Genomic DNA, 55759 nt, shown 5'->3' on the forward strand with positions numbered 1-55759 from the left:
CTTCTGCGGGGTGCGGGGCAGAGGGTTCCTCTGGCCTGGTGGTGGCCGCGCCCTTGCCGGGCTGCTCGATCTGAGCTTGCGATTTTTCCGCTTTGTCGGCCGCAGCCTTGACCGCCTCATCATCGCTGCTGACCTTGGGCAATGATGTGCCGTATTGCGAAACAAAGGCGCGGTAACGCGCGTCCATCCGCTCGGTCGGCTTGCCGCCCCAGGCCTGCTCAAGGCTGTTCAGATTGGCCAGAGCCGCCGCTGGATCGAACAGATAGGTCATCACGTCCTTGGCAATCGGCGCGGCGGCGCGGGCCCCAAATGTGCCGTGCTCAACCACCACCGCCATCGCATAGCGTGGCGCATCAGCCGGAGCATAGCAAACGAACAGCGCGTGGTCGCGCGATTTCCAGCTGCCAAAATGGCCGCGCGTAACCAGTGCCTGAACTTGCGCAGTGCCGGTCTTGCCCGCCATTTTGACGCCGCCGATATCGATCCGGCTGCCCCCGGCCGTGCCATTGCCATTGACCACACGGAACATTCCCTCGTGGGTCACGGCCAGCTGTTCGGCCGTAAACGGCAGCGCCGGACCTGGCGGCTTTTGCTGACCGAAGATCAGCGATGGTTGCAGGTTCTTGCCGCTCGCAATCCGCGCGGTCATCACCGCTAATTGCAGCGGCGATACCGATACATAGCCCTGACCGATCGACGCATTGAGCGAATCCGAGGCAGTCCATTCCTGCTTGAAACGGCGCATCTTCCAGGCGGCATCGGGGATTGTGCCATAGCGCTGGCGGGTGCCGGGCAGATCGAATTCCTGGCCCAGGCCCAGCAGTTTTGCCATCGGTGCGATCGCATCATAGCCAACCCGGTGCGCCATCTTCCAGAAGTAGGTGTTGCAGCTCTGTTCGATTGCCCGGCGCATATCGACCGAACCGTGCACCGCATCGCAGCGGAAATAGCGGTTGCCCAGCTGGTATCCGCCCGGGCAACTGATCCGTTCTTCCGGATCGACGCCGTTGATCTGCAAAGCCAGGCTGGCCATCGGCTTCATCGTTGAACCGGGCGGATAAAGCCCGCGCAACGCCTTGTTGAGCAGCGGGATGTGATCATCCTCGTTCAGCATTTTCCACTGCAACCGTCCGATCCCACCGGCGAAAGCATTGGGATCAAACGCCGGCATCGATGTTAGCGCCAGGATCCCGCCGTCGTTGCAATCAACCACCACCACTGCGGCCGATTCCAGCCCGATCCGGCGCGAGGCATAGTCTTGCAGGTTGCCGTCGATGGTCAGCCGGATCGGCTTGCCAGGAACATCATCGCGGTGTTCCAGATCGCGCACGAATTTACCCGATGCGGTCACTTCAACCCGCTGGGCACCCGGTTGCCCGCGCAGCAGATCTTCGTAATGCTTTTCAAGCCCATCCTTGCCCAGCTTGAAGCCTGGGGTCAGCAGCAGCGGATCCTTGTTTTTCGCAGTATCCTTTGCTGTGGCCGGGCCAACATAGCCAATCAGGTGCGCCACCGAAGGTCCGGTGGGATACCACCGGGTATAGGCCTGCTTTGCGACTACGCCGGGCATATCGGGCAGCCGAACCAGCACCCGGTCATAGATCTTGCTGTCCAGCCCGGCGAGAACCTCGATTGGCTGATAGCCGTGCGCCTTTTCAAGCCGGTCGGTCAGATCCTGGACTTGCACCGCATCAAACCCCAGCAGACCGGAAAGTTCGCGCACAGTGGCTTCGCTATTGACCAGGCGTTCGGGAATAATGTCGATCCGGAACTCAATCCGGTTCGAAGCCAGGCTGGCGTTGTTGCGATCCAGGATCGCGCCGCGGCGCGGCGGGATCAGGGTAAGGTTGACGCGGTTGCTTTCAGCCAGCGTGGCATATTTATCGTTCTGAACCACGCCGATCCACACCATCCGTGCGGCCAGCAAGACCCCCATTCCGGTCTGCAAACCGGCAATCAAAACTGCACGGCGATCAAAGCTGTTGGCCAGTGTGCCGGAACTGACGTGCCGTGGTTCGCCCAACATCACGCGGCCTGGATCGGGATCAGCCGCATCCGGTCAGCCAGACCGACCAGCCGGGCCACGATCGGATAGGCCAGGATCGAAAGGCCAAACTGGGGAATCAGAATACCCGGATCAATCCCGCCGGTGCCCAGCCCGACGATGAAATGCGCCAATAGCAGGTACAGCCCGATAACCGCGCTGGCGGCCACCCAGGTCAGCGCTATTCCGCGCCATGGAAAGCGCAACTCAACGAAATCCAGAACCAGCATCGCGATCGACCACAGCGTTACGGCACTGCCGAACGGTTGGCCGCTGTAAAGATCGTCAAACAGACCCAGCGGCAACCCAGCCCAGACCGGGAACAGGCCCGGCCGCATCTGCTGCCAGGCCACCAGAAACAGAAAACCCAGCGGCGGCATCACCGGGGCCGATGCAATCATCGGCCATAGCGGAGTGAGCGAACCCAGCATCACCACGATCCACGGCAAGGCCATCGCCAGCAATGAAGACGGCGCGCGGTTGATCCGCTGCTTGCCGAAACCGCGAAGGCCAGGGGGAAGGGGCGGTGCCATCAGTTTTGCTCGCCTGGTTTGCCAGCTTCGGCTTGCAGGGCTTCCTGATAGATCGGCTCAACGGTTACGTAGTCGGTCTGGCCTGGATCGCTTAGCGGACGGGCCAGCGCGCCATCCGGGGTCAGCGCAACCACCACAGCCACGGCCTCGCCAGGGCGATAGATCCCGCCTGATCCGGTTGTTACGATCGCATCGCCTGGCTTAAGCGGATTGACCCCGGTGGTGCTTAGCCGGATCTGGATCGTGCCGTCACCGCGCCCGCTGGCATAGGCCTGCACCCCGTCGCTGGCGCGGCGCACGGGCACGGTGCTTTCGGTATCGGTAATCAGCAGCACTCGCGATGAGATCAAGCCCACTTCAACCACGCGGCCCACCAGCCCCAATGGCGAACGTACCCCCATGCCAACGTGAACCCCGTGGGTCGATCCAGCACCGATCATCGCAAAGCGCCGGGTGGAAGAAGATGTCGATCCGATCAGCCGGGTGATGGCTACTGGTTTCTGATCTTGCTCGGTCAGGGTCAGTATCGCCTTCAGCCGGGCATTTTCTTCGCGCAGCGCATCTTGTTCTGCCAGCTTGACCCGGGCTTCGGCTACTTCGTGCTTCAGTTGGGCAACATCAGCGCCTTTGGTGAAATAGCCGGTCAGCGTATCCCACAGCCCGATGGACCCGGTTCGTGCGCTGGCCGCGACATTAGCCGCCGGTGCGCCGGCATCGCCGGCCAGTGTCCGCAGCCCGGCAAAACGCTGCTCCGCCCCGCTTGATACGGCAAGCAGTATCAATCCCACGCCGACCCCGACGAAGGCCACCACGTAATTTGCAAAATTGCCGTACTGTTCCCGGCGCGAATAGCCCGGGCGGCGAATGTTGGGCGCCGCCATCTAGCTATTCCGATCCGGGGGCCATGCGCGCCATCTTGGGTGCGCTCAGGCTGTCATCAACACGCCGCGGAAGATCGGTTCTTCCATCGCCCGGCCTGTCCCCAGTGCCACGCACGAAAGCGGATCCTCGGCAATCGAAACCGGCAGTCCAGTTTCTTCGCGCAGGAATTCGTCCAGGCCGTGGATCAGGGCGCCGCCGCCGGTTAGCACGATGCCCTGATCGACAATATCTGCGGCCAGTTCGGGTGCGGTGTTTTCAAGTGCGATCCGGACACCCTCGATGATCGCGCCAATTGGTTCAGACAGCGCCTCGGCGATATTGGCCTGGGTGATGGTGATTTCCTTGGGCACCCCGTTGACCAGATCGCGGCCCTTGATCTGGATTGATTCGCCAACGCCATCGGCCGGAACCATCGCGCAGCCATAATCCTTCTTGATCCGTTCCGCGGTGGCTTCGCCGATCAGCAGATTGTGGTGGCGGCGGACATAGGAAACGATTGCTTCGTCCATCTTGTCACCGCCAACGCGGACCGAAGTGGTATAAGCCAGGCCGCGCAGCGAAAGCACCGCAACTTCGGTCGTGCCGCCGCCAATATCAACCACCATCGAACCCACTGGTTCGGTAACCGGCATCCCGGCGCCAATCGCCGCAGCCATCGGTTCCAGAATCAGATAGACGGCGCTGGCCCCGGCATTGCTGGCGGCATCGCGGATTGCGCGGCGTTCGACAGAGGTTGAGCCTGATGGCACGCAGATTACGATCTCGGGCGGATTGAACATGCTGGTGCGCTTGCCATTCACCTTGCGGATGAAGTGCTTGATCATTTCTTCGGCCACTTCGATATCGGCGATCACGCCATCGCGCAGCGGGCGGATCGCCTCGATGCTGTCCGGGGTTTTGCCCATCATCATCTTGGCATCATCGCCTACGGCCTTGACCTTCTTGATCCCGTTGATCGTTTCGATCGCCACAACAGAGGGTTCGTTCAACACGATTCCGCGGTCCTGGACATAGACCAGGGTGTTCGCCGTGCCGAGGTCGATTGCCATGTTTTGCGAACCGAATTTGAAGAATCGCGAAAGGAACGAAGCCATTGAAAATTCCGTATGTTTTCCCGATACTTACCGCATTTCGAACGGTAAGCACAGGCCTGTGAGTTGGCAAGGAAGCGGTGGCATTAGCAGCACCCCCTGCGAAAGGCCAAAAAATTGTGTGGTTTTGCGCAGCTAGCTACCCGCTTTGGCTCGAATTTTTCGCGGTTCGTCGCTAGGCTAGCCAGCCCATGCCCACGATCCGCCGCCTGCCTGAAAATCTGGTCAACCGCATTGCTGCCGGTGAGGTGGTTGAGCGCCCGAGTTCGGCCTTGAAGGAGCTGGTTGAAAACGCGCTTGATGCCGGGGCGCGCAACGTGGCGATAAGGCTTTCGGAAGGCGGATTGGCCGGCATTGATGTAACCGATGATGGCTGCGCCATGCTGCCGGCAGAGATTGCACTTGCGCTGGAACGGCACGCCACCTCCAAACTGCCCGATGAGCATATTGAGCAGGTTACCACTCTGGGATTTCGCGGAGAGGCATTGCCATCGATCGCCAGCGTCGCCCGTTTGACGATTGAAAGCCGGGTGAGGGGCCAGGGCGAGGGTTGGCGCCGCGTGGTCGATCACGGGGTGCTGGCCGACGACAGCCCGGCAGCGCTGCCGCCTGGCACCCGGATCAGGGTTGAGGACCTGTTCGGAAAAGTCCCGGCCCGGCGCAAATTTCTGCGCAGCGCGCGCAGCGAATATGCCGCCTGTCTTGATGTTGTCCGCCGCTTGGCGATGGCGCGCCACGATGTGGGTTTCGTGCTGGAACACGATGGCCGCCGGGCGCTGTCGGTGCAACCGGATGATAGCCTGGCCAGCCGCGTCGCCCAGATTGTTGCGCGCGAACTGGCCGCCGATGGTGTGGCAATAGATCTTGAACGCGGCGCCGCCAGGCTAACCGGGGTGGCTGGCCTGCCCACGTTCAATCGCGGGGTGGCGGATCACCAATACCTGTTCGTCAATGGCCGGCCGGTGAAAGACCGGTTGCTGATCGGCGCAGTGCGCGGCGCCTATGCCGATATGCTGGCGCGGGATCGGCATGCGGTGCTGGCGCTGTTCCTTGCGATCCCGCCCGAGGAGGTGGATGTCAATGTCCATCCGGCAAAAACTGAAGTGCGGTTTCGCGATCCAGCCTTCATTCGCGGGTTTATCGTATCGGGGCTGCGCCATGCGCTCGATTCCGAAGGCCGGCGCAGCGCCCAGGCTCCGGCTGCTCCGGCGATGGGCAATTGGCAGGCAGAGCCGATCAGCCGCGAACCGGCACCGGCGCTGGCTTCACTGTTTGCACGTGAATATTCAGCAAGCAGCGTGCAAGAGGCAGCCCCGATCTGGCGCGGTTACGACCAACACGCCATGGCCCCGGCGGCAAAGGCCGAGATCGCTGAGGAAGCACCTTCGATCAATCACCCGCTGGGCGTGGCCCGGGGGCAGGTGGCGCAAACCTATATCGTGGCCGAGGCTGAAGACGGGCTGGTGATCGTTGATCAGCATGCCGCGCACGAACGGTTGGTGCTTGAACGGCTCAAGGCCGCAGGTGCGCAAGGGGCGATGACATCCAGCCAGGCCTTGCTGATCCCCGAAGTGGTTGAGCTGGCTGAGCCTGACGCAGACCGGGTTGAGGATGCGGCCGATCTATTGGCTTCGTTCGGGCTGGCGATCGAACGGTTTGGCCCCACCGCTGTGCTAGTGCGGGCGGTGCCGGCGGTCCTTGCCAAAGGCAATCCGCAGGCGTTGCTGCGCGATATCGCAGATGATCTGGCCCAAAATGGCGCGGCGCTGCTGTTGGCAGAGCGGATCGATCACGTCTTGGCGACGATGGCCTGCCACGGATCGGTGCGGGCTGGTCGGGTGCTTTCTGTGGCCGAAATGAACGCGCTTCTTCGCGAAATGGAAGTTACCCCGCGTTCTGGCCAATGCAATCACGGCCGCCCAACCTGGATCAAGCTGGCGCACGGTGATATCGAAAAACTGTTCGGGAGGAAGTGATGCGGCATTGGATCTTGGGGCTTTCGATTTTGCTAGGTGGATGCCAAGCCAATCCGCAACAGAAGCCGTTTGATGATCCAGAGGTGATTGCCGCACTTGAGGAGGCCCAGCGCCGCATCCCCCCGTTCAAGGCACTTGCGCCAGAGCAACTTTCGCCCGGCGATTTCACGCAGATGGACGATAATGGCGGGAGCTGCGCCTTCTATCTGGACAGTGCGCCCGATGCGCGGGCGCTGCTGGTAACTCGTCCAAACTTTGGCTGGATCAAGTTGGAAGGGCAATTGCTGCGGCTTGGCGTTGTAAAACGCAGCGCCGCCGGGCCATTTGGAACGCGGATCCAATATCTGGGCCGGCAACTGGACCTGCGGCTTGAGCCGTCCGAACCAGATCAGGCCGCACCAGCTGGCGAGCGCCAGATCATTCCCGGTCAGATTGTGATAAACGATGCTTGGGGCAGGGCGGTGTTCGTCGCTGCGGGCAAACTGCGCTGCGCGGCTCAGTAACCGCGAACCCGGATCAGGCCAATCGATTTCATCGTGCAGACTGCCACGTTTTCCTGATTGAACACCCGCACTTCTGATTGAAAACTGCCCATTTCGGGGCGTGATTGGCTTTGCTTTTTGCTGAGCAGTTCACTTTCCACCCGCAGCACATCGCCCGGATAAACCGGCTTCAGCCAGCGCAGCTCATCCAGCCCGGGTGAGCCCAAGCCTGCCTGTTTGCGCTCGGTGATATTTTCCACCAGCATCCGCATCACCATGGCGCAGGTGTGCCAGCCACTGGCCGAAATCCGCCCGAAATGGGTCTGCGCGGCGGCTTCATCAGACAGGTGGAATGGCTGGGGATCATACTTGGAGGCGAATTCAATCACCTCTTCGCGGGTCACTGCATAGCGCCCGAACGCCGCCTTTGAGCCAACTTCGAGGTCCTCAAAATAGACCAGCCCTTCGCTCATCGCTCAATTCCCCAAGCTTACCCGCATGAACACAGTGTAGCCCCATGGGTTGGTGCCATAGGCTGCGTCAAGCGCGGCGGGCTTGGCATAGAGGTTTGCTGAGCCGCCAAGCGTCAGGTCAAACGGTCCCATCGGGACATGCCGGGCGTAACCCGCCTGAAATTTGCTCACCGAGAAATGCTCGTCATGCAGCGGATCAAGCGGATTGGGGAAGAGTTCCCCGTTATCGACATTCTCAAGCCGGCTGAACAGGCTGTTCTTCGGATCAAGGTTCCAATTCACCTCGGCCAGCCAGGCATTGTGATTATCGCCGCCATGGCCCTTGCGCGAAAAGGCCGCCATCGCGCTGACGCTGCGACTGGAGTAATGAACTGAGGTCGTGAAGCGCCGCTCATCCTCGCCGGGATGGATGGCTTCGGGTTCCTTTATCTCGCCATAGCTTGCCTGCAGCGACCAGTTGGGCGATGGGTTGATCGTGCCGCGTACCGACCAGCTATCCAGCTTGGGCGTTTCAATGTTCCAGCGCGCTTCATCGGGTTCGCGCCCACGAAAAACGCTCGCCTCAATCTGCCATCGGGGGGCGGAATAACCCAGCGTCACCACGCCATAGGTGATGTGGGTGGAATCGAACCAGTGGTGCGTGATCGGCGGTTCAGGATTGTTGCTGGCAGAACCCCGATGCATGAACGCGCTGGGCCCCAGCGCTGGTTCGGCCACCGGTCCGCCATAAAGGAACAGACTGCCGCGCCCCACATTGACATCAACCCGTCCGGTCAGTTCCATGAACAGATCGTGTGGGTGCTGCCGATCGACCAGCGGCAGCCCGCCGGCGGTTTCTCCGGTCGCGAACAGGTTGGGATAACCCGCTGCGTCCATCGCCGGCTCAAGGCTCGACATGGCTGAGAATTTGACCCGGCCCCAGCCGGTATCGCGCTGCGCCGTAACCATCGCCATGCTGGTGACATAGGCCATGCTATCACCGCGTGGGCCGTTGTGATCGGTGAATTGAAGTGACGCATTGCCGTGGGTCATGAACATCCAGTCGCCGCTCATCAGGTGCTGGCCGTGCATTTCGCTCTCTGCGCCGGGCAGACGCGAAGTGCCAGAACCAGACTGACTCATCGGTTCGAGCTCGTCAGCAGAAATGGCGTGGACCGGGATCGGAGTAACAACCGGCGTGACTGAAAGCCGGCATTCCTCGATCCACAACCCCCCGTCAGCGGTAGGATAGATTCCGGGCAAGACGCCGGGCGGGCATTGTCCCGGCGGAGTCTTTTCCGCAGCCGGTGAGGGTTGGGCGGGTTTTTCAATCGAAGGAATGTCAGGCGCAGACACAGCCTCCGGCTTTTCACCACTGGGCAAACGCTGTGTATCGCCATGCCCGGCGTGGCCGGAATGGTCTTGGGCAAGGGCTGAGTTTGCAACTAAGCCAAGCGCACATAGCGTCAGTGTGCCAATCCGTGTTCTGCTCATCATTGCTGCCAGCTAGTGACTTGGCATTCAATCTTCAAGCAAGATGCGCCAACTGTCACCAAAGGGCTTGACCTCGCAGCCCATTTTGCGACTAATCCCATTAGTAGAAGTGGTCGGGGGAGTTTGTAATGCGTAAGATGTTGGCAGCAGGGGCTGCGTTGGCGATTGTTCTGTCAGCGCCCAATGTAATTGCGCAGCAGCCTGTTACGCAAGCGCAAGTCCAGGCGCTGGTTAGATCGCTGAAACCGCAGCACGGCAAGATTACCTTGCCTGCCGCGAAAGCCTCGCTTGAACTTGGCACGGCCTACGATTTTTATGGCCCCGCCGATGCGCGAAAAGTTCTGGTGGATATCTGGGGTAATCCGCCTGAAAATGCCGTTGGCGTCCTTGGGTTGGTTATGCAGGCCGGAAAAAGTCCAATGGGCGATGCCTGGGGGGCGATTATCACATTTGAGGAAACCGGCTATGTTGCCGATGATGATGCGGCAGAAGCTGATTACACCGAATTGATGACGCAGATGCAAAAAGGTGAAGCGGAGCAGAACGAACAGCGCAAGGCGTCTGGCTATCCAGGGATCCATCTGGTCGGCTGGGCTGAGCAACCGGGCTATAACAAGCTGAACCATTCTGTGGTCTGGGCGCGTGATCTGAAGTTCAGCGATTCCCAGATCGATACCCTCAACTATGATGTTCGTACGCTTGGCCGAAGCGGCGTCCTAAGCGTCAATCTGGTTTCGACGATGCCAAGGCTGGCCGAGGTGCAAAAGGCTGCGCACGAATTTGCCAGCCACGTCAAATTCGATTCCGGTGCGCGCTATGAAGATTTCGACGCCAACATGGACCAGAAGGCCGAATATGGCGTGGGCGGCCTGGTTGCTGCTGGCGTGGGCGTTGCGGTGGCCAAAAAACTTGGGATTTTGGCGATATTGCTCAAGTTCATCAAGCCGCTGCTGTTTGGCCTGATTGCTCTGATCGCGGTATTCCGCAATCGGATCATGGGACTGTTTGGACGCAAGACCGATCCGCTGGAGGGTGAGGAATAGCGCCTAAACATTGAATTTGAAGTGCATGACATCGCCATCTTGTACCACATATTCCTTGCCTTCCTGCCGCAATCTGCCGGCATCCTTGGCCCCTGTTTCACCCCCCAGCGATATGAAATCGTCAAACGCGATTGTCTCGGCCCGGATAAACCCGCGCTGCATGTCGCTGTGGATTTCGCCCGCTGCGTCAGGTGCTTTATCACCTGCGTGAACGGTCCAGGCGCGCGCTTCCTTGGGGCCGACGGTGAAGAAGGTGATCAAGTGGAGCAATTCATAGCCTGAGCGGATTACCCGGGCGAGGCCGGTTTCATGCAGGCCCATTTCTTCGAGGAACACCATCCGCTCGTCGGGCTCCATGCCCACAAGCTCGCTTTCGATTGCGGCGGAAACGATCACCGCATTGGCGCCTTCGGCCTTGGCCTTTTCAAATACCTTGGCGGTATAGGCATTGCCGTTCGCGGCGCTTTCTTCCTCAACATTACAGACATAAAGCACCGGCTTGGCGGTGAGCAGCTGGGCAGAATTGAACACCCGCAGCTCTTCCTCGTCACTTGGCCGGGCTAGCCGCGCTGGCTTGCCTTCGCGCAGCAGATCGAGCGCAGGGGCCAGAACGGATGCCAGCAACTTGGCTTCCTTATCGCCCTGCGCGGCCTTTTTCTGGGCTGCGGGAACGCGTTTTTCCAGGCTTTCCAGATCAGACAGCATCAGTTCGGTTTCCACCGTATCGGCGTCTGAAACCGGATCGATCCGTTCATCGACATGCTGGATATCGTCATTTTCAAAGCAGCGCAGCACGTGAACGATGGCATCCACTTCGCGGATATTGCCCAGGAACTGATTGCCCAGCCCTTCGCCCTTCGATGCCCCGCGCACCAGGCCCGCGATATCGACAAAGCCCAGCTGGGTCGGGATGATCTTTTGGCTACCGGCAATCGCGGCCAGCTGATCCAGCCGCGGATCAGGCACGCCGACGTTGCCGACATTGGGCTCAATCGTGCAGAATGGATAATTCGCCGCCTGTGCCGATTGCGTTTCGGTCAGCGCATTGAACAGGGTGCTTTTGCCAACATTGGGCAAGCCGACGATACCGCAACGAAAACCCATTACCTACTCCGCATCAGGTGCAAGCGCGCGCCCATAGCGGGGGAGCGGCCGTTTGGCGAGGGGCTATGGGCCTTGGGGCCGCAGCACGGCAGGCCAAAGCGGGTCGCCTGGATGGCTGAACCGGGGATTTCACCGAAATTTCAACAATTGGCGCTACGGCTGATGCCATGAAACGCGCCCTCCCATTATTGCTGCTGTTAGCCCTGCCAGGCTGCGGTCAGGATGATCCAGCAACGCTGCTGAAACAGGCGATGGATGAATATGCCCAGCAGGATTACGCCGCGGCGCGCATCGATGCTCTGGCCGTGTTGCAGGCCCGGCCGGGCGATCGGCAAGCGGCCTTGCTGCTGGCCCAATCGCTGTTGCGGCTTGGCGATGGTGAAGGTGCGCAGGCCGCGATCGAACAATTGAAGGCGCTGGGCTGGGCAGGCCCTGCGCTAGGCCGGTTGGAAGCCGAAGCGATGCTGGCGCGCGGCCTTCCCAAACAGGCAATTGAACGCCTGGCTGATGATCGTTCTGCCGATGCCTGGCGGATCATCGCGGCGGCGCGTTTGAAACTGGATGACAGCGCCGGCGCGCTTGATGCCTACAAGGCCGGTCTGGCGGCGGGCGGCGGCTATCTGCTGTCGCTCGATTTCGCGAATTTTCTGCTGGCAGGCGATGATCTGGCGGGCGCTGCTGCGCAATTGCGGGCCTTGCAAGGCTATGATGCCAATGCGCTGGCCACTTTGATGCTGGCTGCGACGATCCACAACAAGCACGGCCGCAAGGCTGAGGCGCATAAAGGCTATGCCGAAGCAGCCAAGCGCTATCCCTTGCGGGTAGAACCGCTGGTCGCCGATGCGCGGCTGTATGATGAAGAAGGCAAGGTTGATACCGCGATCGAGCTGGTTGATCAGGCCGCAAAGCTGGCCCCAGACCATCCTGAAGTTTTCGAGCTAAAAGTGATGCTGGCCAGCATCAAGGGCGATTGGGAAAAGGTCCGATCACTGCTGGGGCCAATCGAAACCAGCCTGGTGCCGCTTTCGGCCAACTATATGACTTATGCCGAAGCCCTGCTGCGGCTGGGCCACCCGGAACAGGCGCGGGCAATGTTTGAACGCGCGCTGCAAGTATCGCCGCACAACCCTTATTCGCGGTTGATGGCGGGCGAGGCGCAGTTGGCAACCGGCGATGCCCGTGCGGCCTGGGCCACGTTGCAACCACTGGCGATCAGCATCATGGCTGGACCAAGAGAGCTTGAACTGGGCGAAAAGGCAGCCCGTGCAGCCGGCGATCAAACCGCCGATGCACTGGCGGCCCGGCTTCGCTCGCCCGGATTCAAGCAGGCCCAGAATTTGACGCAGCAAGGCCAGCAGGCTTTGGCACGGCGCGATTGGCCGGCGGCAATCGCCGCTTACCAAGCCTTGCTGGCACTGGGGCAAGACGCAGAGGCTCACAAACGCCTGGCCTTCGCCCTGACCAACAGCGCCCAGCACGATCAGGCGATTGCCGAGGCTGACCGTGCTTTGGCGCTGGAACCGGAAAACGCAGATATGCTGCACATGGCGGGTTTGACCCGGTTCAACGCCGGGCGGGATGCGGCCAAGGCGCTGCAATTGTTGCAGGCGGCGGCCCGCAAGGATCCAGCCTCAGCCTTGTTTCGCACCGATCTGGCGCGCGCGCAGCAAGCCAGCCGCAGCTGACCTGCGCACATACAAATCGCCGCCAGCCATAGGGCTGACGGCGATTTGCCGAAACGGGACCGTGTTTCGTTTGTGCGTTCAGGCGCGCGGCTTGCGGCGGCGGGCAATGCCCACGCCCAGCAGACCCAGACCCATCAGGCCAAGCATGCCCGGTTCCGGAACCGCAGTGCCACCCGACGAGGTCGAAGTGGTAGTGCCGCCCGAAGTGCTGCTGGTCGACGTGGTCGAACCGCCCGAGGTCGTGCTGCTTGAGGTTGTGCTGGTGGTGGTGCCGCCGGTCGAGGTCGATGAAGTGGTGGTGCCGCCAGAAGAGGTGGTCGTGGTGCCACCGGTGGACGTCGAGGTTGAGGTCGATGACGTGCCGCCCGATGAGCTGGTGCAGGTGCTGCTGGTATGGCCGCAGCTGCAATAGTGAGTGTGCGTGGGGGTCCACGAACCCCAGGCGAACGAAGCGCTGGAGAATGACAGCGCGCTTGCTGCAGCCAGGGTCGAAAGAATGATCGTTTTGGTCTTCATGGTATATGCCCCCAAAAGGAAAACTGGATTGGTTGACGGCTTTCTTCGCAAAGGCCGTGCCAATCGATGTTTTCAGGGGATTTGGGTGGTTAACGGGTCTGCCCAGGCTTCAACGCTGTAAGCCATCCCGACAGGTTTAGTGGTTAATTTCCTGGGTTTAGCCGCAAGGCCACGTCGCTCATGAAGCGCTCGGGATCATTCTTGGCCAGCCAGTCCGCTTCGCCCGCGATTGCGCCCAGCATATCGGCCAGCGGATCCATTTCGGTCTTGGCATAATTGCCCAGCACATGGCCTGTAACGCGGTCTTTGTGCCCGGGGTGGCCAATCCCGATCCTAACCCGGCGGAAGTCTGGCCCCAGATGCTGGTCAATCGAGCGCAGCCCATTGTGCCCGGCAGTTCCACCGCCTTGCTTCACCTTGACCTTGAACGGCGCCAGATCGAGCTCGTCGTGAAACACTGTCAGGGCGTCAGTATCGAGTTTGTAAAACCGCAGCGCCTCGCCCACGGCGCGGCCGCTTTCGTTCATGTAGGTCGCGGGCTTGAGCAGCAGGATTTTCGCGCCGCTGATCCGGCCTTCCTGCAACCAGCCCTGGAACTTCTTGTGGGCCGTGCCAAATCCATGAACCTCGGCCAGGGTATCAAGCGCCATAAAGCCGACATTGTGCCGGTTCAGCGCATATTGCGCGCCAGGATTGCCCAGGCCGACCCACAATTGCATCACGGGCAGTCCCTATTTCAGCAGCAGGTTGACAGTCTCAAGCCGGTCAGCCGTCATCCCGGTCATGCAGCCATCGAAAAGCTGGTTGAACTTTTCGTTGTCAAGATCGCGTGACTTCTGGCGGGCCCGCTCAAATTCTCCCTTGGCGCGCTTTTCCGGCGGCAAGGTAGAAATGCGGCCAAGATACCAATCACTTTTTGCCCGAAGCGCAGTTCTGGAATTGCTCAGGCCGTCGCGCTGGTCGGCGGGCGTCTTGGGATCGTTCAATTGCTCACGAATGGCAAATTCGGCCACGGCCAGCAGCGCGAAGCATTGAAAGTCGCGATCCCCAACCGGACCATTGGCGGCGGCGGCAGGAACCACCAGCGAAGCCGCTAAAACTGCGAAAATACCAAGGTGGCGAACCATCTGAATGCCTTTCGAAAAATGCCAAGTACCGGCAGCAACTTCTTGCCCCGGCTTACCCGCTAAACACAAAACCGCAACCGCCGGATTATTTGCCCAGCAGCTGGCCAAGCAGGCGTGCTTCCTCAGCCTCGTAATAGGCGATGCAGCCCATAGTTGAATTCACCAGCTGATCCTGCCCCATCGCCGTCATCCTGTTGAACGCTGCGCTGCCGGCGGCTTGCAGATTGGCAGGGGCACGCGCCGCAATCCGGCCTTCGAAAAAGCCCAATGCGGCAGCCATCTTGGTAACAAAACCGGAATTCTCCAGCCGCCTGTCGGCCGGCACAGTTGCGTCACCCAGGGTCTTTTTGCCCTCGGTCACGAAGAACATCAGTTGCATGGCGCAGCCAATTTCATCGATCTGGGCCGGGGCGTCGGCAGCCGGCTGGGCAAATGCCACTGCCGGCGCAAGCAGCGCAGCCGCGCCAAGTGAAAGGGTGAAGCGGCGCAATCTGGTCATCGGGATCCCCTATAAGAAAAAAGCCGGACTGCGGCTGGCGCAATCCGGCTTAACTCTGGCTGAAGCGGGCTGATTATTCAGCGCCGCCCTCAGTCTTGGCATTGTCACCTTCTTCGCTGCGCATGCCCGAAGGGGCAACGATGGTGGCAATGGTAAAATCACGATCGGTGATCGCCGAGGCCGAACCGGCCGGCAGCGAAACGTGGCTGATGTGGATCGAATCGCCAACATCGAACCCGGCTACATCGATCTGGATGTCTTCCGGGATCTTGTCCGCTTCGCAGACCAGTTCCAGCTCGTGCCGGACGACGTTGAGCACACCGCCGCGCTTGAGGCCAGGTGAGGCTGCTTCATTGATGAACAGAACCGGCACTGCGACGTGAACCTTGGAATCCTTCGACAAGCGCAGGAAATCAACATGGAGCGGGCGATCGGTGACGGGGTGGAAAGCTACGTCCTTGGGCAGGGCCCGCACGGTCTTGCCGCCAACTTCAACATCGACAACCGAGTTGAAGAAGTGGCCGGTGCCAAGCTGCTTGCGCAGCAGCTTTTCCTCAACGTGGATCGCCAAGGGTTCTTCTTTACCGCCATAGACGACGGCGGGGACGCGGCCTTCGCGACGCAGTGCCCGGGAGGCTCCCTTGCCAGCCCGGTCGCGCGTCTCAGCCGGCAGGTGCAGAGTATCGCTCATTGCAAAAGCCTTTCAAAAACGAGAATAACGTTCTTCTCCCGCCACGCCTCCAGGGATGACCATAACGGGGAAGCGCGGGCGGTTAGCGGCAATGCACCGCAAATGCAAGGCCGGTCTCTATTGAAGCCGGGTCACTTTATAACCGCGCGCGGCCAGCATTGCGGGAAGGCCGTCGGCACCCGCCAGATGAGCGGCGCCCACCGCCACGAACGGGCGGGCCTTGTTATTCAGCAAGGCCAGGAGTTTGCGCACCCAATCGCGGTTGCGGCCAACCAGCAAAACTTCACGCAGCACCGGATCGGCAAACATGTCTTCATCCACCAGTCTGGCGATAGCCGCCGTGTTCCCGGTGGCCCAGGCCAGTTCCAGCCGGCGCGCCTTGGCGTTGCGCGTGGCTGGATCATCTTCGATCACCGAGGCCAGCAGTGCGTGCTGCTGGGCCTGCGGCAGACGATCAAAAATCAAAAGCTGGGCTTCGGCGCCCTCAAATTCGGCAATCGGTCCTGCGTAGGCCTTGGCCAAGGCGCGATCGATGCCGTTGGCGCTATCCTGTTTGCCAACATAGGCCTGGGCCTGGGCAATCATCAGCGCCGCCGCCCAGGTTTCATAGCGATCCAGGCTGCCAGGGGCGATCGCATCGCGGGCCAGTTCGGCCGCCAGTTCATCGCGCAGGGTTTGATCGATCCGGCGGGCAAGGGGCGGGGGAAGCGCATCGGTTGCCAGCCTGGCAAAAGTTCGCGCAGTGGCGGCATCGTTGCCCACATCGGCAACTTCCAGGATCAGCCGGTCCGATTGCGACAGTGCCTGCTCAATCGTGTCCGATCGCCAGTTGGCTGGGCTTTGCAGCGCGTGGATCGTGCCCAGCAGCCAGGCCTTCTGCCCTTGCGGCCCTTCCACCAGCCACAGCGCCGGCTTTGCTTCGGTGGGCCCGCCGCAACTGCCAAGCGCGGCAGCCAGGCACAGGCCCAGCAGTCCGCGCAGAAAATTATTGCACACGGGTCAGCCGGAAGCCGTCTCTGGTCAGCAGATCATTGACCGATTTGGCTCCGCCACCTAGATGGCCAGCACCCACCGCCACGAATACGGTGCCAGGCTGGGCCATCCGGGCTTCGATCCATTTTGCCCAATTGCGGTTGCGCGAATAGAGCATCATTTCGGCAAACGCGGGATCTTCATCGGCATTAAGCAGCCCCGCCAGCTCGGCCGCATCGCCGGCCGACCATTTGACGACCATCTGCGAGATCAACCCCTTCATCTCGGGAATGCCTTTGACCACGGTATCCAGAAATTCGATCTGTTCGGCTTCGGACTGGGTGGAAAACAGCCCGAACTGAAAATCGAGCGTTTCAAGGCCGATCCGCGGAATGGTCTTTTCCTTGGCATGAGCATCAAGCGTGGCTTCAACCCCGTGGCCGGGTTCAAAACCGAACTTCTGCACCGCCAGCAGCGGCATCAGCATCGCCGGCACCCAGGGCCTTGATCGATCAAACGATTCAACCGGAAGATCCAGCCCGGCCATCGCCCCTTCATACCGCCCGCGGCGATCCTCGCTCAGCTTGTCGCGCAGGCTCTGTCCGGCCGGCAGCACGCCGTATCGGGCCAGACTGCCGACAAATTCGCTCTGCGGCACATCGGGCAGCTCGGTTACCAGCAAGTCAGAATGATTGAAGGCATAGGCCACCGGGCCATGAAACCAATCGACCCCTTTGGGCAGGATGTGGATCGTGCCGAACAGATAGATCGTGGTGTCTTTGTCTGCCAGTTTCCATAAGGCCGGTTTGGCCTGATCGGGGGCAGGGACGGCCACGATCGGTTGCTGCGTGGGCAGGCGTTGCTGGGCAAGCGTGGCCGAACCCAACAGAGCGAAAGCGGCGAGGGCGGCGCCTTTGAAGATTGAGCGGAGTTTCATCATCGGGCGGTCATGTAGCACAAGCGGTGATTGAAAGGTGAATGAAACGGATCAGCGATAGCGCCGCCACAACCAGGCTGCGGTCCACACCACAAACACACCGATGAAAACGTGGCCATGATCGATTGGCGGCGCCAGTCCGCCTTTTGCAGCAACGAACCAACCCATCACCAGCGCGAAGTAGAAATTGATAGCCACCAGCGATGCGGTTTCCTGCGCGGCACGGTCATGCTCGTCAATGTAGCGGTAATAAAAGCCCGATGCGATGCAGGTAAGCGCCAGCGCGGCCAGAATCACCGCCGCAATAACTGGGCTGATCGGCGCGCTGGAATAGAGCGTATTGACCAGATCTTGCGGATGGCCACTGGTTGTTTCCAGATTGATCAGCGCCACCGCGGCGCCCAAGATCAGTCCCAGCGCAATAAAGAACATCCACAAGCGCTGAACCTTCAGAACGCTGGGGCCAACTTTTTCGCGCGGCTTGCGCACCAGCTGGACTGTTCGCGAAATCAACTGCCAGGCGCAAACAGCCGCCACCAGCAGCAATGCCGCGCCGATCACATAGTCCCGAATTTCAACGGCACCATGTTTGCTGACCTCAGCGAAGTACCCCAACACAGTTCCGATGCAGAAGATCAACAGGACACCCAGCAGGACAAGGACCGCGGATTGCCCAATAGCCGAGCGGACCGGTTTGGCCGGTGGGGTGGTGGCTTCAGAATTGGTCATCGAAAATCTCCTCAATCGGCATCGCGAACAGCCGGGCGATCCGAAACGCCAGTGGCAGGGATGGATCATGCTTGCCGGTCTCAATCGCGTTCACGGCCTGGCGTGACACGTCGAGCCGTTCGGCCAGTTCGGCCTGGCTCCAGTTGCGCATTGCGCGCAGGACTTTGAGCTTGTTGTTCATGACAAGGCCCGTTCAGTTGGCCCAGCTGGCGCTGCCAGTGATGATTTCTTCAAGGCAGCGCTGCTCTTCGGCTTTGGCCCAGCGGCTGTCGATCCCGGTCTGGCAAGCCGACCGGGCTGCGTTCTTTAGCCGAAGTTCGAATTTTGCCCGATCGGCCGGGTCGCCGGGATCCAGGTCTGATGCCGGCACCGCCAGGCTGACCGGCTCCAGGCTGGCGGCGGCGGCAAAGGTTGCGGCCGATGCGGTGGCAAAAGCCAGGCTCAAAGCGAAGTTAAGGGCGCGTGCTGTCATCATGGTTCTCCGGATATCTGCCGAGATGTAGAGTCTCGCGTACCTGTCTTTATGTCAGGTATGCATGACTATATGTCGTGATTCGCTGACACTGTCAACACTACCTGACACAGCCGGTGAGCAATGCCTGAGAACGGTTGATTTCGGCGGCTTTGTGGGCCAAAGGCCGCTGCCATGAGCCTTTCCTTTCAAGACATGATCCTTACGCTCCACAGCTTCTGGAGCAAGCAGGGCTGCCTGATCCTCCAACCCTATGACATGCGGGTTGGGGCGGGCACGTTTCATCCGGCCACCACGCTGCGCAGCCTGGGGCCATGTCCGTGGAACGCGGCCTATGTCCAGCCAAGCCGCCGGCCAACCGATGGGAGATACGGCGAAAATCCGAACCGCTTGCAGCACTATTACCAGTACCAGGTAATCATGAAGCCCAGCCCGGAAAACCTGCAGGAACTGTACCTCGCCAGCCTGTTTGAAATAGGGGTCGATCCGCTCGCGCACGATATCCGCTTTGTCGAGGATGACTGGGAAAGCCCCACGCTGGGTGCCTGGGGGCTGGGCTGGGAAGTGTGGTGTGATGGGATGGAAGTATCCCAGTTCACCTATTTCCAGCAAATGGGCGGGTTCGATTGCAAGCCGGTTGCAGGCGAGCTGACCTATGGATTGGAACGCCTGGCGATGTACATCCAGGGCGTAGACAACGTCTATGACCTGCGCTTCAATGATGCCGGGGTCTCTTACGGCGACGTGTTCCTGACCAACGAGCAGGAATTCTCCAAATACAACTTTGAGGTTGCCGATACGGGCAGCCTGTTTGATGGCTTTGCCAAGGCTGAGGCAGAGTGCCAGCGCTGCATCGCCGCCGATATTCCGCTGGCCGCCTATGATCAGGCAATCGAGGCCAGCCACCTGTTCAACCTGTTGCAAGCGCGCGGCGTGATCTCGGTTCAGGAACGCGCCAGCTATATGGGCCGGGTCCGCGATCTGGCCAAGGGATCGGCCCAGGCCTGGATTGAAAAGAACAAGGACCAATGGGCCAAGGACTATCCGGAGTGGGTACTGTGAGCGATTTCCTGCTTGAGCTGCGCTGCGAAGAAATCCCAGCCCGGATGCAGGCCGGCGCGCGCGCCGATCTGGAAAAGCTGTTGCGCAAGGAACTGGACGCTGCGGGCATTGCCCTGGGCGATCTCACCGTCTGGTCCACCCCGCGCCGGCTGACGCTGATCGCGCGCGGCCTGCCAACCGTTACCGCTGCGGTAAGCGAGGAGCTGAAAGGCCCGCGGGTTGGCGCGCCCCCGCAAGCGCTTGAAGGGTTTTTGCGAAAGACCGGGCTTGGCGAAGACCAGCTGATAGAGCGGGGCGGGGTGCTCTATGCGGTTACTGAAAAGCCCGGCCGGGCAACGGCTGATGTGCTGGCCGAAGCGATTCCGGCGATCGTCCGGGCGTTCCCCTGGCCCAAAAGCCAGCGCTGGGGCGCTGCATCGTTGGCTAGCGAAAGCCTGCGCTGGGTGCGGCCGCTTTCGGGGATCGTCGCGTTGTTCGATGACGCGGTGATTGAATGCGGGATTGGCGGCATAGCCTCTGGAAGGAACACCGCAGGCCATCGTTTCCACGCGCAAGGCGAGGTTGTGATTGAGCGTATCGATCAGTATCTTTCAAGGCTGCATCAGGCCCACGTAGTCGTCGATCATGAAGAACGGCAGGACATGATCCGCGATCTGGCGCACAAGGCCGCCGACGCAGCCGGGCTCAAGCTGGTTGAGGACGAAGGCCTGGTGATCGAAAACGCCGGGCTGACCGAATGGCCGGTGCCGCTGCTGGGGCGGTTTGACGAAGCGTTCCTCGATGTGCCCCCCGAAGTGATCCAGCTGACCGCGCGGACCAACCAGAAGTATTTCGTGTGCAATGATGCTGCCGGCAAGCTCGCCAATGCTTTCGTGTGCACCGCCAACATCGCCGCCAGCGATGGCGGCGCGGCAATCGTCGATGGCAACCGCAAGGTGCTGGCCGCACGGCTTAGCGATGCGCGGTTTTTCTGGGAGCAGGACCGCAAGAAGACGCTGGCGCAGCACGCCGAAGGTCTGGCGCGGATCACCTTCCATGAAAAGTTGGGCACTGTTGCCGACAAGGCCCAGCGCGTGGCCAAGCTGGCGCGGTGGCTGGTTGAGGAGGGGATTGTTGGAAGCCATTCCCCCGCAACCGACCCTCGTCATTCCCGCGAAGGCGGGAACCCAGGGGCGGACCAACACTGGGCCCCCGCCTTCGCGGGGGTGACGAAGGAAGAAGCGGGGGTGACGCAGGAAGAAGTGGGGGTGACGACGCAGGAACTCGCCGATCAGGCCGAACTGGCCGCTCAGCTGTGCAAGGCCGATCTCGTCACCGAAATGGTCGGCGAATTCCCCGAACTGCAAGGCCTGATGGGCGGCTACTACGCCCGCGCCGAAGGCCTGCCCGATGCCGTAGCCGACGCGATCCGCGATCACTACAAGCCGGTCGGGCAGGGCGATATCGTGCCGGTCGCGCCAGTGACGGTGGCGGTGAGTTTGGCGGATAAGCTGGATACGATTATTGAATTTTTCGCTATCGATGAAAGGCCGACTGGGTCGAAGGATCCATTCGCCCTTCGCCGTGCAACGCTGGGCGCTATTCGAACTGTTCTCACCAACAAGCTGAAGTTGCGGCTGGCCAGTGTAGTTTCCAACCAAACTATCAACCGTGCGATGGCTACCTCCGCTCATTCTCTAGAACGCCAAATCGTTGATTTCTTCGCTGATCGCCTCAAAGTCCAGGAGCGCGATGCTGGCGTCAGGCACGACATTGTAGATGCAGTCACCGTGTTGGTCGAAGAAGACGATCTGGTCCGCCTGCTCGCGCGGGTCCATGCGCTTCAGGCGTTCATCGGGACCGACGACGGAACCAACCTGCTCGCAGCCTACAAGCGCGCGGCGAATATCCTCAAGAAGGAAGAGTTCGAGGCTGGCGCGGTTAATTCCACGCCTGAACCGGCTGAGGCCGCCTTGATCGCGGCGCTTGATGCGGCGGAACCCAAGGCGGAAGCTGCGATTGCTGGCGAGGACTTCACCGCCGCGATGGCCGCACTCGCCAGCCTTCGCGGGCCGATCGATGTGTTCTTTGAGGCGGTGATGGTCAACGATCCCGATCCGGCCAAACGCGCCTTCCGGTTGGGCTTGCTGGCGCGTTTCCGTGCTGCGGTGCACAAAGTGGCTGACTTCTCAAGGATCGAAGGCTAGGGGCCAAAGCACACCGGCAGGCGAATCGTCGGTTGGCGTGAAACTGGCGGTTTTCCATGACTTCATACGTATTCACATTTGGTGGCACTGCGCGCAGCCAAGACCCGCGCAGCCGTGACAAAACGATTGTCGGCGGCAAGGGTGCCAACCTGGCTGAAATGGCCGGGATCGGGCTGCCGGTGCCGCCGGGCTTCACCATTACCACCGAAGAATGCGTGCGCTATCTGGCCGAGGGCGGTGCGTTTTCAGACGCGCTTCAAGCCGAAGTTGCCACTGCGCTGGCGCACATCGAAGCCACCGTTGGCAAGAAGTTCGGCGATGCGGCCGATCCGCTGCTGGTCTCGGTCCGCTCTGGCGCGCGGGTTTCGATGCCGGGGATGATGGATACCGTGCTCAACCTGGGGCTAAACGATTCTACGGTTGAGGGACTGGCGACATCATCGGGCGATGCCCGCTTCGCCTGGGACAGCTATCGCCGCTTCATCCAGATGTATTCGGATGTGGTGCTGGGGCTGGATCACCACCTGTTCGAAGACGTGCTTGAAATAGCCAAGGAAGACAGCGGCTATTATGCCGATGTTGAGATGCAGGCTGAGGATTGGCAGGCGCTGGTTGGGCAATACAACACCATCGTTGAGGCCGAACTGGGCCGACCGTTTCCGCAGGACGTTCACGAACAGCTGTGGGGCGCAGTGCGCGCGGTGTTCGATAGCTGGGATTCAGACCGGGCCAAAGTATATCGCCGGATCAACGATATTTCGGGCGATTGGGGCACCGCGGTCAACGTGCAGGCGATGGTGTTTGGCAACATGGGCGATACTTCGGCCACCGGGGTTGCCTTTACCCGCGATCCGGCGACTGGCGAAAAGGCCTATTACGGGGAATGGCTGGTCAACGCGCAGGGTGAGGACGTGGTAGCCGGAATCCGAACACCGCAATACCTTACCAAAGCCAGCCGGACACGGGCCGGGGCCAAGCCGCTGAGCATGGAAGAGGCAATGCCAGCCGCCTATGCCGAATTGGCCGCTGTGTTCGAACTGCTTGAGAAGCATTACCGCGATATGCAGGATATCGAATTCACCGTGGAGCGCGGGCAGCTGTGGATGTTGCAGACCCGCAGCGGAAAGCGCACTGCCAAGGCCGCGCTCAAGATGGCGGTCGATATGGTCCACGAAGGACTGATCGATGAACGCGCCGCAATCGGGCGGATCGATCCGATGGCGCTCGATCAATTGCTTCACCCCACGCTTGATCCTGCTGCGGTGCGCGATGTGCTGGGCAAGGGGTTGCCGGCCAGCCCCGGCGCGGCATCAGGCGCAATTGTGCTGGATTCCGATAGCGCCCAAAACCTGGCCGATCGCGGTGATGCGGTGATCCTGGTCCGGTTGGAAACCAGCCCCGAAGACATCCACGGCATGCACGCCGCCAAAGGCATCCTGACCGCACGCGGCGGGATGACCAGCCATGCGGCAGTGGTGGCGCGCGGAATGGGGCGCCCGTGCGTTTCAGGCGCATCGGCGGTTTCAATCGATCTGGCCAGCCGCACGCTCAAGATCGGCAATCGCCAGTTGAAGGAAGGCGATCTGATTACGCTGGATGGCTCTACCGGTGAAGTGATGCTGGGCCTTGTGCCGACGATCGAACCCGAACTGGTCGGTGATTTTGGGATCTTGATGGGCTGGGCCGATCAGCACCGCCGGATGAAGGTGCGCACCAATGCCGAAACCCCGGCCGATTGCCGCATTGCCCGGCAATTTGGCGCCGAAGGGGTGGGGCTATGCCGCACCGAGCACATGTTTTTCGATGCCAGCCGGATTGCGTCGGTTCGCCAGATGATCCTGGCCGAGGATGAAACCAACCGCCGGGCTGCGCTGGCCAAGTTGCTGCCCGAACAGCGGGCTGATTTCCGCTCAATCTTCGAGGTTATGGCCGGCTTGCCGGTTACGATCCGGTTGCTCGATCCGCCGCTCCATGAATTCCTGCCGCATGCCGATGCCGAATTTGAAGAACTGTCCGATACGATCGGGATCGGGGTTGATACGCTGAAGCGCCGGGCGGCAGAATTGCATGAATTCAACCCGATGCTGGGGCACCGCGGCTGCCGATTGGGGATCACGTTCCCCGAGATCTACGAAATGCAGGCCCGCGCAATCTTTGAGGCGGCCTGTGATGTCGCAGCTGGCGGCGGCGAGGCTCCGGTACCCGAGGTGATGATCCCGCTGGTTGCCACAGCCAAGGAACTGGTGATCCTGAAGGCGCTGGTTGATCGCACGGCTGCGGCCGTGTTTGCCGAAAAGGGCACGCAGGTTGCCTATCATGTCGGCACCATGATCGAACTGCCGCGCGCGGCGCTGATGGCCGCAGAGATCGCCGAAGCGGGCGAATTTTTCAGCTTTGGCACCAACGATCTTACCCAGACGACGCTGGGCGTATCGCGCGATGATGCGGCGCGGTTCCTGGGGCCGTATGTTGAGCAGGGCATTTTCCCGCGCGATCCATTTGTTTCACTGGATATCGAAGGGGTTGGCCAACTGGTTGAAATGGCGGCAGAGCGCGGCCGCAAAACCCGGCCCGATATCAAGCTTGGGATCTGCGGCGAACATGGCGGTGATCCCGCAAGCATCGCGTTCTGCGAAAAGGTGGGCCTGGACTATGTCAGCGCCAGCCCATACCGGGTGCCCATTGCCCGGTTGGCGGCGGCGCAAGCGGCGCTGGGCTAACGCTTCCAGCCGGTCAGAGTCAGGATCTCGAAAGTCTCTGTCGTGCTGTAGCCAAAGGCTTCGCTGGCGATCCGCCGTTGCTGGCGGGTCAGCGCAGGGCCATGCCTCGCTAAGCAATTGCTGAGGCCCTGCGCGCGCAGATCAGCCACCAGGCTGTCCAGGCTTGAGAACCGCACCGCTAACGATCGGCTGTCCACAACCGGATCGGCCCAACCCGCGCGCTGGAGCAATTGCCCGCCGGCCCGGACGTCAACCGCAGGGTGGAGCCGCGGGGCCGGGCGATCTCCATCGGCGGCTAGCATTGCTTCGCGCAGGCCTTGAAGCGAGCCAGCGCCGACAAAGCTGGCCATGGCCAAGCCCCCGGGTGTCAAGGCATTGCGAATATGGATCAGCGCGCCGGGCAAGTCGTTTGCAGTATCAAGCGTGCCCAAGCTGGCAATGAAATCAAATGGCGCGAATGGAAGGGGCTGTTCCTGATCGAGCGATAACTCGTCGAAGACGGCATAGTGATCTGTGCGAAAAACTTCGGCTCCTTGAGCTTCGAGCCAGTTGCCCAATTCGTAAGTCCAGTCACCTACTACTAGTGCCCGAAGCGGCGTGACTCGCAGAAATCCAAGCCGATCGATGATGTCCGCAACCATATCGTCGATCAGATAGTGGGGGGAATTTTCAGTCTTTTTAGCGGCGCGAAACCGCCGTCGCGCCGCCATGCGGCGGGCGGGCGAAAAGATTACAGGTGGGGCAGCGGCTCTCACCGGCCAAGCCCTGCCTTGCCTCTGATGCGCTTGCAAGCGATACCGGCGCGGCCATGCAGGTCCATCCACTCATTGCGCCAGTCGTTGATCTGGTCTTTCCGCCGCGCTGTCCGCTGTGCGGCGATGGGCTGGCGGCGCAGACCGGGCTGTGTTCCGCTTGCTGGAGCGAGCTGGCCATTCCGGGCGAACCCAGTTGCGTCAGCTGCCGCCGTCCGCTGGATGCTGCGCAATCAGCTGGATCAATCTGCGCACCCTGCATGGCCAATCCGCCCAGACACGCCGGGATCGCGGCGGCCACGCTGTACAACGATGCCTCGCGCAAGCTGGTTCTGGCATTGAAGCACGGGCACCGGATCGCGCTTGCCCCGATGCTCGCACGGTTGATGGCGGCGCAGTTGCCAGAAGAAATCGGGCCGGATTGGCTGGCCGTGCCGGTGCCGCTGCACCGCTGGCGATTGTGGGGCCGGGGGTTCAACCAATCTGCACTGCTGGCCCGCGAACTGGCTGGGCTTCGCGGGGTGGAAGTGGGGATTGATGCGCTTGTCCGGCGCAAACGCACCCCGATGCTGGGCGGCCTGGGGCGCAGCGCGCGAGCGAAGGCCCTTTCGGGCGCGTTTGCGACTGGTAAAGGCTGGGAGGCACGGCTGAAAGGTGCGCAGGTGCTGCTGGTAGATGACGTTCTGACCAGCGGTGCAACCACCGACGCCTGCCTTTCGGTATTGTGGCGGGCCGGCGTGCGAAAGGTGATGATTACCTGTTTCGCCAGGGTCCTGGATGAAGCGCTGGATCACGTCTGAAAACGAAAACGCCCGGAACCGAAGTTCCGGGCGCCCTCGTGACGAAACTTTCCAGACGCCGCTTTCGCGATTTGATGGCTCCCCCTTTGGGCCATCTCGTCCGATCCCTCATGCGGTTTGCGGTCCCTGAACCTGAGCCTCTGCATTTCCGCGATGTCTAATTCCCCGATTGCCCCGGCCAATGGAAGCGCGAAGCGTTCGCAGCCAAGTTTTTGGTCGACACATGTGGTTATCTTGCAACAAGTGGGATCATGAACGGAATCGACAATCAGCAGGTTGAGCAGGGCAGTGCCTTCGTGCCCAAGTTTGATGCGCAGGGCTTGCTCTGTGCCGTCGCAATCGATGCGACCAGCCTGGAGGTGCTGATGGTTGCCTGGATGGATGCAGCGGCGCTTGATCGGACGATCGAGACCGGACTGGCCCATTTCCACTCGCGGTCACGCGGCAAGCTGTGGATGAAGGGCGAAACTTCGGGTCACGTGCTCAGGATCAAGGAAATGCGGGTCGATTGCGATCAGGATGCTTTGGTGTTGCTGGTCGATCCGGCGGGGCCGGCCTGCCACACGGGGGCACGCAGCTGCTTTTACAGGCGGCTTGAAGGCGGCGCGCTTGTTCGGGCCAGTTGATTGACGCTTACGTAAAGGTAAGGTAAGCATCCGGGCTATGGAAAGCCTTGCTGCCACGACAGCCGCCCACGATGGCGCGCATATCGATACGCCCGATGCGCTGGAGCGCGATCATTATGCGATATCGGATCTGACCAGCGAATTCGGAGTAACCGCGCGCGCATTGCGGTTCTACGAGGACGAAGGCCTGATTGCCCCCAACCGGGTTGGTTTGAACCGGGTCTATTCCAAACGTGATCGGGCCCGTCTCGCCTGGATACTGCGCGCCAAGAACGTTGGTTTTTCGCTGGTCGAAATCCGCGAGATGATTGATCTGTATGATCTGGGCGATGGCCGGGTGGAACAGCGCCGGGTCACGATCCAGCGTTGCCGCGAAAAGGTTGAACGCCTGCACCAGCAGCGCGAAGATATCGAAGCGGCGCTAGCCGAATTGAGCCAATTTATTGCGCTTGTCGAAAACATCGACCTTCCGACCCATACCGGCTGATCGCCAAAAGCACAGGACCAGACCCATGCCGATCTACAAAGCCCCTTCACGCGATACCCGGTTTGTTATCAACGAAGTTCTCAATCTGGAAAGCTATGGCAACTTGCCCGGTTTTGAGAATGCCAGTGCCGATATGATTGACGCGGTGGTGGAAGAATGCGGCAAGTTTACGTCTGAAGTTCTCGCTCCGCTGAACCAGTCGGGCGATCAGGAAGGTTGCACGCGCCATCCTGATGGCAGCGTCTCCACACCCAAGGGCTTCAAGCAGGCGCACGCCCAGTTTCGCGAGGCCGGGTGGGGCACGCTTTCCGCCCCTGAAGAGTTCGGCGGGCAGGGCATGCCGCATGTACTGGGGATGATGGCAGAGGAGTTCATTTCCTCGGCCAACCAGGCCTGGGGGATGTACCCGGGGCTTACTGGCGGCGCGATCGCCTCGATCCTGACCAAGGGCAGTGCGCAGCAGCAGGCCAAGTACCTGCCCAAGATGATTGCCAACGAATGGCTTGGCACCATGAACCTGACCGAGCCGCATTGCGGAACCGATCTGGGATTGCTGCGCACCCGCGCCGTTCCCCACGCCGATGGGTCTTTTGCGATTACCGGCACCAAGATATTCATTTCAGCGGGTGAGCATGATCTGACTGAAAACATCATCCATCTGGTGCTGGCCAAAACCCCCGATGCGCCCGATAGCACCAAGGGCATTTCGCTGTTTATCGTGCCCAAGGTGATGGTGAACGATGATGGATCGCTGGGCGCGCGTAATGCCGTTTCATGCGGCAGCATCGAACACAAGATGGGCATCCATGCCAATTCCACTTGCGTGATGAATTATGATGGCGCCACCGGCTATCTGGTTGGCGAGGAGAACAAGGGTCTGGCGGCCATGTTCATCATGATGAACGCCGCACGGCTTGGGGTTGGCATTCAAGGTCTGAGCCAGGCCGAGGCTGCCTATCAGAACGCTGTCAAATACGCAGCAGAGCGCCGCCAGGGCCGGGCGTTGACCGGCGCGGCTGAGCCTGCCGAAAAGGCCGACACGCTGTTCGTCCACCCTGACATCCGCCGGATGCTGATGGATGCCAAGGCCTTTACCGAAGGGATGCGGGCGTTTTGCCTGTGGGGCGCGCTGCAGGTCGATCTGGTCCACAAGGCCGCCAGCGAGGAAGACCGCCAGATGGCCGATGATCTGATCAGCCTGCTGACCCCGGTGATCAAGGGATACGGCACCGACAAGGGCTTTGATACCTGCGTCAATATGCAGCAGGTGTTTGGCGGGCACGGCTTTATCGAGGAATGGGGGATGAGCCAATTCGTCCGCGATTGCCGGATCACCCAGATCTATGAAGGCGCAAACGGGGTTCAGGCGATGGATCTGGTTGGCCGCAAGCTTGCCCAGAATGGCGGCCGCGCAGTTCAGGCGCTGTTTGCGCTGGTAGACCGCGAATGCGCCGAAGCCAAAAGCAAGCCAGAGCTGGAAAAGCTGGCGGGGCAGGTCGAAAAGGCCAATGCCGAGCTTAAGGCCGCGACGATGTGGTTCATGCAAAACGGCATGACCAATCCCAACCATGTAGGAGCAGGCGCACACCATTACATGCACATGATGGGGATTGTCAGCCTGGGGCTGATGTGGCTCAGGATGGGTGAAGTGGCAGTGGCCAAGCTGGCCGCTGGCAGTGATGATAAAGCCTTTTACGAAGCAAAGCTGACCACGGCGCGCTATTATGGTGAGCGTTTTACCCCCGATGCCGGGGCGCTGCGCCGCAAGTTGGAGGCAGGTTCGGACGCGGTGATGGCCTTGCCGATAGAGGCCTTTGCGACGGCCTGATCAAACCGGGCCGTGGGGGGAGCTGCCGCTCCCCCCAACAGTATCCTACATTCCGTCGAGCGCCTTGCTGACCAGGATGTTTACCGAAACCCGGCGATTTTGCGCGCGGCCTTCTGCTGTCGTGTTATCCGCCAGAGGATCGGATTCTGCCATGCCGGTTGGGGTCAGCATCCGGAACGGCTTCCAGCGGCAAACCTGCTGGAGGTAGTTGATCACCCGGCCTGCGCGCTTTTCGCTCAGCACCTGGTTGTAATCCTCGCTGCCGACGGAATCGGTGTAGCCCACCACCAGAATGAACGCGTTGTTCAAGCCTTCGGCCTGGCTGGCAGCGGCGCACAGTTCTTCCTTGGCCTGGCCCGAAAGCACGGTGGAGCCGGTATCGAAATAGACGTTGGTGGTGCCCTTGATATTGTACTGATCGATATCGCCCATCCGGCCGCGCAGAGCCTCGGTGGCGGCAGACTGTTCGTCAAATTGCTGCGCGGTGCCATTGCGGATCATCAGTGCGGTCTTGTAATCGCCATTCTTGAAGCTGACCTGGCTGGCATAAAGGCCATCGTCGGCCTTCACGGTCTTCACGGTAACCGGCAGACCGTTGAGCAGCGCATCGGGCGTCAACTTGGCCCCGCCGCCAAGGAAGCCGCCACTGGCCTTGATCTTGGTGCTGGGCGCAAGTCCGATGATGGTAACGGTGCCATCGGGTGAAGTGACCTTGATCTTGTCACCCGTACGCGCGGTAATCACACCCTTGATTTCAGGGCCGGCGGGCAGGCCGGCAAGGTTTGGAGCCGCTGTGCCATATACTGTCAGTTCGGCTTTGGGCGCTTCGGGCGCCTGGTCCTGCGCCAGCAGGCTGGTTGAAGCCGGCATCGACAGCGCGGCTAGCAAGACAAGGGCTCCGGCCCGATTGGATACGACACGCATTCAATTACTCCTTAACACCGCCCCCGGGGTCAAATTCGCGTTGTCTTGCAAACCTTGCTCCCAGATGAACAGAATCGCAAATATCACCGATTGTGCGGCTAAAAGGGGCGCACCGCGCGGTGAACCGAACGGGCATCGGCGCAATTCGGGTATCCAGGTTGCCCAGCAGCACTCACTCGGGCAGGAAGTCTGGCACCGAAAGATACCGTTCGCCGGTATCGTAATTGAAGCCCAGGACCCGGCTGCCAGCGGACAATTCAGCAAGCTTCTGCTTGATCGCGGCCAGCGTTGCCCCCGAACTGATCCCCACCAGCATGCCTTCACGGGTTGCGCACAGCCGGGCCATTTCCTTGGCGTCGGCCGGATCCACCTGGATCGCCCCATCGATTGCCTGGGTGTGAAGATTGGCTGGGATAAAGCCTGCACCGATCCCCTGGATCGGGTGCGGGGCGGGCTGCCCGCCAGAGATTACGGGCGAAAGCGTAGGCTCAACCGCCCAGGCCTTCATCGCCGGCCATTTGGCTTTGAGCGCCTCGGCGCAGCCGGTCAGGTGCCCGCCGGTGCCAACCCCGGTGATCAGGGCATCAATTGGGGTGTCCTTGAAATCGGCATAGATTTCTTGCGCGGTGGTGCGGACATGCACGGCAATGTTCGCCGGGTTTTCAAACTGCTGCGGCATCCACGCGCCCGGCGTGGCCTGGACCAATTCATGCGCGCGTTCGATCGCGCCTTTCATGCCCTTTTCACGCGGGGTCAGATCGAACGCAGCGCCATAGGCCAGCATTAACCGGCGGCGTTCGATCGACATGGAATCCGGCATCACCAAAACCAGCTTATAGCCCTTGACCGCAGCGGCCATGGCCAGACCGATGCCGGTGTTTCCGCTGGTTGGCTCAATAATCACCCCGCCGGGCTTCAGGCTGCCATCGGCCTCGGCGGCTTCGATCATCGCCAGGCCAATCCGATCCTTGATCGAACCACCGGGATTGGCGCGTTCAGCCTTTATCCAAACCTCATGATCGGGAAACAGCCGCGAAAGCCGGATGTGCGGGGTGTTGCCGATAGTGGCAAGGATGCTGTCAGCCTTCATGAAGCAGGTTCCTTATTTCGATATTGCGGGGCGAACGTTTTCGCCCGGAGGAGTTCAGGGAATTTAACAGCCCATACCGCGGTGACCAGAATAGCTCCTGCACCGCCCAACGCAACCGCTCCAACCGGCCCAAGCAGCGCGGCGGCAAGACCCGATTGCATCTCGCCCAATTCGTTGGACGCCGAAATTGCCAGTCCGGAAATCGATGAGACCCGCCCGCGCATTTCGTCGGGAGTGTTAAGCTGAACCAGCGTATTGCGGATGAACACCGAAATTGAATCAGCACCGCCAAGCAGCGAAAGCATCGAGAGCGAGAGCAGATAATTGGTCGATAGGCCGAAAACCATTGTGGCAAGTCCAAACACGGCCACCGCCCATAGCATCTTGGCACCCACATTGCGCACGATTGGCCGGAACCCCAGCCAGGTTGCCACCACCACCGCGCCCAGCGCCGGGGCAGCGCGCAGCAGACCCAGGCCTTCGTCGCCAACGTGCAGCACGTCATAGGCAAAGGCTGGCAGCATCGCGGTTGCTCCGCCCAGCAGCACTGCGAACAGATCAAGCGATACGCAGCCCAGCAAAAAGCGTTCGTGCCACACGAATTTGGCGCCATCGGCGATCAGCTTGAGCGGCGGCTCTTTTGCCGCTGCGGGCGGGGCACGGTGCCGGATCGCCAACAGCGCTACTACTCCCAAAGCCAGCAGCGCGGCGGAAAACGCATAGGGCAAGGCCTTGTCCGCGCCGAGCAGGAACCCGCCCAGCGCAGGCCCAATCACCGCTGCCGATTGCCAGGCAACCGAAGAAGTTGCGATTGCCTTTGGAAGCAAATCAGGCGGAACAACGTTTGGCGTGATCGCGCTCATCGCCGGGCCCATGAACACCCGTGCCGCACCATATCCAGCCGCCAGCACGAACAGCATTGGCAAGGTCAGCACAGCCTGGGCATTGGCCACCGCCAGAATCAACGCAATCAGCAGATCCACTGCGCAAGAGGCCGCGGCGACATAGCGCCGATCCATCCGATCGGCCAAAATGCCGGCCAGCGGGGTCAGGATCAGGAAGGGCACAAATTGCACCAGGCCCAGCAAGCCCAGCATGAACGAAGCCTCGGCCTCGCTCATCCCATATTGCGTGCGGCTGATCTGATATGTTTGCGCGCCGATTACCACGACCATCGCGGTGGTCGCCGCAGTGTTGATGAACCGCGCCAGCCAGATCAGGCGATAGTCACGGACTTGCAAGGGATGAGTGGGCGCATTCACCCAGCCGGAATGGCAGCGCGGCGCGCGCTTGCCAAGCGGTCAGATGCTATTGGGGTGGATACCCTGGCTTTAGCGGGATTTGCGCAGCCGCGGGTTGGGTTGCAGCGCATCGATCATCCGCATGAAATCGTCAAACCTGACGATCCGTTCGAACTGAAATCCTGCACGGCCTTCGCTGGCCCAGATCAGATGCGCTTCGATCCGGCCCACTTCGGGCAAACGGATCACCACGCGTTCGCCGCGGGTCAATTCCAGTGCACCGTCAGTCATGAAACCGTGCGCGGAAATGTTTACGACGTGCAGATGCACATCGCCCAACCGGCGGTGTTCGCCGATTACCTTGTGGTCCACCGGGTGCCGCGCCGCTCGGCGCAGATCGGTTACCGTCAGTTGAGCTCCTGCGCCCATGCTGTTCGTCGCCTCCCGGATAAAATCACAACGAGGGTCAAAATGGAGGACAAAGGCAAAGATTGGGTAAAAACCTGAAAAAAGCTGCCAGTCGGCAGGCAAAATCAGGCCGGTCTAAGTACACCGTGCTTCTTTTTCCCAGAAGAAACACGAACTTCGCTGGTTTCCTGATAGTTAATCCGGAAGGCCTCATCTTTCACAGATTCGCCATCAACCCGCGCTCCGCCGCCTGTGATAAGGCGTTTTGCCTCACCCCGGCTGGTCGCAAAGCCCAATTCGACCAGCGCATCGACCAGCGCTATGCCTTCTCGCGGCAGGATAGATTCGGGCAGTGCATCGCCCACTCCGCCGCCAGCAAAGGTTGCCGCAGCTGTGGCTTCGGCCTGATTGGCGGCAGCACTGCCGCGGCACATCCGGGTTATTTCATTGGCCAGCACAACTTTTGCCGAATTGATTTCGCTGCCTTCCAGCGCCTCGAGCCGGTTGATCTCATCCAGCGGCAGGTCGGTGAACAACCGCAGGAACTTGCCAACGTCGCGGTCATCCGCGTTGCGCCAGTATTGCCAGAAATCATAAGCCGGCAGGGCTTCTTCGTTTAGCCACACGGCGCCGGCCGCGGTCTTGCCCATCTTGGCGCCATCGGCGGTGGTCAGCAGCGGCGTGGTGACACCAAAAACTTCCTGTCCATCCATCCGGCGGGTCAGCTCAATCCCATTGATGATGTTGCCCCACTGATCGCTGCCGCCCATTTGCAGGCGCACGCCATCGTTCTTGGCCAGGTGCCGGAAATCATAACCTTGAAGGATCATGTAGTTGAATTCGAGGAAGGTCATCGGCTGCTCGCGATCAAGCCGCAACTTGACCGAATCGAAGGTCAGCATCCGGTTGATCGTGAAATGCGTGCCCACTTCCTGCAGCAGCTGGATATAGCCCAGCTGGCCCAGCCAATCGTGATTGTTGACCATCACCGCGTCGGTCGGCCCATCGCCAAAGGTGAGGTAGCGTTCGAACACCGTGCGGATCGAGGCGATGTTGGCGTCGATCGCTTCGTCGCTCAACATCTTGCGGCTTTCATCGCGCCCGGTGGGATCGCCGATCCGGGTGGTTCCGCCGCCCATCAGCACAACAGGTTTGTGCCCCGCCTGTTGCAGGCGGCGCAGCAGCATGATCTGCACCAGTGATCCGACATGCAGCGATGGCGCAGTAGCATCGAACCCGATATAGCCGGGGACGACCTGCGTGTTAGCAAGCTTGTCGAGCCCTTCGGCATCGGTAAGCTGATGGATGTAGCCGCGTTCATCGAGCAGGCGGAGCAGGGTTGAGGTGTAAGTCATGGCTGCCTTCTGATTTTCGGGGCGCGCCTAGCACGGAGTTGCGGGGTTTGGAAATGCAAGAGATGTATAGCCACCCAGCCGCCGGCGCCTGGAAGATTATGGGAGTCAGCTTCGGGCTAATGCGCCTGCGTCCCGATTTGATCGAGTTGAACTACGAAGTAGCGGACCCTGTAGGCGTTCTGGCGATCCCGCGTGGAACCGGAATGCGGCGTGACGGCTTGTGGAAGGCCAGCTGCTTCGAACTCTTTGTCGGCAAGCCAGACAGTGCATCCTACCGTGAATTCAACTTCTCGCCCGGCGGTGATTGGGCGGCCTATGGTTTTTCCGGATATCGTACTGGCCAGCATGACCTTTTGATGCATTCAGAACCTTTGATTGAGAGCAAGGTCACGCCGGTTGGACTTTCGGTTCGGGTCAGAGTCTCACTCGACGATCTCGAAAGCGGCGATCCAATCGGCATTTGCGCGGTGATCGAGGAACGCGAATTTGGTCTGTCTTATTGGTCGTTGCGGCACGCAGGGCCTAGCCCCGATTTCCATCACCCCACTTGCTTCGCCGCGACACTTCCGGCACCCAGCGATCCATGAAATTCGGCATCGATCGCCTATTGGCGGACCCAGCACTCAGAAAGCCGCTTGAAGGCAAGCGCATCGCACTGGTGGCGCACCCAGCCAGTGTGACCGCGAACCTTACCCATTCGCTCGACGCGCTGATCGCGGCGGGGCTGAACATCACATCAGCGTTTGGTCCGCAGCATGGCCTGAAGGGCGACAAGCAAGACAACATGGTGGAGACCGAGGACGAGCTCGATCCCATCTACAACATCCCGGTGTTCAGCCTTTACGGCGAAGTCCGCCGCCCCAGCGGGCAGATGATGAGCACGGCCGACGTGTTCCTGTTTGATCTGCAGGATCTGGGCTGCCGGATCTACACCTTCGTCACCACGCTGCTATACTTGCTGGAGGCCGCGAATGGCACCGGCAAGGAAGTGTGGGTGCTGGATCGGCCCAACCCGGCTGGCCGACCGGTTGAGGGAACCACTTTGCTGGCAGGGCAGGAAAGTTTCGTTGGCGCCGGGCCGATGCCGATGCGCCATGGGCTTACTCTGGGCGAAATGGGCCACTGGTTCATTGACCATTTCAAGCTTGATGTGAACTACCGTGTGATCGCGATGGAAGGTTGGGAACCAGATGGCCCGGGCTATGGCTGGCCTGAAGACCGGGTATGGATCAACCCCAGTCCCAACGCAGCAAACGTCAATATGGCCCGCGCCTATGCCGGCACAGTCATGCTGGAGGGTGCCAACCTGAGCGAGGGGCGGGGGACGACACGGCCACTGGAAGTGCTGTTTGGTGCGCCCGATCTGGATGCCAAGGCCGTGCTTGCCGAAATGCGCCGGTTCGCGCCGCAGTGGCTGGCCAGCTGCGCGCTGCGCGATTGCTGGTACACGCCAACTTTCCACAAGCACGCCGGGCAACTGTGCAATGGCCTGATGATCCACGCCGAGGGCAGCTTTTACGATCACCACGCGTTCCGCCCCTGGCGGCTGCAGGCGCTGGCTTTCAAGGCGATCCGGCGGCTTTATCCGGACTACGATCTGTGGCGCGATTTTCCCTATGAATATGAGTTTGATCGGCTGGCGATCGATGTGATCAATGGCGGCCCGGCCTTGCGCCAATGGGTTGATGATCCGGCGGCTTTACCCGATGATCTTGAAGCCCTGGCCGGTGCCGATGAAGCGGCCTGGCTTGATGCTACTCGCGCCTTGCGGCTCTATTGATCGGACCGTCACCATGCAGCGACTGAGGGATTACCAAGGATCGACGCGAACGCTGTTATGGGTTTTGTTGATCGTCTACATTTTCAACTTCCTTGATCGCCAGATCGTCAACATCCTGGCCGAGCCGATCGCCCGTGACCTGAAGCTTTCTGACACCCAACTGGGCCTGATGACCGGACTTGCCTTTGCGTTGCTTTACACGATTCTTGGTCTGCCGCTGGCGCGCTATGCCGATAAGCCAGCGTCTAATCGGGGCAAACTGATCGCTGTAGCCTTGGCCACATGGTCAGTGATGACCGCGCTATGCGGAATGGCGCAGAACTTCGTGCAATTGTTGCTGGCGCGGATCGGGGTTGGCGTGGGCGAGGCTGGCTGCACCCCGGCGGCGCACTCGCTGATTGCAGACAAGGTTTCGCCCGAAAAGCGCCCTGGCGCGATGGCATTTTATGCCATGGGTATTCCGATTGGCACGCTGCTGGGCAGTTTGATCGGCGGGCAACTGGCCGATACGGTCGGTTGGCGCAATGCTTTTCTCGTCGTTGGGCTGCCCGGAATTCTGCTGGCGTTTGTAGCCTGGATTCTGATTCGGGATGAAGACCGTCCGGAGCGCATAGTAGCGCCAGAACAGCACGCGCAATCCGTTCGCTCAGCAATGTGGGCATCGATCAGGCAAATCTGGATTTCGATCAGGGAACTGATGAAGCTCAAGGCCTATGTGTTGCTGCTTTTTGCCGCATCGTTCTGTCCTTTCCTGGCGTATGGCAAGGCGACCTGGGTCACGATCTTCTTCCAACGTACCCATCAGCTTTCGCCGGGCGAGGTCGGCCTGTGGCATGGGACCGCGAGCGGCATTGCCGCCGTATTCGGAACCTGGCTGGGCGGCTGGCTGGCCAATCGCTTTGGCAGTGTTGATCGGCGCCATGTGGTAACGGCCCCGGCGATTGGAATGGTTTTGGCAGTGCCTTTGGCGATCCTTGCTTTCGTGCAGAGTGATTGGCGGATTGCTGTGGCGCTGTTGTTGCTGCCGTCAATTTTCAACGCATTCTACTATGGCCCGGTTTACTCATCGGTGCAGGGGCTGGTGCCACTTCATCAGCGCGCGATGGCCAGCGCGCTGTTGCTGTTCGGGCAGAATCTGATCGGGTTGGGGCTTGGGCCGCTGTTCTTTGGGATACTGTCCGACTGGCTAAAGCCGGAATACGGATCCGAATCAGTCCGCTATGTGCTTTACGGCGCAGCGCTGCTGGGCCTGATCCCTGCTGTCCTGTTCTGGATCGCGCGCCCGCACCTCCATGCCGAACTCGACAAGCATTAAAAGTGCCCATTGATCGCCCCGATCCTTCGATCAGCGAAGCCGATGCCGATACGCGGATGCTGGCGCGGCGTGATGATATCCTCGCGACCTTGGCCAAGGCTGACCACCGGATGCTGGCCGCCGATTATCGGGCTGCCGCAGCCTTCTACGGCGCGGTTGGCCGGCTGGCCGGATCAGGCGTGGAAATTGATCGCAGCGAACTGTTGCGCGCGCGTGATGCTGCGCTCTGGCTGGGCGGCCGGTTTGGCGAAATGCTGCACGAAGGATTGGAAAAGGCCGGGCTTGGCCCTGCGCACCGTCACCCCCAATTCCAGAAGTCGCTCGATATCATGCAAGGAGCGCGGCCGCGTGACCGTGAAACAAGCCGCTTCCCGCAAAAGCCGCAAAGCTATTTTTATCCAGACCTGCCGTTGGTCAATTTTGCTGATCCGGCCGATTACGCCTGGCGCGCTGCGGTTGAGCAACAGACCGAGGTAATTCTGGCTGAAGGCCGTGCGCTGATGGCTGATCCGGTCAATTTCCTGCCCTATATGCGCCAGACCACCGATCGGCCGCAGGGCGATGTTCACGGGCTGCTGGAAAATCCGGATTGGAGCACCTGCTATCTTACCGATTGCGGCCAGCCAATCGCGCAGCGTACCGCAATCGCGCCGGTAACATGGGAGACTATCAACACCCAGGTGCCGCTGTGCCGGATCAACACCCGCGCGCCGTCAGTAATGTATTCGCTGCTTCGCGCACATTCAAAGATCCCGGCGCACACCGGTATGGTCAACTGCCGGTTCGTTTGCCATCTGCCGCTGATCGTCCCGGATGATTGCGGCTTTCGGGTAGGCGAAACCACCCGGCAATGGCGGGTCGGCCAACTGATGGTGTTCGATGACAGTGTGGAGCACGAAGCCTGGAACAACAGTGACCATGACCGGCTGGTGCTGATTTTTGATATCTGGCGGCCAGAATTGTCCGAAGAGGAACGTCACCAGATCGCGACATTGTTCGCGGTCGTCGATGGCTAGAGCCAAGCGAAACTGTGCCAGCCCCCCCAAGGGCAGGCTGGTTAATCCAAATTTTCCCTATTGGCCCTAGAGCTTGGGGGCATGAGCGGATGCAATCTTTGCGGCGAAACGGCCAACCAGGCGGTCTTTACGGTCAAGGGATATCATCTGGTTGAGTGCACCGGTTGCGGTCTGGCCTATATCGCCAATCAGCCCAGCGATGCCGAACTGGCTCGGATCTATTCGGGCAGTGAGGGGTATCACGCTGCGCTGAAGGACCCGGCCAGCACGCAATGGGCTGTAATCACACGCACGGCACAGGCGCATCTGGCGTTTATGGCCCAGGTGCCGGGGAAGGGCCGGTTGCTTGATGTTGGCTGCTCAACCGGGCAGTTCCTTAACCTTGCCCGGCAGGCAGGCTATGATGTTTCCGGCGCCGAATTTTCGGATGACAGCCGCACTTTCGCCGCCAATCATTTTGGTTTGCCGGTTGAACCGGGATCGATCCATGATACCAGCCTGGCTGCTGCCAGCCTAGATCTGATCACGAAGTTTGATGTGATCGAACACGTCCGCGATCCCCTTAGCGACATGGCGGCGGCCTATCGCTTGCTGAAGCCGGGCGGCTGGTTTGCGCTTTCTACGCCGAACATTGACGGCCTATTTCCGCGGCTGTCGCGCCCGCTGGCCAACAGGCTGAACTATTGGCCCCATCCAGAGCCGCCTTATCACCTTTATCAGTATTCGGTTCGCACGCTGGCCGCCTCGTTGACCAAGGCCGGGTTCCGCTGCGGCCCGGTGGCGCATCGCCGGATTCCGCTGGACTATACCTTTGGCGCGCTATCCACGCTGCTGCGCAGCCCCAAGCGGGCGGCCTATGCTGCGCTATTCGCTCCGACCGCGTTGATAGGCCCGTGGATCGGGCAGGGTGACTGGTTCTATCTGGCGGCGCAAAAGCCTGCCTAATGCTTCTTGCGGGTTAACTCTCGCATGGCATCATCCAGCCCGCCAAGGCTGAGTGGAAACATTGATCCTCCCACCAGCTCCTTGATGATCTTGGTTGATTGCGAATAGCCCCATTGCTTTTCCGGGACCGGATTGATCCAGACCGTGGCTGGATAAATGTGCGAAACCCGCTGCATCCAGACTTGCCCCGATTCCTCGTTGAAATGCTCAACCGAACCGCCCGGGTGGGTTATTTCATAGGGGCTCATCGCGGCATCGCCGACGAAGATCACTTTGTAATCGTGACCATATTTGTGGAGGATGTCCCACACCGGGGTGCGTTCGCTAAAGCGGCGCTTGTTGTCTTTCCAAACGCCTTCATAAAGGCAGTTGTGGAAATAGAAGAACTCAAGGTTCTTGAATTCGGTGCTGGCCGCGCTGAACAGCTCTTCAACCAGCTTGATGAACGGATCCATCGATCCGCCAACGTCTAGAAACAGCAGCACTTTCACAGCATTGCGGCGCTCGGCCCGCATCCGGATATCCAGCCAGCCCTGCCGCGCGGTGCCATCGATTGTGCCTTCGATGTCGAGCTCGTCCGGGTTGCCCTCCCGCGCAAAGCGGCGCAGCCGGCGCAGGGCGATCTTGATGTTGCGGGTGCCCAGCTCGCGGGTGTTATCAAGGTTCTGGAACTCGCGCTTTTCCCAGACCTTTAGCGCGCGTTTGTGCTTGCTTTCACCGCCGATCCGCACCCCTTCAGGATTGTAACCCGAATTACCATAAGGACTGGTGCCCCCGGTGCCGACCCATTTGTTGCCGCCCTGGTGGCGCTTTTCCTGTTCCTCGATCCGCTTTTTCAGCGTTTCCATGATTTCGTCCCACGATCCCAGCTTTTCGATCGCGGCCATTTCTTCGGGCGTCAGGAATTTTTCGGCCACAGCCTTCAGCCAGTCATCGGGGATATCGACCGGGTTCTGGCCATAATTGGTCAGAATGCCCTTGAATACCTTGTTGAAAACCTGATCGAACCGATCGAGCAGGCCTTCGTCTTTCACAAAGATTGCCCGGCTGAGGAAATAGAATTGCTCGGGCGTTTGCTCGATCACTTGCCGGTCAAGCGCCTCAAGCAGCACCAGATGCTCTTTGAAGCTGGCCTTGATCCCGGCAGCGCGCAATTCGTCGATAAAATTGAAAAACACGCGGCGCGGCTCCCTGTCTTAATCGCGTGATTAAAGGCAAGCGCGGCCAAGGGCAAGCGGCCTTGGCCAATTACATCACGATCTGAATTTCCTTCTGCTGGCCTGGAATACGCGAGCGGATATAGGTTGGGCGGGCGCTGCCAAGCTCGTCCATGGTCTGCCGCGGTGCCGGCATTGACTGATAGGGCACAAATCCAAACTGGCGATCGGTGGTCAGCAAGGTCACCGAATAGGCGCCGCTTTTTGGATTGAGCATCCGTGCACCGGCATCGGGGCCAATCATCAATGTTGCGCCGCCATCACCGGCTGCAATCAAATAGGCTTCGCGCGATCCGCCGCTACGAAAAACGCTGTAGGCTGCCTGGCTGGCCGCATCACGGCAATAAATTACGGGCCTGGCGCCTGTGGAAGTGGGTTGGGTATCGGCGACTTCCAAAACTATGGAATTGGCCAATGCCCCCGCCATGATTTCATCGCCGTTTCCAGATTGAACCAGCTTGGCCTTTTTCCCGGGCAACGCATCTGCGCAGGCCTGAATGGCATAAGCGAGCGCGCTGGCGTCCTTTGGCGCGGGCAGGTTCAGTTCTGCAAAGAAACTGCCAAGCCGCTTGTCCAATTGCGCTGCAGTAAGCACAGAAGAAGTGATCCGGATCTTGATCAGCCAGGCACCGTGCTGGGCAATGATCAGGCCAGTGGCGCTGGTGGTTTTGCCGCTGACGGGATAGACGATCCGCAGCGCGCTGTCTGGGCTGTTGGACCATGGCGAAAACCGGGCCCATTGCCGGCCAGCTTCATCGAGCGTTCCGTAATGTTCTGCAGCAGACAAATGGATCGCGGCGTCTGCCCGCTCTGTCCAGATTGAAACGTTCGGGATGCCGGCGCGGTAGATATAGACAGTGCTGGTCGATTTGGTTGAATCATCGTGGAACATGAAGCTTACGTCGGATTGGCTGGTTCCATAATCCGATGCGCGGCCGCGTTCAAAGCCATCGACATTGTCGGGGATTGCTAACCCGCTTGAAGCATGCAGGAAGGGCTTCCCGCTTTGGGTCCCCAGCGACTGCGGCGAAGCGCAGAGTGCTGGCGTGGCCGGCAGCACAGCTGCTGCGATCAACAATACTGCAGCGCGAAGGCTCATAGACCGGGCTCCTGTTGGGCGTGCTGATGCGGCAAGCCATTCAATCATCATGACATCCTGTCAGCAGTTGAGCAAGTTGCGCCATTCTGCAGGCTGGCGGCAATGCAGAATGAAACCGTCCGAATTCGGAACGGCCCGCCCAAACAAATCGGTTGAGCGCGGCTGCGGAGCGGTTAAGCCGTTGCCATGGTTAAGCCGAAAATAACCATGATCCATCTGGCCAGCGCGCTGTTTGCGGTGCTGGCATTGGCGGCGCTTGCGTTGCTGCTGGTACCGGGCTGGCTTGGCTTGGGCAGCACTGCTATTCCTGCCGCCAAGGCCGCAGCGCCGGCAGCGCTGGTCAAACGTCCAGCCACGCCGGCCGTGGTGTTGCCCCCTGCTGTATCCGATGTGCTGCGATCGGGGGTGCTGATCGTGATCAGCAAGCACAGCCAGCAGATGTTCGTGTTCAAAAACGGGCAGCCGTGGGCAGTCTCTCCGGTTTCGACCGGCAAGCGCGGCCATGCAACCCCGGCGGGCGTGTTTCCGATCCTGCAGAAGGCGGTTCGCCACCGATCGAACCTGTATAGCAACGCGCCAATGCCATACATGCAGCGCCTGACCTGGAGCGGTATTGCGATCCATGCCGGTCGGCTGCCAGGCTATCCCGCATCGCACGGCTGCGTGCGCCTGCCGCATGCGTTTGCGCGCGCGCTGTTTGTCTTGACCCGGGCTAGTGCGACGACGGTTGTTATCACCAACGATAGGCTGACTTCAAATGGCCAGGCGCGAACCCTGGCGCTTAATACCCCGATGCCGCACCTGCCGGTTCTGGGCGCGCCGCAGCCGCAAGAAACGCAATTGACCAAAGCGCCTGCTGCGGCCCAGCCCAGGATCGAAGCCCTGCCGCTGGATCCGGTCCAGCTTGCAGCAGGCGGCCAGACGATCCAGCTTGCCGCCGCCGCAACGCCTGATGAAGCCAATGCGATGTGGATCCGGATGATCGCCGTCCACCCGGAACTGGCACGATACCAAAAGGCCGTGATCCCGGCCGTGGTTGGATCACGCAAAGTCTATCGGTTGCGCGCAACAGCACCCGGCGCGCACTCTTTTTGCACATCGCTGAAGCAACGCGGCGGGGCCTGCTTCAATGTAAGCTAGAATCAGGCCGGGATCAGGTCTGCCGCCGCGCCATGAAGGCCAGTCGTTCAAACAGCATCACGTCCTGTTCGTTCTTGAGCAAGGCCCCGTGAAGCGGCGGAATCGCCTTGGTGGGATCCTTGTTCTGCAGAACATCCAGCGGCATGTCTTCATTGAGCAGCAGCTTGAGCCAATCGAGCAGCTCTGACGTTGACGGCTTTTTCTTCAGCCCTGGCACGTCGCGCACTTCGTAAAAGATATCCATCGCCTTTGACACGAGCGTCTTCTGGATATCGGGGAAGTGGACGTCGATGATCGCCTGCATCGTCTCACGGTCTGGGAACTTGATGTAGTGGAAGAAGCAGCGGCGCAGGAACGCATCGGGCAGTTCCTTTTCGTTGTTCGATGTGATCACCACGATTGGGCGCTCTGCAGCGGTGATCCGTTCGCGCGTTTCATACACGTCAAAGCTCATCCGATCGAGTTCCTGAAGCAGATCGTTCGGGAATTCGATATCGGCCTTGTCGATTTCGTCGATCAGCAGAACCGGCAGTTGGGGGCTGGTGAAAGCCTCCCACAATTTGCCCTTCTTGATGTAGTTCGAAATATCGTGGACGCGTTCATCGCCCAATTGGCCATCGCGCAGCCGGGCGACGGCATCGTATTCGTAAAGCCCTTGCTGCGCCTTGGTGGTGCTTTTGACGTTCCATTCGATCAGCGGCGCGCCCACGGCCTTGGCGATTTCATGCGCCAGCACAGTCTTTCCGGTGCCCGGCTCGCCTTTAACCAGCAACGGCCGGCGCAGCAACACAGCGGCGTTTACCGCAACCTTCAGATCATCGGTGGCGACATAATTGGCAGTGCCTTCAAACCGGGCCATGGGTGCTCCCTAATGCGTTTCTTAATCGTTCGATTAAGGGCGATAAGGTGCCCGAGCGCAGGTGGCAAGAGCCTACTTGACGCGTTCCAGCAAACGGCGGGTCAAGGCCAGAAACGGCATCTGATCAACCGGCCTTTCCGGATCGTTCCAGCTGGCGCTGATCGCATACCATTGCCCGGCCTTGTTTTGGACTACCCAGCTGAGGTTGAGCACACCTTCCTCAGAACCACCCTTGAAGCCGAACCGCGTGAATTTTGCGGCGACATCGGTTCCGATCCCCGAATTGACCGAGAGGATCTGCATTACCCGCGGATCCTTGCGGCGCTGCAGCGATTGCAACACGCCGGCCACATCGCGCGGCGAGGCGAACCATTCAATCGTTTCGATATGCCAGATCTTATCGGGGACCAGCTGGCCAAGATCGATCGCGTCAACCGACAGGCCTGGGCCAAACCGCTGAAGCATCGCCAGCTGCTGATCATCGCCGGCCGCGGCATAGGCTTCGCGCCGGGCGGCGGGCCCCAATTTCAGGCTGAAAGCTTCCAGTGTGGACAGCATAGGCAGCATCCGCGATGGCATGGAATGGCCGGTTGCGCGCACCCGTGCCGCAATCGCTTCGCGGCCCAGCACCTTGATCAGCATGTCTGTGGCGGTGTTGTCACTGATCGAAATCATCTGGGTGGCCAATGTGGCAAGCGTAACCGGCGTGCCTTGCGGCCAGCCCTGCATCACGCCCGAAGGCAGTGATCGGGCAGAAAGCGGTACGACATCGCTCCACTTGCGCTTGCCCAGCGCAATATCGTGGGCCAGCGCATCCAATACCCACAGCTTGAACGCGGAACCGATCGCGAATTGCTGATCCGATTTGTGGCCCAGCACTTCTTCGCGGCCCGCCGCGCCCAGCCGGGTGATTGTGAAGCCCGCCTTTCCATGCAGCGCGGCAAAATCTGCAATTACCGCCTGGGGACTGTCATCCAGCGGAACCAGATCGGTAATCAGCAAACCGGTGATCATGGTTGTTTCAGGATCGATCCGCAGCTGCACCCGGGCCATCGCCTTGGCGAAGTGAAAGTTGAACTTTGCCGTCACCGGGCTAATCCGTTCAAGCTCTCCAACACCCAGGATAGGCCCGAACTGCGCGTGCAGGCTTTGGCCGATCTCTGCCAATTGGGCAGGTGGCACCGCTTTCAGGAAATCCGGGCTGAAAACCTCTGCCGCTGATTTTGCTTTGTTGAAGACCTGCATGGCATCTTCCGCGCGGGATTGAAGCAGGACTGCGGCAGCATCGTTTGCTGGCTGCGCAATCGCAGCCGGTGGGGCCTGCGCTGTCACTGGCAAAGCGCAAAGGGTCAGGGCAAGGGGCAGGGCAAAGCGCACACCGCGATCATGCCACCACTTTACCACCATCGCCACCACTAATCCCCCGCGCCGCGCCTTTTTGGGCGATTCACAATCAATCGTACTGATAGTGCCCGGTATAGCCCGCAATCACAGCACCGCCCGCCGGAATAGTTATCAGCATCAACCGCTTGCCATCACGTTCGATCACCGCAATTGTGCTGTTGGTGATCTTCAGATCAAGCCCGTTCTCGATCTCCAGCTCAAACTGGATCTCGGTTGCACCGGCGTTGGTGATGGTGGTTTCCATCACATATTTGCGGTCCTTGTCGTCGATGCAGCGGCTTTGCACGGTAACATCGGATACCGCCCCGATCGCAAGTTCGATTTTCTCATCGACGGCAGTATCGCCAAGCTCTGGTTCGGCCAAAACCATCGGCCGGCCAAACTGGAACTGATCGATCAGCAGAATCCCGGCGGGCAACGGCAGGCCCAGCGAATGCTTCTTGTCATTGCGGGTCCGCAGCATGGCCACGGTCTGATCGAACCAGGGCTGCTTGTTCGGATTGATATAGATGCGCGCGGTGTAATACCGCTCATATGAAACCCCGGCGCGTTCCAGCAGCCGGGTCTGCTTCATCTGCATCGCCGCCACACTGGTAAGGCGCGGGATCCGGTACATCTTCAGATCGCCGAGCTGTTCCTGGATCGCTTCGCTGCTATAGGCGCTTACTGCCGTGGGCGTGTCTTGCATCATCTGGGTTCGGCGCTGTGCAGTCACGATGATCCCGCCCTTGTCGTTGTCTGGCTGCCGCCAACGCCGGTAGGGTCTCTCCAAATAGGGCTGGACCAGCACATAGGGACGATCGGGCTTTTCGGGAATATCGCTGGTTTTTTCCATTGGCCAGCAGCGTGCGATCGCGGCGGGCGCGTTGTCAACGATCCGGTCAACCATCGCCCGGCTAAGCCGTCCGGCGACGATCTGCACCTGCGCATTGTTAAGGCTTACCGAATTGCCGTTGGCCAGCGTGATCCATCCGCCCAGATCAAACGCAGTCCCGGCGGGATTGAGCCGCGCGGTGTAGCTGGCGTTCCAGTCAAACCCCTGGGCAAGGTAGGTCAACGTCACCTTGACCGTCATCGCGCGGGAAACATCGACCATTACCGATAGCGTTGGCTGGGCAAACAGCCCTTCCGCATCGCGGCCATAGCGGAAGGTCTCAGGATAGCCCGAACAGCGCAATGCTTCGTCCCCGTCCTTGGTATGGAACACCACGCCATCCTCGCTGGCCGATACGATCTCTGCTGGAAGCCGCATGGCTTTTCCGGTGGCGGGATCGGTACGGGTCAGCATAATCGATTTGCCCCGCGCGGCCCGCATCAGCGATGACGGCGATAGCAATGCGGCATCCTGGTTGCGCTCAACCACGCCAGCCGGCAGGCCAGACATGACCGCGCTGGCCGGGATAATTCCATCGACCACGCCAACAAACCGCAACCGGTGCCGGCCGGCTGGCAGGGTTACCCGCCGGGTTTCGCTTACCACAGCAAAACCGCCCAGATCATTCAGCTGCATCGCGCCGCTATCGCGATAGGGATCGCGGTAGATCGTCAGCGAAACATCGCCCGGCGCCCCGGCCACCACATCGCGCGCCACCGCCGGGAAAGCGGCGATCAGCGATAGTATCATGGCCAGCAACCAGCGCATCAGCAGTGTATCAATACCGCGAATCGAATGTGGCGGTCAGTTCAACCTTGCCCTCTGCCGGGATCGTTACCGTCCAGACCACGCTTTCAGCATCGCGGCGTTCACTGCGCTGGCTTTCGGCAGAAACCTTGGTGTCGCCCCATAATCCGCCCTGGATCACCTTGACCGTCACCGGTTTGGAAGAGGCGTTGGTAAGCGTATAACGCATGTCGGTTTTCCAGCGGGTCTTGCCCACTTTGGTTCGCGCGGTAACCACCGGGTGGACCTTCACATCAAAGGCCTCTCCCGTCGCGATCGACAGTTTCGATCCCATCGGGGTGTGGCCGATACCGCGTTCGCCGATGAACTGTGGCTGGCCTTTGGCATCGCGGATGTAAAACCGCATTACGCCTGCGGGCAGCTGATCGCCAAGCCCGCCCTGCGAACCGTTGGTAAAGGAATAGACCGTCCAGGCGCTGATTGGCTGGCTGGCGGTTTGCAGCCAGCCAAAGCGCAATTCATAGCCGTGCTGCGCCGGGGCGCCGTGGACATCAAGGAAGCTGACCTGCTTGGTTTGCAAGTTGGCAATCGTGGTGCGCGCTGGCAGGGGGTATAGGTAATAGCCGCCCAGCCGCTCACGGGTGCCGGCTTCGGTTCCGGCCTCGTCGCTCGATCCGCAATCAAAACAGCCCCCGCCGCCATTCAGCATGCGCGGGTTACCCGCGACCAGTACTGCGCGGGCATTGTCATAGTTGACGCCCGAATTGTTGCTCAGCGTAACCCAGCCTTGCACATCGATTGTGCTTTTGCCCTCATCATACAGCACCACATAATCGGCCCGCCAGCCCAATCCCGGGGTAAGGTAACGCAGGGTTGCCTCACGCGTGCCTGGCTTGGCCGCCACGGTCATCGAAAGGGTCGGCTCGGCCCGCATGTTGGGCGGAACCTTGTCAAAGATTACGCGCACCGGCAGGCCATCGTCGCGCAGCACCTCGATCCGGTCACCTATCTGCAGCACGACACCGCCGTTGGCGGCCAGCACGGTAGCGCGCTCACGCGTTTCCTGCCCGGTTGCGGGGTTGGTGCGGACCAGCGTGATCGTTTGCCCAACCGCGTTTTCCATGATCTTTGATGGAGAGAGCAGATCATAATCAAAATTCTGCTCAAGAATGGTCATGTCACTGGCCGAAAGGCTGGCGGTTTCCGCCCGAATCTGGGCCGAAACATTCTTGAATTCAACCCGCTGGGCCTGATCCCCGGTGAACGTAATCACGCGGGTATCCTGCACCAGGGCCTGATTATCGGCATAGATCGTGATGTCGATCCCGGGGTCTGCAGAGGCTGCGGTGGCTAGCGCGATCAATGAAATCGCCGCAAGGACTGGCAGGCGCGACATAGGCGTGGTGCTCCCTCATTCAACAGGCCAAGAGGCTATCAGTTCGGCCACCCAAGGCAATGATTAATCCAGCATTTTGCCTTGCTACAACCCGGCACTTGCAAATTCTGGCAGTTTGGATGATTTGTGCTGCAAGTGTGAGCTCAATTGATTTGAAAGGTTCGTTTCGATGAAGACTATTTTGCGGAGCAGCGTTGGGCTGCTGACGGCTGCCTCGATGGCGCTGATCCCGGTCCAGGCTTCAGCCCAGGCGAATGACTATGATCCGGTGATGTACAACCTGTTGATGGATTGTGCGGCAATGCAGATCCTGTTTGCCCAAGCGGGTGAGAGTGCCGCCGAAAAGGAAAAATCGACCAACTCTGCGGTTGGTTTTGTCTCTGCAGCGAACACGCTGTCAGGCAAGGAAATCAAGGATTTTGACGCCGAATTCAATCCGCGTCAGGCACGGCTGCTGGCCATGCTGGATAAGAAGGATCCGGCCTTGACCCGCATGGTGCGCAGCTGCGGGGCAATCGAACGCGTTGGCCGCGACGCGATCGCAGCAGAAGCCAAGTAACCTGTATCTGACGATTTGGGGCGCTGCGGCCAGGCTGCGGCGCCCCTTTTGCTGAACTGGGCAGAGGTGCCGCAATGATCCTGATTACCGGCCACGTTGTGGTGCGCGCCGAACACCGCGAACAGGCGCTTGCCCTGGGCATAGCGCATTCGGCCCGTTCACGCGCTGAGCCGGGCTGCATCGCCCACAATTGCCACAGCGATGCAGCGGATCAGAACCGGATCGTGTTCGTTGAGGAATGGGCCGATATGGCCGCTGTCAAAGCCCACTTTGCGGTGCCGCAATCGGGTGAATTCGTGCGCGAACTTAGCGCAATGGCCGCTTCCCCGCCGGTGATGCGGTTGTTTGAGGCGGAGGAGCTGCGCCTTCCTTCCTGAGCATATAGTCAAGGAAATCGGGCCCGAAAGTCAGCGGAGAGGTGGTGATCGGATCAAGCTTGGCTGGAGTGTCAGAGCAGGCAAAATCGAGCATTTCTGCGCCGACAGTACCAGGCTCAAAGCCCTTGGTCTCAGTCCTTTCGCGCGATACCTTGACGGTCTGGATCAGCTTGCCATCCCCGTCATAAACTTCAACCCAATCGAACCATGCCGCGTTAGTGTTGCAATCAAAGTTCCAATGCTCACGATACGCCCGGCGGCCGCGCTCAATCGTCCGAAAAACCCGAACGGCAATATAGCTTCGTGATTTGCTTTTGCGATCAATTGAAGGTTCTTCAACAAATACCATGGCGCTGAAATCATTGGCGTTCAACGTCAGCGGAAGCCAGGTCGTTTCGGGCAGGGGTTGCCCGTCCTGGCCGTTTTGCCCGATACTGGCCGAAGGCACCGCAGCCAGGCAGATGGACAATCCAATCAAAACAGTTAGCTGGCGGCGCATGAGCAAATCTCCTTCGGTCCCGGACGGTTAGATAGGACCAATCGAATGTCAAGCCGGGGGCAACCGCCCAATCTCACGCGTCAATCATATCCTTATCCAGTTCCCCCGCGCGGTTCTGGATGAACATGAAGCGCTGCGCCGGATCGCGGCCCATCAGCTTGTCGACCAGTTCCTTTACCGCCGCGCGGCCTTCGTATTCGGCTGGCAGGGTAACGCGCAAAAGCCCGCGCGATTTGGGGTCCATGGTGGTTTCACGCAATTGCTGGGGGTTCATTTCACCCAGGCCCTTGAACCGGCCAACCTCAACCTTCTTGCCCTTGAACCGGGTTTCTTCCAGCTCGGTGCGGTGGGCATCATCGCGGGCATAGGCACTTTCTTTGCCGGCGGTCAGCCGGTAGAGCGGCGGCTGCGCCAGATACAGGTGGCCGCGGCGAACCACTTCGGGCATTTCCTGAAAGAAGAACGTCATCAGCAAAGTGGCAATATGTGCGCCATCCACATCGGCGTCGGTCATGATGATGATCCGATCATAGCGCAGATGATCGGCATTGCAGTCCTTGCGAAACCCGCAGCCAAGCGCGAGCCCCAGATCGCTGATTTCGGTGTTGGCGCGGATTTTTTCAGCGGTGGCGCTGGCAACGTTGAGGATCTTGCCGCGGATCGGCAGGATCGCCTGGGTCTTGCGGTCACGGGCTTGCTTGGCGCTGCCGCCGGCTGAATCCCCTTCGACGATAAACAGTTCAGTTTCCCTATCGCCTTCGCCGGTGCAATCGGTCAGCTTGCCGGGCAAACGCAGCTTGCGCGCATTGGTTGCGGTCTTGCGCTTAACTTCACGCTCGGCCTTGCGGCGCAGCCGATCGTCCATCCGTTCCAGCACTGCACCTAGCAGCGCCTTGCCGCGTTCAGGGTTATCGGCCAGGAAATGGTCAAAATGGTCCCGCACCGCGTTTTCAACCATCCGCGCTGCTTCAGGGCTGGTCAGGCGGTCCTTGGTCTGGCTTTGGAATTGGGGATCGCGGATAAAGACCGATAGCATCACCTCGCTGCCGGTAACGATGTCTTCGGGCGCGATATCCTTGGCCTTTTTCTGGCCAATCAAATCAGCAAAGGCCCGGATCCCCTTGGTCAGCGCGGCCCGCAGGCCAGCTTCGTGGGTGCCGCCATCCGGGGTTGAGATGGTGTTGCAATAATAGCTATACGATCCGTCCGACCACAGCGGCCAGGCGATTGCCCATTCAACGCGGCCTTGTTCCTCGTGCCCTTGGTTGTTGGCGGGAAAATCCTGGGTGCCAGAAAAGAACTGGGTAGTGACGCATTCACGGGCCCCGATCTGTTCACGCAAGTGATCGGCCAGCCCGCCGGGGAATTGAAACACAGCTTCGGCTGGAACTTCTTCGTTGGCGAGCGTGGCCGCACATTTCCAGCGAATTTCAACCCCGGCGAACAGATAAGCCTTCGACCGGACAAGCTTGAACAAGCGCAATGGCTTGAACTTCGCATCATCGCCAAAAATTTCGGTATCGGGCACGAAGGTCACCGAAGTCCCGCGCCGATTGGGCGTGCTGCCCAACCGCTGGAGCGACCCCAACGGCACCCCGCGTGAGAATTCCTGAGCGAACAGCTCCTTGTTGCGGGCCACTTCGATCCGGGTCAGGCTGGATAGCGCGTTGACCACACTGACCCCGACCCCATGGAGCCCGCCTGAAGTGGCATAGGCTTTCCCTGAAAACTTGCCGCCAGAATGCAGCGTGGTCAGGATGACTTCGAGCGCGGATTTGCCCGGATATTTGGGATGCTCATCCACCGGAATGCCGCGGCCATTATCGGTAATGGTCAGGCGGTTGCCTTCTTCAAGTGTAACCTCGATCCGATTGGCATGCCCGGCCACCGCCTCGTCCATCGCATTGTCGAGCACTTCGGCAGCAAGGTGGTGGAACGCGCGTTCATCGGTCCCGCCGATGTACATACCGGGGCGGCGGCGGACCGGTTCAAGCCCTTCCAGCACTTCGATCGCAGAACCATCATAGGCTTCGCCATTGCTGGCGGGCAGGGCATCGAACAGGTCTTCGGGAGATTGGGACATAGGGAACGCCTATAGAACGCTGTGAATCCAGCGCGCAAGCAGGGGGCTTGGGTTTTCAAGAGCCATCGCGGCCTTTCGTTTGCTCAGTCCGCAAATTTCTCAGGCGCGGGGCTGACGATTGTCACCCCGCCGCTGCGGGCCTCACGCACTTCCAGGGCGCGATCCCCAATTCCGGCGCTCCCAAACCGGAACGGTCCGTCCAGCCCCAGGAACCCATCGCGCTCTGTCAGCCGGGCCAGCGGGAAGGGCGATCCCAGCCGCCAATCACGTGCAATCCGCACGGTCAGCAGCACACTGTCATAGCCCAGCGTTGAAAGCCGATAGGGCGCGGTGCCAAACCGGCCGCGAAAGCTTTCGGCAAAGCGCGGAAACCGTGTGTCTGAAATCGCCGCGAACCAGGCCCCGCGCAATGATGCAGTCTTGCCCACCAGCGGATCGCCGCTCCAGGTTTCAGAGCCCAGGATCCTTGGCACCGCAGCTCCGGCCGGCTTGAGCGAAGGAGCAGCCATTGCAGCATATTTAGGCGAATCCGCGATCAGCACCGCATCATATCCGCCGCGTGCCTTCAGCCGCGTGGCCGCGCTGATGATCGAGCGATTTCCCCGATCGTAAGTCTGGGTGGAAACCAGCGTTCCGCCAGCGGCCTGAACCGCAGCGGCATAGATCGCACTGGCGCGGGCTCCCGCTGTGCCTTTGGGGGCCAGCAGGGCAAAGCGGCGCATTCCTTTTGAACTGGCAAAATCAACCACCCGCTGCATCGCATTGGCGGGATCCAGCCCCATCACAAATACATCGCGCGTGGCCAGTGCCGGATCGCTGCTATAGGTGATCAACGGAACCTTGCGGCCCCGCGCGGCCGCCGCCACAGCGCCAATATCAGCGCTGGAGATCGGCCCAAGGATCAGCCGGTTCCCGTCTCGCAGGGCCTTGGCCGCTGCGCTGGCTGCGCCGGGGGCGGTATCATAGCTGGTGATCCGGATCGTTTGGGCATTGGTATCCAGCAAGGCCATCGTGGTGGCATTGGCGATCGATTGACCCAGCGCGGCATCAGGCCCGCTTAGTGGTACCAGCAATGCAATCCGCTGGCGCTGTTTGTCATTTGGCAGATTATCGGTTGGGGCAGGGGCGGGCGGCGGCACTTCTTCCACGCCCTTTGGAATTACCTTGCACCCCGCCAGCAGTGCCAGCGCGCCGGCCGTGATCAGTGTTCGCCGATTGGCTTTCCATTCGATCATCACTTGTCGCTCCCCGCTGGCCGGTCCATGGAAAGGTCCATGGATCAACCGCTTCAAGCCGGACTCTACATCGTCGCTACGCCGATTGGCAATCTGGGCGATCTTTCCCGCCGGGCCAGCGCGGTACTGTGTGGCGTGGCTGCGGTAGCCTGTGAAGATACCCGCGTTACCGGCAAGCTGATGCAGCACCTTGGGATCAAGCAAAAGCTTATCCGCTATGATGATCACGCCAGCGAAGCGACCCGCGATCACTTGATTGCCATGGCGGCAACCCAGGCAGTGGCACTGGTCAGCGATGCCGGGACACCGCTGGTTTCCGATCCTGGCTATCAGCTGGTGCGGGCGGCGCGGTTGCACGGGATCATGGTCACCGCCATTCCCGGCGCCAGCGCGCCGGTTATGGCGCTCAGCCTGTCGGGCCTGCCCAGCGACCGGTTCCTGTTTGCCGGCTTTCTGCCAAACAAGGACAAGGCCCGGCGCGCGGTGCTGAAGGAACTGGGTGCGGTGCAAACCACGCTGATATTTTTCGATACCGCGCCGCGGCTGCTGGCCTCGCTCAGGGCGATTGGTGAATGCCTGCCCGGCCGCGAACTGGCAGTGGCGCGCGAACTGACCAAACTGTTTGAGGAATGCCGCAGCGGCAGCCCGCAAGACCTGATCGATCATTACACCGCGCATCCGCCCAGGGGGGAGATCGTCCTGCTGATAGGCCCGCCCGGCGAGCAGGAAACCAGCGCCGCCGATGCCGATGCCTTGCTGGCAGTAGCCCTGGAAAGTCTGAAGCCCAGTCAGGCCGCCGCCGAAGTGGCCCGTGCGACGGGGCTGGACCGCAAGGCCCTGTATGCCCGGGCGCTGGAACTGAAGCCTTGATCAAGCCCACATCCTCTCGTGTCATCCCCGCGCCTCTCGTCATCCCCGCGCAGGCGGGGACCCAGTGCCGACTAACTCTGGGTCCCCGCCTACGCGGGGATGACGAAGGATTGGCCAATTGAACTCTCGGGCCGAGCGTGAAGCCAAAGGCAGGCGCGGTGAAGTGCTGGCGGCATGGTATCTTCGGCTTAAAGGCTGGCGCATTCTGGCCCGGCGGGTCAAGACGCCGCGCGGCGAAATTGATCTGATCGCGCGGCGCGGCAGGACTGTGGCGTTTATTGAGGTAAAGTGGCGCACCAGTGCGAGTGATCTTGATCACGCAGCGGATCCGTATCGCCTGCGCCGGGTGGCCGCCGCCGCACAAGCTGTGGGTCATCGCTATGCCAAGGCCAACGATCTGCAACGGATCGACGTCTTGCTCCTTGCGCCGGGGCACTGGCCACGCCACATGGCAAATGCCCTGATGCTTTGAAGCGGAGAATTCCCCGGCCATGCCTGTTACCGTCGCCGTCCAGATGGACCCGCTTGCAGGGATCAATATCAATGGAGATTCCAGTTTTGCCCTGATCGAGGCCGCGCAAAAGCGTGGGCACAGTGCGTTTCACTATGATGTGAAGACGCTTGCCTATGAAAGCGGACGGCTGACAGCATGGGCTGCGCCGGTTACGGTACAGCGGCCAGAATCCGGCAAATCGGGCGATCATTTCAGCATGGGTGAACATCGCAGCATCGATCTGGCCAGCGATGTCGATGTGGTCCTGATGCGCCAGGATCCACCATTTGATCTCAGCTATATCACTGCGACCCATCTGCTTGAGCGGCTTGCGGGCCAAACGCTGGTGGTCAACGATCCGGCTTCGGTCCGCAATGCGCCTGAAAAGGTTTATGTGCTCGATTTCGCGCATTTCATGCCGCCGACTCTGATCGCCCGGCGGATTGAGGATGTCCGCGCGTTTCACGCCCGCCAGATTGAGAACGGGTGGAGCGATCTGGTGATGAAGCCGCTCCATGGCAACGGCGGCAAGGCGGTGGTGCGAATCCCGGCTGATGGATCAAACCTGAGCGCCTTGATCGAGCTGTTCGATAACGCCTGGGTCGAACCGCACATGTTCCAGCCGTTCCTTCCCGAAATCAGCGAGGGCGACAAACGCATCGTGTTGATCGATGGCGAGGTTGCTGGCGCAATCAATCGCCGGCCCGGTGCTGGTGAGTTCCGCTCAAACCTCGCCGCGGGTGGTTATGCCGAAGTGACTACGTTGAACGCGCGCGAGGAAGAAATTTGCGCCGCGCTGGGTCCGGCACTGAAAGAGCGTGGGCTGGTGTTCGTTGGGATTGATGTGATCGGCGGCAAATGGCTGACCGAAATCAATGTAACGTCGCCCACCGGCATTATGGCAATCGACCGCTTCAACGGTACTGATACTCCGGGCCTTATCTGGGATGTAATCGAACGTCGTCTGGGCCATTAGGCGCCATGTCTGATTGGATTATCGATCTGATAGAGCAGGGCGGCTATTGGGGAATCGCGCTGCTGATGTTCGTTGAAAACGTGTTTCCCCCGATCCCCAGCGAACTGATAATGGGCGCAGGCGGGGTTGCCGTGGCCCGCGGAACAATGACGTTCTGGCCGCTTTTGGCGGCCGGAACAATCGGATCGACTTTGGGTAACTACATCTGGTTTCTTGCCGGAGATCGGCTTGGCTATCGGCGGCTTGAACCGCTGATTTCGCGCTGGGGCCGCTGGCTGACAATGCGCTGGAGCGATGTTGAACAAGCGACAGGGTTCTTTCAGCGGCACGGCCAATGGATGGTCTTTGGCCTACGCTTTTCGCCTTTTTTGCGCACCATGATCTCGCTCCCAGCGGGCCTGGCGCACATGCAGCATTGGCGGTTTCTGGCCTTTACATTTGCGGGCGCGGCGGTGTGGAACACGGTGTTGATCCTGGGCGGGAAATGGCTGGCGCGATATCTTGATACCGTCAGCGCCATTTCAGGACCGGCGATCGGCGCCATGGCCATTTTGGCGATTGCAATCTGGTTGTGGCGGGTGATCCGCTGGAAGGGCGAGCCTGGCTAACACCCTCGGATTGCAGGGCCAGATTGACGGACAGTGGATTTTGGGGCAACCTTCACCGC

55 protein-coding genes are annotated in these 55759 nt (G+C 60.4%); 23 read left to right on the top strand and 32 right to left on the bottom strand.

Features of this window, described 5'->3' with window-relative positions; all coding sequences use genetic code 11:
- From mrdA to ABL914_RS00020, 4 genes are all read right to left on the bottom strand, one after another.
- A partial coding sequence (mrdA, locus tag ABL914_RS00005; protein WP_391561085.1) for a penicillin-binding protein 2 occupies window positions 1-2026 on the bottom strand: 2026 nt, incomplete at its 3' end.
- Window positions 2026-2577, bottom strand: a complete 552-nt coding sequence (locus ABL914_RS00010) for a rod shape-determining protein MreD (RefSeq protein WP_391561086.1) — start codon at window positions 2575-2577, stop codon at window positions 2026-2028. The genes mrdA and ABL914_RS00010, both read right to left, overlap by 1 nt.
- Entirely contained in the window at window positions 2577-3458 is an 882-nt protein-coding gene (gene mreC / locus ABL914_RS00015) for a rod shape-determining protein MreC (RefSeq protein ID WP_391561087.1), read from the bottom strand. Before mreC ends, ABL914_RS00010 begins: the two co-directional genes overlap by 1 nt.
- Before the next feature lie 45 nt (window positions 3459-3503).
- Complete coding sequence (locus ABL914_RS00020; protein WP_391561088.1) at window positions 3504-4553, bottom strand: rod shape-determining protein; 1050 nt, start codon at window positions 4551-4553, stop codon at window positions 3504-3506.
- Window positions 4554-4741: 188 nt separating this feature from the next.
- On the opposite strand from ABL914_RS00020, the gene mutL reads away from it, so the two are divergent.
- Both mutL and ABL914_RS00030 read left to right on the top strand, forming a co-directional pair.
- Entirely contained in the window at window positions 4742-6526 is a 1785-nt protein-coding gene (gene mutL / locus ABL914_RS00025) for a DNA mismatch repair endonuclease MutL (protein ID WP_391561089.1), read from the top strand.
- On the top strand, window positions 6526-7029 hold the full coding sequence (locus tag ABL914_RS00030; protein WP_391561090.1) for a hypothetical protein: 504 nt from the start codon (window positions 6526-6528) through the stop codon (window positions 7027-7029). Before mutL ends, ABL914_RS00030 begins: the two co-directional genes overlap by 1 nt.
- Here the strand turns inward: ABL914_RS00030 and ABL914_RS00035 are convergent.
- Both ABL914_RS00035 and ABL914_RS00040 read right to left on the bottom strand, forming a co-directional pair.
- A complete protein-coding gene (locus tag ABL914_RS00035; protein ID WP_391561277.1) occupies window positions 7023-7469 on the bottom strand; it encodes a MaoC family dehydratase in 447 nt (148 codons plus the stop codon). The genes ABL914_RS00030 and ABL914_RS00035 overlap by 7 nt on opposite strands.
- Before the next feature lie 15 nt (window positions 7470-7484).
- Window positions 7485-8816, bottom strand: coding sequence for a hypothetical protein (locus ABL914_RS00040; RefSeq protein ID WP_391561091.1), 1332 nt, complete (start codon window positions 8814-8816; stop codon window positions 7485-7487).
- A gap of 266 nt (window positions 8817-9082) precedes the next feature.
- Between ABL914_RS00040 and ABL914_RS00045 the strand changes: the two genes are divergently transcribed.
- Entirely contained in the window at window positions 9083-9997 is a 915-nt protein-coding gene (locus ABL914_RS00045; protein WP_391561092.1) for a DUF2167 domain-containing protein, read from the top strand.
- Between the two features lie 3 nt (window positions 9998-10000).
- On the opposite strand, the gene ychF is transcribed toward ABL914_RS00045, so the two are convergent.
- Window positions 10001-11101 (bottom strand): redox-regulated ATPase YchF, encoded by a 1101-nt coding sequence (gene ychF, locus ABL914_RS00050; protein WP_391561093.1) that lies wholly within the window; start codon window positions 11099-11101, stop codon window positions 10001-10003.
- A 167-nt stretch (window positions 11102-11268) separates the two neighbouring features.
- On the opposite strand from ychF, the gene ABL914_RS00055 reads away from it, so the two are divergent.
- Window positions 11269-12786: a tetratricopeptide repeat protein gene (locus tag ABL914_RS00055; protein WP_391561094.1), complete on the top strand. Its 1518-nt coding sequence runs from the start codon at window positions 11269-11271 to the stop codon at window positions 12784-12786.
- A gap of 78 nt (window positions 12787-12864) precedes the next feature.
- Here ABL914_RS00055 and ABL914_RS00060 read toward each other — a convergent pair whose 3' ends face one another.
- The 10 genes from ABL914_RS00060 to ABL914_RS00105 all read right to left on the bottom strand — a co-directional run bounded on the left by ABL914_RS00060 (window position 12865) and on the right by ABL914_RS00105 (window position 18729).
- Window positions 12865-13302 carry a PEP-CTERM sorting domain-containing protein gene (locus ABL914_RS00060; RefSeq protein ID WP_391561095.1) on the bottom strand — a complete coding sequence of 146 codons (438 nt, stop codon included), beginning with the start codon at window positions 13300-13302 and terminating at the stop codon, window positions 12865-12867.
- A gap of 143 nt (window positions 13303-13445) precedes the next feature.
- Window positions 13446-14021, bottom strand: coding sequence for an aminoacyl-tRNA hydrolase (gene pth, locus ABL914_RS00065; protein ID WP_391561096.1), 576 nt, complete (start codon window positions 14019-14021; stop codon window positions 13446-13448).
- Between the two features lie 12 nt (window positions 14022-14033).
- On the bottom strand, window positions 14034-14429 hold the full coding sequence (locus ABL914_RS00070) for a hypothetical protein (RefSeq protein ID WP_391561097.1): 396 nt from the start codon (window positions 14427-14429) through the stop codon (window positions 14034-14036).
- 85 nt (window positions 14430-14514) lie between these two features.
- Window positions 14515-14928 carry a hypothetical protein gene (locus ABL914_RS00075; protein WP_391561098.1) on the bottom strand — a complete coding sequence of 138 codons (414 nt, stop codon included), beginning with the start codon at window positions 14926-14928 and terminating at the stop codon, window positions 14515-14517.
- Between the two features lie 73 nt (window positions 14929-15001).
- A complete protein-coding gene (locus ABL914_RS00080; protein ID WP_391561099.1) occupies window positions 15002-15619 on the bottom strand; it encodes a 50S ribosomal protein L25/general stress protein Ctc in 618 nt (205 codons plus the stop codon).
- A gap of 117 nt (window positions 15620-15736) precedes the next feature.
- Window positions 15737-16615 (bottom strand): TraB/GumN family protein, encoded by an 879-nt coding sequence (locus ABL914_RS00085; protein WP_391561100.1) that lies wholly within the window; start codon window positions 16613-16615, stop codon window positions 15737-15739.
- Window positions 16605-17528, bottom strand: a complete 924-nt coding sequence (locus tag ABL914_RS00090) for a TraB/GumN family protein (protein WP_391561101.1) — start codon at window positions 17526-17528, stop codon at window positions 16605-16607. The genes ABL914_RS00085 and ABL914_RS00090 overlap by 11 nt, the downstream gene beginning before the upstream one ends.
- A 51-nt stretch (window positions 17529-17579) precedes the next feature.
- The gene (locus tag ABL914_RS00095) at window positions 17580-18257 is read right to left on the bottom strand and encodes a hypothetical protein (protein ID WP_391561102.1); all 678 of its coding nucleotides are present in this window, start codon (window positions 18255-18257) and stop codon (window positions 17580-17582) included.
- Window positions 18244-18438: a helix-turn-helix transcriptional regulator gene (locus ABL914_RS00100; protein WP_391561103.1), complete on the bottom strand. Its 195-nt coding sequence runs from the start codon at window positions 18436-18438 to the stop codon at window positions 18244-18246. Before ABL914_RS00100 ends, ABL914_RS00095 begins: the two co-directional genes overlap by 14 nt.
- A gap of 12 nt (window positions 18439-18450) precedes the next feature.
- The gene (locus ABL914_RS00105) at window positions 18451-18729 is read right to left on the bottom strand and encodes a UrcA family protein (protein WP_391561104.1); all 279 of its coding nucleotides are present in this window, start codon (window positions 18727-18729) and stop codon (window positions 18451-18453) included.
- A 174-nt stretch (window positions 18730-18903) separates the two neighbouring features.
- Here ABL914_RS00105 and ABL914_RS00110 point away from each other — a divergent pair, with 174 nt between their 5' ends.
- The 3 genes from ABL914_RS00110 to ppdK are packed head-to-tail and all read left to right on the top strand — an operon-like array spanning window position 18904 to window position 24697.
- Window positions 18904-19791: a glycine--tRNA ligase subunit alpha gene (locus ABL914_RS00110; protein WP_391561105.1), complete on the top strand. Its 888-nt coding sequence runs from the start codon at window positions 18904-18906 to the stop codon at window positions 19789-19791.
- Window positions 19758-21977, top strand: a complete 2220-nt coding sequence (gene glyS / locus ABL914_RS00115) for a glycine--tRNA ligase subunit beta (protein WP_391561106.1) — start codon at window positions 19758-19760, stop codon at window positions 21975-21977. The genes ABL914_RS00110 and glyS overlap by 34 nt, the downstream gene beginning before the upstream one ends.
- A 56-nt stretch (window positions 21978-22033) precedes the next feature.
- On the top strand, window positions 22034-24697 hold the full coding sequence (ppdK, locus tag ABL914_RS00120; protein WP_391561107.1) for a pyruvate, phosphate dikinase: 2664 nt from the start codon (window positions 22034-22036) through the stop codon (window positions 24695-24697).
- Here the strand turns inward: ppdK and ABL914_RS00125 are convergent.
- On the bottom strand, window positions 24694-25452 hold the full coding sequence (locus ABL914_RS00125; RefSeq protein WP_391561108.1) for a methyltransferase: 759 nt from the start codon (window positions 25450-25452) through the stop codon (window positions 24694-24696). The genes ppdK and ABL914_RS00125 overlap by 4 nt on opposite strands.
- 53 nt (window positions 25453-25505) lie before the next feature.
- Here ABL914_RS00125 and ABL914_RS00130 point away from each other — a divergent pair, with 53 nt between their 5' ends.
- The 4 genes from ABL914_RS00130 to ABL914_RS00145 all read left to right on the top strand — a co-directional run bounded on the left by ABL914_RS00130 (window position 25506) and on the right by ABL914_RS00145 (window position 29190).
- Window positions 25506-26249 (top strand): ComF family protein, encoded by a 744-nt coding sequence (locus ABL914_RS00130; protein ID WP_391561109.1) that lies wholly within the window; start codon window positions 25506-25508, stop codon window positions 26247-26249.
- Window positions 26250-26500: 251 nt separating this feature from the next.
- A complete protein-coding gene (gene hisI, locus ABL914_RS00135) occupies window positions 26501-26875 on the top strand; it encodes a phosphoribosyl-AMP cyclohydrolase (protein ID WP_391561110.1) in 375 nt (124 codons plus the stop codon).
- A gap of 37 nt (window positions 26876-26912) precedes the next feature.
- Window positions 26913-27362, top strand: coding sequence for a MerR family DNA-binding transcriptional regulator (locus ABL914_RS00140; protein WP_391561111.1), 450 nt, complete (start codon window positions 26913-26915; stop codon window positions 27360-27362).
- 25 nt (window positions 27363-27387) lie between these two features.
- The gene (locus ABL914_RS00145; protein ID WP_391561112.1) at window positions 27388-29190 is read left to right on the top strand and encodes an acyl-CoA dehydrogenase C-terminal domain-containing protein; all 1803 of its coding nucleotides are present in this window, start codon (window positions 27388-27390) and stop codon (window positions 29188-29190) included.
- A 45-nt stretch (window positions 29191-29235) separates the two neighbouring features.
- Here ABL914_RS00145 and ABL914_RS00150 read toward each other — a convergent pair whose 3' ends face one another.
- The 5 genes from ABL914_RS00150 to tyrS all read right to left on the bottom strand — a co-directional run bounded on the left by ABL914_RS00150 (window position 29236) and on the right by tyrS (window position 34208).
- Window positions 29236-30114 (bottom strand): OmpA family protein, encoded by an 879-nt coding sequence (locus ABL914_RS00150; RefSeq protein WP_391561113.1) that lies wholly within the window; start codon window positions 30112-30114, stop codon window positions 29236-29238.
- 172 nt (window positions 30115-30286) lie between these two features.
- A complete protein-coding gene (gene cysK, locus ABL914_RS00155; RefSeq protein ID WP_391561114.1) occupies window positions 30287-31204 on the bottom strand; it encodes a cysteine synthase A in 918 nt (305 codons plus the stop codon).
- Window positions 31201-32466, bottom strand: coding sequence for an MFS transporter (locus tag ABL914_RS00160; protein ID WP_391561115.1), 1266 nt, complete (start codon window positions 32464-32466; stop codon window positions 31201-31203). Before ABL914_RS00160 ends, cysK begins: the two co-directional genes overlap by 4 nt.
- Before the next feature lie 69 nt (window positions 32467-32535).
- Window positions 32536-32874 carry a PilZ domain-containing protein gene (locus tag ABL914_RS00165; RefSeq protein WP_391561116.1) on the bottom strand — a complete coding sequence of 113 codons (339 nt, stop codon included), beginning with the start codon at window positions 32872-32874 and terminating at the stop codon, window positions 32536-32538.
- A gap of 104 nt (window positions 32875-32978) precedes the next feature.
- Window positions 32979-34208 carry a tyrosine--tRNA ligase gene (gene tyrS / locus ABL914_RS00170; protein ID WP_391561117.1) on the bottom strand — a complete coding sequence of 410 codons (1230 nt, stop codon included), beginning with the start codon at window positions 34206-34208 and terminating at the stop codon, window positions 32979-32981.
- Window positions 34209-34327: 119 nt separating this feature from the next.
- Here tyrS and ABL914_RS00175 point away from each other — a divergent pair, with 119 nt between their 5' ends.
- The 5 genes from ABL914_RS00175 (at window position 34328) to ABL914_RS00195 (ending at window position 39264) form a co-directional block, all read left to right on the top strand.
- Window positions 34328-34795 carry a DOMON-like domain-containing protein gene (locus ABL914_RS00175; protein ID WP_391561118.1) on the top strand — a complete coding sequence of 156 codons (468 nt, stop codon included), beginning with the start codon at window positions 34328-34330 and terminating at the stop codon, window positions 34793-34795.
- Window positions 34792-35988, top strand: coding sequence for an exo-beta-N-acetylmuramidase NamZ domain-containing protein (locus tag ABL914_RS00180; RefSeq protein WP_391561119.1), 1197 nt, complete (start codon window positions 34792-34794; stop codon window positions 35986-35988). Before ABL914_RS00175 ends, ABL914_RS00180 begins: the two co-directional genes overlap by 4 nt.
- Window positions 35989-36055: 67 nt before the next feature.
- Window positions 36056-37303 (top strand): spinster family MFS transporter, encoded by a 1248-nt coding sequence (locus ABL914_RS00185; RefSeq protein WP_391561120.1) that lies wholly within the window; start codon window positions 36056-36058, stop codon window positions 37301-37303.
- Between the two features lie 2 nt (window positions 37304-37305).
- Entirely contained in the window at window positions 37306-38319 is a 1014-nt protein-coding gene (locus tag ABL914_RS00190; RefSeq protein WP_391561121.1) for an aspartyl/asparaginyl beta-hydroxylase domain-containing protein, read from the top strand.
- Window positions 38320-38400: 81 nt separating this feature from the next.
- The gene (locus tag ABL914_RS00195) at window positions 38401-39264 is read left to right on the top strand and encodes a class I SAM-dependent methyltransferase (RefSeq protein WP_391561122.1); all 864 of its coding nucleotides are present in this window, start codon (window positions 38401-38403) and stop codon (window positions 39262-39264) included.
- Here ABL914_RS00195 and ABL914_RS00200 read toward each other — a convergent pair.
- Both ABL914_RS00200 and ABL914_RS00205 read right to left on the bottom strand, forming a co-directional pair.
- Entirely contained in the window at window positions 39261-40442 is a 1182-nt protein-coding gene (locus tag ABL914_RS00200) for a VWA domain-containing protein (protein ID WP_391561123.1), read from the bottom strand. The two genes, ABL914_RS00195 and ABL914_RS00200, sit on opposite strands and share 4 nt — an antisense overlap.
- 70 nt (window positions 40443-40512) lie before the next feature.
- The gene (locus ABL914_RS00205) at window positions 40513-41580 is read right to left on the bottom strand and encodes a hypothetical protein (RefSeq protein ID WP_391561124.1); all 1068 of its coding nucleotides are present in this window, start codon (window positions 41578-41580) and stop codon (window positions 40513-40515) included.
- A gap of 186 nt (window positions 41581-41766) precedes the next feature.
- On the opposite strand from ABL914_RS00205, the gene ABL914_RS00210 reads away from it, so the two are divergent.
- Window positions 41767-42720 (top strand): L,D-transpeptidase family protein, encoded by a 954-nt coding sequence (locus ABL914_RS00210; RefSeq protein ID WP_391561125.1) that lies wholly within the window; start codon window positions 41767-41769, stop codon window positions 42718-42720.
- A 13-nt stretch (window positions 42721-42733) separates the two neighbouring features.
- Here the strand turns inward: ABL914_RS00210 and ABL914_RS00215 are convergent, their stop codons facing one another.
- The 4 genes from ABL914_RS00215 to ABL914_RS00230 form a co-directional block, all read right to left on the bottom strand.
- Window positions 42734-43579, bottom strand: a complete 846-nt coding sequence (locus tag ABL914_RS00215; RefSeq protein ID WP_391561126.1) for an AAA family ATPase — start codon at window positions 43577-43579, stop codon at window positions 42734-42736.
- A 72-nt stretch (window positions 43580-43651) separates the two neighbouring features.
- Window positions 43652-44986 (bottom strand): serine hydrolase, encoded by a 1335-nt coding sequence (locus tag ABL914_RS00220; RefSeq protein WP_391561278.1) that lies wholly within the window; start codon window positions 44984-44986, stop codon window positions 43652-43654.
- A gap of 46 nt (window positions 44987-45032) precedes the next feature.
- Complete coding sequence (locus ABL914_RS00225; RefSeq protein ID WP_391561127.1) at window positions 45033-46625, bottom strand: DUF4139 domain-containing protein; 1593 nt, start codon at window positions 46623-46625, stop codon at window positions 45033-45035.
- A gap of 10 nt (window positions 46626-46635) precedes the next feature.
- Complete coding sequence (locus ABL914_RS00230) at window positions 46636-48000, bottom strand: DUF4139 domain-containing protein (RefSeq protein WP_391561128.1); 1365 nt, start codon at window positions 47998-48000, stop codon at window positions 46636-46638.
- Between the two features lie 169 nt (window positions 48001-48169).
- Here ABL914_RS00230 and ABL914_RS00235 point away from each other — a divergent pair, with 169 nt between their 5' ends.
- The gene (locus ABL914_RS00235; RefSeq protein WP_391561129.1) at window positions 48170-48559 is read left to right on the top strand and encodes a hypothetical protein; all 390 of its coding nucleotides are present in this window, start codon (window positions 48170-48172) and stop codon (window positions 48557-48559) included.
- A gap of 74 nt (window positions 48560-48633) precedes the next feature.
- Window positions 48634-48936, top strand: coding sequence for a putative quinol monooxygenase (locus tag ABL914_RS00240; protein ID WP_391561130.1), 303 nt, complete (start codon window positions 48634-48636; stop codon window positions 48934-48936).
- Here the strand turns inward: ABL914_RS00240 and ABL914_RS00245 are convergent.
- The 3 genes from ABL914_RS00245 to ABL914_RS00255 all read right to left on the bottom strand — a co-directional run bounded on the left by ABL914_RS00245 (window position 48866) and on the right by ABL914_RS00255 (window position 52753).
- Window positions 48866-49435 (bottom strand): surface-adhesin E family protein, encoded by a 570-nt coding sequence (locus tag ABL914_RS00245; protein ID WP_391561131.1) that lies wholly within the window; start codon window positions 49433-49435, stop codon window positions 48866-48868. The two genes, ABL914_RS00240 and ABL914_RS00245, sit on opposite strands and share 71 nt — an antisense overlap.
- Window positions 49436-49508: 73 nt before the next feature.
- A complete protein-coding gene (gene parE, locus ABL914_RS00250; RefSeq protein WP_391561132.1) occupies window positions 49509-51518 on the bottom strand; it encodes a DNA topoisomerase IV subunit B in 2010 nt (669 codons plus the stop codon).
- Between the two features lie 83 nt (window positions 51519-51601).
- Window positions 51602-52753 carry a penicillin-binding protein activator gene (locus ABL914_RS00255; RefSeq protein ID WP_391561133.1) on the bottom strand — a complete coding sequence of 384 codons (1152 nt, stop codon included), beginning with the start codon at window positions 52751-52753 and terminating at the stop codon, window positions 51602-51604.
- 39 nt (window positions 52754-52792) lie between these two features.
- Between ABL914_RS00255 and rsmI the strand changes: the two genes are divergently transcribed.
- The 4 genes from rsmI (at window position 52793) to ABL914_RS00275 (ending at window position 55700) form a co-directional block, all read left to right on the top strand.
- On the top strand, window positions 52793-53623 hold the full coding sequence (gene rsmI, locus ABL914_RS00260; RefSeq protein WP_391561134.1) for a 16S rRNA (cytidine(1402)-2'-O)-methyltransferase: 831 nt from the start codon (window positions 52793-52795) through the stop codon (window positions 53621-53623).
- A 118-nt stretch (window positions 53624-53741) separates the two neighbouring features.
- Window positions 53742-54095 (top strand): YraN family protein, encoded by a 354-nt coding sequence (locus ABL914_RS00265; RefSeq protein WP_391561135.1) that lies wholly within the window; start codon window positions 53742-53744, stop codon window positions 54093-54095.
- 19 nt (window positions 54096-54114) lie between these two features.
- Entirely contained in the window at window positions 54115-55092 is a 978-nt protein-coding gene (gshB, locus tag ABL914_RS00270) for a glutathione synthase (RefSeq protein WP_391561136.1), read from the top strand.
- Window positions 55093-55097: 5 nt separating this feature from the next.
- Window positions 55098-55700, top strand: a complete 603-nt coding sequence (locus ABL914_RS00275; protein WP_391561137.1) for a DedA family protein — start codon at window positions 55098-55100, stop codon at window positions 55698-55700.
- Window positions 55701-55759 lie beyond the last annotated feature (59 nt).

It is taken from the genome of Novosphingobium sp. (assembly GCF_040079535.1).
Classification (GTDB): Bacteria; Pseudomonadota; Alphaproteobacteria; order Sphingomonadales; family Sphingomonadaceae; genus Novosphingobium.

What these genes read in the sequence shown, in the direction of transcription:
- ABL914_RS00010 (WP_391561086.1), bottom strand. Translation starts at nt 2,577, where the DNA reads ATGGCACCGCCCCTTCCCCCTGGCCTTCGCGGTTTCGGCAAGCAGCGG.
- mreC (WP_391561087.1), bottom strand. Translation starts at nt 3,458, where the DNA reads ATGGCGGCGCCCAACATTCGCCGCCCGGGCTATTCGCGCCGGGAACAG.
- ABL914_RS00020 (WP_391561088.1), bottom strand. Translation starts at nt 4,553, where the DNA reads ATGGCTTCGTTCCTTTCGCGATTCTTCAAATTCGGTTCGCAAAACATG.
- mutL (WP_391561089.1), top strand. Translation starts at nt 4,742, where the DNA reads ATGCCCACGATCCGCCGCCTGCCTGAAAATCTGGTCAACCGCATTGCT.
- ABL914_RS00030 (WP_391561090.1), top strand. Translation starts at nt 6,526, where the DNA reads ATGCGGCATTGGATCTTGGGGCTTTCGATTTTGCTAGGTGGATGCCAA.
- ABL914_RS00045 (WP_391561092.1), top strand. Translation starts at nt 9,083, where the DNA reads ATGCGTAAGATGTTGGCAGCAGGGGCTGCGTTGGCGATTGTTCTGTCA.
- ychF (WP_391561093.1), bottom strand. Translation starts at nt 11,101, where the DNA reads ATGGGTTTTCGTTGCGGTATCGTCGGCTTGCCCAATGTTGGCAAAAGC.
- ABL914_RS00055 (WP_391561094.1), top strand. Translation starts at nt 11,269, where the DNA reads ATGAAACGCGCCCTCCCATTATTGCTGCTGTTAGCCCTGCCAGGCTGC.
- ABL914_RS00060 (WP_391561095.1), bottom strand. Translation starts at nt 13,302, where the DNA reads ATGAAGACCAAAACGATCATTCTTTCGACCCTGGCTGCAGCAAGCGCG.
- pth (WP_391561096.1), bottom strand. Translation starts at nt 14,021, where the DNA reads ATGCAATTGTGGGTCGGCCTGGGCAATCCTGGCGCGCAATATGCGCTG.
- ABL914_RS00070 (WP_391561097.1), bottom strand. Translation starts at nt 14,429, where the DNA reads ATGGTTCGCCACCTTGGTATTTTCGCAGTTTTAGCGGCTTCGCTGGTG.
- ABL914_RS00075 (WP_391561098.1), bottom strand. Translation starts at nt 14,928, where the DNA reads ATGACCAGATTGCGCCGCTTCACCCTTTCACTTGGCGCGGCTGCGCTG.
- ABL914_RS00080 (WP_391561099.1), bottom strand. Translation starts at nt 15,619, where the DNA reads ATGAGCGATACTCTGCACCTGCCGGCTGAGACGCGCGACCGGGCTGGC.
- ABL914_RS00090 (WP_391561101.1), bottom strand. Translation starts at nt 17,528, where the DNA reads ATGAAACTCCGCTCAATCTTCAAAGGCGCCGCCCTCGCCGCTTTCGCT.
- ABL914_RS00095 (WP_391561102.1), bottom strand. Translation starts at nt 18,257, where the DNA reads ATGACCAATTCTGAAGCCACCACCCCACCGGCCAAACCGGTCCGCTCG.
- ABL914_RS00100 (WP_391561103.1), bottom strand. Translation starts at nt 18,438, where the DNA reads ATGAACAACAAGCTCAAAGTCCTGCGCGCAATGCGCAACTGGAGCCAG.
- ABL914_RS00105 (WP_391561104.1), bottom strand. Translation starts at nt 18,729, where the DNA reads ATGACAGCACGCGCCCTTAACTTCGCTTTGAGCCTGGCTTTTGCCACC.
- ABL914_RS00110 (WP_391561105.1), top strand. Translation starts at nt 18,904, where the DNA reads ATGAGCCTTTCCTTTCAAGACATGATCCTTACGCTCCACAGCTTCTGG.
- glyS (WP_391561106.1), top strand. Translation starts at nt 19,758, where the DNA reads ATGGGCCAAGGACTATCCGGAGTGGGTACTGTGAGCGATTTCCTGCTT.
- ppdK (WP_391561107.1), top strand. Translation starts at nt 22,034, where the DNA reads ATGACTTCATACGTATTCACATTTGGTGGCACTGCGCGCAGCCAAGAC.
- ABL914_RS00130 (WP_391561109.1), top strand. Translation starts at nt 25,506, where the DNA reads ATGCAGGTCCATCCACTCATTGCGCCAGTCGTTGATCTGGTCTTTCCG.
- hisI (WP_391561110.1), top strand. Translation starts at nt 26,501, where the DNA reads ATGAACGGAATCGACAATCAGCAGGTTGAGCAGGGCAGTGCCTTCGTG.
- ABL914_RS00140 (WP_391561111.1), top strand. Translation starts at nt 26,913, where the DNA reads ATGGAAAGCCTTGCTGCCACGACAGCCGCCCACGATGGCGCGCATATC.
- ABL914_RS00145 (WP_391561112.1), top strand. Translation starts at nt 27,388, where the DNA reads ATGCCGATCTACAAAGCCCCTTCACGCGATACCCGGTTTGTTATCAAC.
- ABL914_RS00150 (WP_391561113.1), bottom strand. Translation starts at nt 30,114, where the DNA reads ATGCGTGTCGTATCCAATCGGGCCGGAGCCCTTGTCTTGCTAGCCGCG.
- cysK (WP_391561114.1), bottom strand. Translation starts at nt 31,204, where the DNA reads ATGAAGGCTGACAGCATCCTTGCCACTATCGGCAACACCCCGCACATC.
- ABL914_RS00165 (WP_391561116.1), bottom strand. Translation starts at nt 32,874, where the DNA reads ATGGGCGCAGGAGCTCAACTGACGGTAACCGATCTGCGCCGAGCGGCG.
- tyrS (WP_391561117.1), bottom strand. Translation starts at nt 34,208, where the DNA reads ATGACTTACACCTCAACCCTGCTCCGCCTGCTCGATGAACGCGGCTAC.
- ABL914_RS00175 (WP_391561118.1), top strand. Translation starts at nt 34,328, where the DNA reads ATGCGCCTGCGTCCCGATTTGATCGAGTTGAACTACGAAGTAGCGGAC.
- ABL914_RS00180 (WP_391561119.1), top strand. Translation starts at nt 34,792, where the DNA reads ATGAAATTCGGCATCGATCGCCTATTGGCGGACCCAGCACTCAGAAAG.
- ABL914_RS00195 (WP_391561122.1), top strand. Translation starts at nt 38,401, where the DNA reads ATGAGCGGATGCAATCTTTGCGGCGAAACGGCCAACCAGGCGGTCTTT.
- ABL914_RS00205 (WP_391561124.1), bottom strand. Translation starts at nt 41,580, where the DNA reads ATGAGCCTTCGCGCTGCAGTATTGTTGATCGCAGCAGCTGTGCTGCCG.
- ABL914_RS00210 (WP_391561125.1), top strand. Translation starts at nt 41,767, where the DNA reads ATGGTTAAGCCGAAAATAACCATGATCCATCTGGCCAGCGCGCTGTTT.
- ABL914_RS00215 (WP_391561126.1), bottom strand. Translation starts at nt 43,579, where the DNA reads ATGGCCCGGTTTGAAGGCACTGCCAATTATGTCGCCACCGATGATCTG.
- ABL914_RS00220 (WP_391561278.1), bottom strand. Translation starts at nt 44,986, where the DNA reads ATGGTGGTAAAGTGGTGGCATGATCGCGGTGTGCGCTTTGCCCTGCCC.
- ABL914_RS00225 (WP_391561127.1), bottom strand. Translation starts at nt 46,625, where the DNA reads ATGCGCTGGTTGCTGGCCATGATACTATCGCTGATCGCCGCTTTCCCG.
- ABL914_RS00230 (WP_391561128.1), bottom strand. Translation starts at nt 48,000, where the DNA reads ATGTCGCGCCTGCCAGTCCTTGCGGCGATTTCATTGATCGCGCTAGCC.
- ABL914_RS00235 (WP_391561129.1), top strand. Translation starts at nt 48,170, where the DNA reads ATGAAGACTATTTTGCGGAGCAGCGTTGGGCTGCTGACGGCTGCCTCG.
- ABL914_RS00240 (WP_391561130.1), top strand. Translation starts at nt 48,634, where the DNA reads ATGATCCTGATTACCGGCCACGTTGTGGTGCGCGCCGAACACCGCGAA.
- ABL914_RS00245 (WP_391561131.1), bottom strand. Translation starts at nt 49,435, where the DNA reads ATGCGCCGCCAGCTAACTGTTTTGATTGGATTGTCCATCTGCCTGGCT.
- parE (WP_391561132.1), bottom strand. Translation starts at nt 51,518, where the DNA reads ATGTCCCAATCTCCCGAAGACCTGTTCGATGCCCTGCCCGCCAGCAAT.
- ABL914_RS00255 (WP_391561133.1), bottom strand. Translation starts at nt 52,753, where the DNA reads ATGATCGAATGGAAAGCCAATCGGCGAACACTGATCACGGCCGGCGCG.
- rsmI (WP_391561134.1), top strand. Translation starts at nt 52,793, where the DNA reads ATGGATCAACCGCTTCAAGCCGGACTCTACATCGTCGCTACGCCGATT.
- gshB (WP_391561136.1), top strand. Translation starts at nt 54,115, where the DNA reads ATGCCTGTTACCGTCGCCGTCCAGATGGACCCGCTTGCAGGGATCAAT.
- ABL914_RS00275 (WP_391561137.1), top strand. Translation starts at nt 55,098, where the DNA reads ATGTCTGATTGGATTATCGATCTGATAGAGCAGGGCGGCTATTGGGGA.